Origin of the sequence: Streptomyces sp. NPDC059906 (assembly GCF_042730645.1) — a bacterium.
GTDB lineage: Bacteria > Actinomycetota > Actinomycetes > Streptomycetales > Streptomycetaceae > Streptomyces > Streptomyces rubrogriseus.
In genome coordinates this window covers 1-56,290 of the sequence record NZ_JBHWKU010000044.1, presented here as the reverse complement: position 1 = coordinate 56,290, position 56,290 = coordinate 1, and the positions used below count along the sequence as shown (strand labels likewise).

General features: G+C 72.4%; 50 protein-coding genes and 1 riboswitch (1 of these 51 cut by a window edge). Of the genes, 16 read left to right on the top strand and 34 right to left on the bottom strand.

Translation table 11 applies throughout. The annotated features are described in order from the left end of the window. The 4 genes from ACFV9J_RS37335 to ACFV9J_RS37320 all read right to left on the bottom strand — a co-directional run. Positions 1-165, bottom strand: partial view of an ABC transporter ATP-binding protein gene (locus ACFV9J_RS37335; protein WP_385362178.1) — the beginning only. Its footprint begins 528 nt before the window's first position; only the first 165 of its 693 coding nucleotides appear in the window; its start codon is at positions 163-165; the stop codon falls past the left edge of the window. Positions 166-537: 372 nt separating this feature from the next. Beyond that, the gene (locus tag ACFV9J_RS37330; RefSeq protein WP_003973152.1) at positions 538-1,290 is read right to left on the bottom strand and encodes a DUF3710 domain-containing protein; all 753 of its coding nucleotides are present in this window, start codon (positions 1,288-1,290) and stop codon (positions 538-540) included. 1 nt (position 1,291) lies between these two features. After that, positions 1,292-1,843 carry a dUTP diphosphatase gene (dut, locus tag ACFV9J_RS37325; protein ID WP_385362175.1) on the bottom strand — a complete coding sequence of 184 codons (552 nt, stop codon included), beginning with the start codon at positions 1,841-1,843 and terminating at the stop codon, positions 1,292-1,294. Continuing rightward, complete coding sequence (locus ACFV9J_RS37320; protein WP_385362173.1) at positions 1,840-2,424, bottom strand: PaaI family thioesterase; 585 nt, start codon at positions 2,422-2,424, stop codon at positions 1,840-1,842. Before ACFV9J_RS37320 ends, dut begins: the two co-directional genes overlap by 4 nt. A gap of 57 nt (positions 2,425-2,481) precedes the next feature. Here ACFV9J_RS37320 and ACFV9J_RS37315 point away from each other — a divergent pair, with 57 nt between their 5' ends. Beyond that, a complete protein-coding gene (locus tag ACFV9J_RS37315; protein WP_385362171.1) occupies positions 2,482-2,946 on the top strand; it encodes a DUF3093 domain-containing protein in 465 nt (154 codons plus the stop codon). A 13-nt stretch (positions 2,947-2,959) separates the two neighbouring features. Here ACFV9J_RS37315 and ACFV9J_RS37310 read toward each other — a convergent pair whose 3' ends face one another. The 4 genes from ACFV9J_RS37310 to ACFV9J_RS37295 form a co-directional block, all read right to left on the bottom strand. Continuing rightward, positions 2,960-3,913, bottom strand: coding sequence for a hypothetical protein (locus ACFV9J_RS37310; protein ID WP_385362169.1), 954 nt, complete (start codon positions 3,911-3,913; stop codon positions 2,960-2,962). Between the two features lie 13 nt (positions 3,914-3,926). Further along, complete coding sequence (locus tag ACFV9J_RS37305) at positions 3,927-4,223, bottom strand: DUF4193 domain-containing protein (RefSeq protein WP_003993510.1); 297 nt, start codon at positions 4,221-4,223, stop codon at positions 3,927-3,929. A 405-nt stretch (positions 4,224-4,628) separates the two neighbouring features. Beyond that, on the bottom strand, positions 4,629-5,873 hold the full coding sequence (locus tag ACFV9J_RS37300; RefSeq protein ID WP_385362167.1) for a sensor histidine kinase: 1,245 nt from the start codon (positions 5,871-5,873) through the stop codon (positions 4,629-4,631). Positions 5,874-5,879: 6 nt separating this feature from the next. Further along, entirely contained in the window at positions 5,880-6,533 is a 654-nt protein-coding gene (locus ACFV9J_RS37295) for a response regulator transcription factor (protein WP_003993508.1), read from the bottom strand. 439 nt (positions 6,534-6,972) lie between these two features. On the opposite strand from ACFV9J_RS37295, the gene ACFV9J_RS37290 reads away from it, so the two are divergent. Next, entirely contained in the window at positions 6,973-7,146 is a 174-nt protein-coding gene (locus tag ACFV9J_RS37290) for a hypothetical protein (protein ID WP_007387792.1), read from the top strand. A gap of 729 nt (positions 7,147-7,875) precedes the next feature. Here ACFV9J_RS37290 and ACFV9J_RS37285 read toward each other — a convergent pair. Both ACFV9J_RS37285 and ACFV9J_RS37280 read right to left on the bottom strand, forming a co-directional pair. Then, complete coding sequence (locus ACFV9J_RS37285) at positions 7,876-8,694, bottom strand: inositol monophosphatase family protein (RefSeq protein ID WP_385362166.1); 819 nt, start codon at positions 8,692-8,694, stop codon at positions 7,876-7,878. Between the two features lie 200 nt (positions 8,695-8,894). After that, positions 8,895-10,025, bottom strand: coding sequence for a ferrochelatase (locus ACFV9J_RS37280; protein WP_385362164.1), 1,131 nt, complete (start codon positions 10,023-10,025; stop codon positions 8,895-8,897). 163 nt (positions 10,026-10,188) lie between these two features. Here ACFV9J_RS37280 and ACFV9J_RS37275 point away from each other — a divergent pair, with 163 nt between their 5' ends. Next, positions 10,189-11,445, top strand: coding sequence for an MFS transporter (locus ACFV9J_RS37275; protein WP_385362186.1), 1,257 nt, complete (start codon positions 10,189-10,191; stop codon positions 11,443-11,445). Continuing rightward, entirely contained in the window at positions 11,387-12,724 is a 1,338-nt protein-coding gene (locus ACFV9J_RS37270; RefSeq protein WP_385362162.1) for a D-arabinono-1,4-lactone oxidase, read from the top strand. Before ACFV9J_RS37275 ends, ACFV9J_RS37270 begins: the two co-directional genes overlap by 59 nt. Here ACFV9J_RS37270 and ACFV9J_RS37265 read toward each other — a convergent pair. Beyond that, a complete protein-coding gene (locus ACFV9J_RS37265) occupies positions 12,648-13,535 on the bottom strand; it encodes a hypothetical protein (RefSeq protein WP_385362160.1) in 888 nt (295 codons plus the stop codon). The two genes, ACFV9J_RS37270 and ACFV9J_RS37265, sit on opposite strands and share 77 nt — an antisense overlap. Before the next feature lie 472 nt (positions 13,536-14,007). On the opposite strand from ACFV9J_RS37265, the gene sepH reads away from it, so the two are divergent. Next, the gene (sepH, locus tag ACFV9J_RS37260) at positions 14,008-15,066 is read left to right on the top strand and encodes a septation protein SepH (RefSeq protein ID WP_385362158.1); all 1,059 of its coding nucleotides are present in this window, start codon (positions 14,008-14,010) and stop codon (positions 15,064-15,066) included. Between the two features lie 334 nt (positions 15,067-15,400). Here the strand turns inward: sepH and ACFV9J_RS37255 are convergent, their stop codons facing one another. After that, positions 15,401-16,252, bottom strand: a complete 852-nt coding sequence (locus ACFV9J_RS37255; protein ID WP_385362157.1) for a sulfurtransferase — start codon at positions 16,250-16,252, stop codon at positions 15,401-15,403. 235 nt (positions 16,253-16,487) lie between these two features. Between ACFV9J_RS37255 and ACFV9J_RS37250 the strand changes: the two genes are divergently transcribed. Continuing rightward, positions 16,488-17,291 carry a VOC family protein gene (locus ACFV9J_RS37250; RefSeq protein ID WP_385362155.1) on the top strand — a complete coding sequence of 268 codons (804 nt, stop codon included), beginning with the start codon at positions 16,488-16,490 and terminating at the stop codon, positions 17,289-17,291. 48 nt (positions 17,292-17,339) lie between these two features. Here ACFV9J_RS37250 and ACFV9J_RS37245 read toward each other — a convergent pair whose 3' ends face one another. The 6 genes from ACFV9J_RS37245 to ACFV9J_RS37220 form a co-directional block, all read right to left on the bottom strand. Beyond that, positions 17,340-18,188 (bottom strand): ketose-bisphosphate aldolase, encoded by an 849-nt coding sequence (locus ACFV9J_RS37245; protein WP_385362153.1) that lies wholly within the window; start codon positions 18,186-18,188, stop codon positions 17,340-17,342. Positions 18,189-18,264: 76 nt separating this feature from the next. Then, positions 18,265-19,203 carry a DMT family transporter gene (locus tag ACFV9J_RS37240; protein WP_385362151.1) on the bottom strand — a complete coding sequence of 313 codons (939 nt, stop codon included), beginning with the start codon at positions 19,201-19,203 and terminating at the stop codon, positions 18,265-18,267. Beyond that, on the bottom strand, positions 19,200-20,192 hold the full coding sequence (locus ACFV9J_RS37235; RefSeq protein WP_385362149.1) for a BadF/BadG/BcrA/BcrD ATPase family protein: 993 nt from the start codon (positions 20,190-20,192) through the stop codon (positions 19,200-19,202). The genes ACFV9J_RS37240 and ACFV9J_RS37235 overlap by 4 nt, the downstream gene beginning before the upstream one ends. Positions 20,193-20,241: 49 nt before the next feature. Then, positions 20,242-21,399 (bottom strand): SIS domain-containing protein, encoded by a 1,158-nt coding sequence (locus ACFV9J_RS37230; protein WP_385362147.1) that lies wholly within the window; start codon positions 21,397-21,399, stop codon positions 20,242-20,244. After that, positions 21,396-22,703, bottom strand: a complete 1,308-nt coding sequence (locus ACFV9J_RS37225; RefSeq protein WP_385362145.1) for a D-tagatose-bisphosphate aldolase, class II, non-catalytic subunit — start codon at positions 22,701-22,703, stop codon at positions 21,396-21,398. Before ACFV9J_RS37225 ends, ACFV9J_RS37230 begins: the two co-directional genes overlap by 4 nt. 227 nt (positions 22,704-22,930) lie before the next feature. Continuing rightward, complete coding sequence (locus ACFV9J_RS37220; protein WP_385362143.1) at positions 22,931-23,719, bottom strand: GntR family transcriptional regulator; 789 nt, start codon at positions 23,717-23,719, stop codon at positions 22,931-22,933. 243 nt (positions 23,720-23,962) lie between these two features. Here ACFV9J_RS37220 and ACFV9J_RS37215 point away from each other — a divergent pair, with 243 nt between their 5' ends. Continuing rightward, positions 23,963-26,032 (top strand): glycoside hydrolase family 36 protein, encoded by a 2,070-nt coding sequence (locus tag ACFV9J_RS37215; RefSeq protein WP_385362141.1) that lies wholly within the window; start codon positions 23,963-23,965, stop codon positions 26,030-26,032. 29 nt (positions 26,033-26,061) lie between these two features. On the opposite strand, the gene ACFV9J_RS37210 is transcribed toward ACFV9J_RS37215, so the two are convergent. The 4 genes from ACFV9J_RS37210 to ACFV9J_RS37195 form a co-directional block, all read right to left on the bottom strand. Further along, a complete protein-coding gene (locus ACFV9J_RS37210; RefSeq protein ID WP_115744595.1) occupies positions 26,062-26,712 on the bottom strand; it encodes a thymidine kinase in 651 nt (216 codons plus the stop codon). 47 nt (positions 26,713-26,759) lie between these two features. Continuing rightward, a complete protein-coding gene (locus tag ACFV9J_RS37205) occupies positions 26,760-27,953 on the bottom strand; it encodes an alkaline phosphatase family protein (RefSeq protein ID WP_385362139.1) in 1,194 nt (397 codons plus the stop codon). Then, positions 27,953-28,549, bottom strand: a complete 597-nt coding sequence (locus tag ACFV9J_RS37200) for a DUF5998 family protein (RefSeq protein ID WP_003973177.1) — start codon at positions 28,547-28,549, stop codon at positions 27,953-27,955. Before ACFV9J_RS37200 ends, ACFV9J_RS37205 begins: the two co-directional genes overlap by 1 nt. A 96-nt stretch (positions 28,550-28,645) precedes the next feature. Beyond that, on the bottom strand, positions 28,646-31,882 hold the full coding sequence (locus ACFV9J_RS37195; RefSeq protein WP_385362137.1) for a GNAT family N-acetyltransferase: 3,237 nt from the start codon (positions 31,880-31,882) through the stop codon (positions 28,646-28,648). A 202-nt stretch (positions 31,883-32,084) separates the two neighbouring features. On the opposite strand from ACFV9J_RS37195, the gene ACFV9J_RS37190 reads away from it, so the two are divergent. Further along, entirely contained in the window at positions 32,085-32,366 is a 282-nt protein-coding gene (locus ACFV9J_RS37190; RefSeq protein ID WP_007445064.1) for an HPr family phosphocarrier protein, read from the top strand. A 172-nt stretch (positions 32,367-32,538) separates the two neighbouring features. Here the strand turns inward: ACFV9J_RS37190 and ACFV9J_RS37185 are convergent, their stop codons facing one another. From ACFV9J_RS37185 to ACFV9J_RS37170, 4 genes are all read right to left on the bottom strand, one after another. Next, positions 32,539-33,234, bottom strand: a complete 696-nt coding sequence (locus ACFV9J_RS37185; RefSeq protein WP_385362135.1) for a GntR family transcriptional regulator — start codon at positions 33,232-33,234, stop codon at positions 32,539-32,541. 119 nt (positions 33,235-33,353) lie between these two features. Next, complete coding sequence (locus ACFV9J_RS37180) at positions 33,354-34,118, bottom strand: M23 family metallopeptidase (RefSeq protein WP_385362133.1); 765 nt, start codon at positions 34,116-34,118, stop codon at positions 33,354-33,356. 12 nt (positions 34,119-34,130) lie between these two features. Continuing rightward, positions 34,131-34,295, bottom strand: a riboswitch (cyclic di-AMP (ydaO/yuaA leader). 191 nt (positions 34,296-34,486) lie between these two features. After that, positions 34,487-35,875, bottom strand: a complete 1,389-nt coding sequence (locus ACFV9J_RS37175; RefSeq protein WP_385362131.1) for a M16 family metallopeptidase — start codon at positions 35,873-35,875, stop codon at positions 34,487-34,489. Next, positions 35,872-37,233, bottom strand: a complete 1,362-nt coding sequence (locus tag ACFV9J_RS37170) for a M16 family metallopeptidase (protein ID WP_385362129.1) — start codon at positions 37,231-37,233, stop codon at positions 35,872-35,874. The genes ACFV9J_RS37175 and ACFV9J_RS37170 overlap by 4 nt, the downstream gene beginning before the upstream one ends. 335 nt (positions 37,234-37,568) lie before the next feature. Between ACFV9J_RS37170 and ACFV9J_RS37165 the strand changes: the two genes are divergently transcribed. Next, positions 37,569-40,025 carry a DNA topoisomerase (ATP-hydrolyzing) subunit A gene (locus ACFV9J_RS37165; RefSeq protein ID WP_385362127.1) on the top strand — a complete coding sequence of 819 codons (2,457 nt, stop codon included), beginning with the start codon at positions 37,569-37,571 and terminating at the stop codon, positions 40,023-40,025. On the opposite strand, the gene ACFV9J_RS37160 is transcribed toward ACFV9J_RS37165, so the two are convergent. Beyond that, positions 40,022-41,110: a CobW family GTP-binding protein gene (locus ACFV9J_RS37160; RefSeq protein WP_385362125.1), complete on the bottom strand. Its 1,089-nt coding sequence runs from the start codon at positions 41,108-41,110 to the stop codon at positions 40,022-40,024. The genes ACFV9J_RS37165 and ACFV9J_RS37160 overlap by 4 nt on opposite strands. Before the next feature lie 286 nt (positions 41,111-41,396). On the opposite strand from ACFV9J_RS37160, the gene ACFV9J_RS37155 reads away from it, so the two are divergent. Then, entirely contained in the window at positions 41,397-41,948 is a 552-nt protein-coding gene (locus tag ACFV9J_RS37155) for a DUF6082 family protein (protein WP_385362123.1), read from the top strand. 149 nt (positions 41,949-42,097) lie between these two features. Continuing rightward, positions 42,098-42,334 carry a hypothetical protein gene (locus tag ACFV9J_RS37150; protein ID WP_003973188.1) on the top strand — a complete coding sequence of 79 codons (237 nt, stop codon included), beginning with the start codon at positions 42,098-42,100 and terminating at the stop codon, positions 42,332-42,334. 142 nt (positions 42,335-42,476) lie between these two features. Here the strand turns inward: ACFV9J_RS37150 and ACFV9J_RS37145 are convergent, their stop codons facing one another. Next, positions 42,477-43,649 (bottom strand): citrate synthase/methylcitrate synthase, encoded by a 1,173-nt coding sequence (locus ACFV9J_RS37145; RefSeq protein WP_385362121.1) that lies wholly within the window; start codon positions 43,647-43,649, stop codon positions 42,477-42,479. 124 nt (positions 43,650-43,773) lie between these two features. Between ACFV9J_RS37145 and ACFV9J_RS37140 the strand changes: the two genes are divergently transcribed. The 4 genes from ACFV9J_RS37140 to ACFV9J_RS37125 all read left to right on the top strand — a co-directional run bounded on the left by ACFV9J_RS37140 (position 43,774) and on the right by ACFV9J_RS37125 (position 48,472). Then, the gene (locus ACFV9J_RS37140; RefSeq protein ID WP_385362119.1) at positions 43,774-45,039 is read left to right on the top strand and encodes a citrate synthase; all 1,266 of its coding nucleotides are present in this window, start codon (positions 43,774-43,776) and stop codon (positions 45,037-45,039) included. 54 nt (positions 45,040-45,093) lie between these two features. After that, positions 45,094-46,038, top strand: a complete 945-nt coding sequence (locus tag ACFV9J_RS37135) for a sucrase ferredoxin (protein ID WP_385362118.1) — start codon at positions 45,094-45,096, stop codon at positions 46,036-46,038. 86 nt (positions 46,039-46,124) lie between these two features. Then, positions 46,125-47,795, top strand: a complete 1,671-nt coding sequence (locus tag ACFV9J_RS37130; protein WP_385362116.1) for an ATP-binding protein — start codon at positions 46,125-46,127, stop codon at positions 47,793-47,795. Continuing rightward, positions 47,792-48,472: a response regulator gene (locus ACFV9J_RS37125; RefSeq protein WP_385362114.1), complete on the top strand. Its 681-nt coding sequence runs from the start codon at positions 47,792-47,794 to the stop codon at positions 48,470-48,472. The genes ACFV9J_RS37130 and ACFV9J_RS37125 overlap by 4 nt, the downstream gene beginning before the upstream one ends. 37 nt (positions 48,473-48,509) lie before the next feature. Here the strand turns inward: ACFV9J_RS37125 and ACFV9J_RS37120 are convergent, their stop codons facing one another. The 6 genes from ACFV9J_RS37120 to ACFV9J_RS37095 all read right to left on the bottom strand — a co-directional run bounded on the left by ACFV9J_RS37120 (position 48,510) and on the right by ACFV9J_RS37095 (position 55,445). Further along, positions 48,510-50,102: a cation acetate symporter gene (locus ACFV9J_RS37120; RefSeq protein WP_385362112.1), complete on the bottom strand. Its 1,593-nt coding sequence runs from the start codon at positions 50,100-50,102 to the stop codon at positions 48,510-48,512. Continuing rightward, entirely contained in the window at positions 50,099-50,677 is a 579-nt protein-coding gene (locus tag ACFV9J_RS37115; RefSeq protein ID WP_385362110.1) for a DUF485 domain-containing protein, read from the bottom strand. Before ACFV9J_RS37115 ends, ACFV9J_RS37120 begins: the two co-directional genes overlap by 4 nt. Before the next feature lie 69 nt (positions 50,678-50,746). Then, positions 50,747-51,430, bottom strand: coding sequence for a response regulator (locus tag ACFV9J_RS37110; RefSeq protein ID WP_385362109.1), 684 nt, complete (start codon positions 51,428-51,430; stop codon positions 50,747-50,749). Continuing rightward, positions 51,427-52,581: a sensor histidine kinase gene (locus ACFV9J_RS37105; protein WP_385362107.1), complete on the bottom strand. Its 1,155-nt coding sequence runs from the start codon at positions 52,579-52,581 to the stop codon at positions 51,427-51,429. The genes ACFV9J_RS37110 and ACFV9J_RS37105 overlap by 4 nt, the downstream gene beginning before the upstream one ends. After that, entirely contained in the window at positions 52,578-53,102 is a 525-nt protein-coding gene (locus ACFV9J_RS37100; protein WP_385362105.1) for a DUF1453 domain-containing protein, read from the bottom strand. Before ACFV9J_RS37100 ends, ACFV9J_RS37105 begins: the two co-directional genes overlap by 4 nt. A gap of 219 nt (positions 53,103-53,321) precedes the next feature. Further along, the gene (locus ACFV9J_RS37095) at positions 53,322-55,445 is read right to left on the bottom strand and encodes a type IIA DNA topoisomerase subunit B (RefSeq protein ID WP_385362103.1); all 2,124 of its coding nucleotides are present in this window, start codon (positions 55,443-55,445) and stop codon (positions 53,322-53,324) included. A 440-nt stretch (positions 55,446-55,885) separates the two neighbouring features. Between ACFV9J_RS37095 and ACFV9J_RS37090 the strand changes: the two genes are divergently transcribed. Then, positions 55,886-56,116, top strand: coding sequence for a hypothetical protein (locus tag ACFV9J_RS37090; protein WP_030184453.1), 231 nt, complete (start codon positions 55,886-55,888; stop codon positions 56,114-56,116). Positions 56,117-56,290 lie beyond the last annotated feature (174 nt).

Genomic DNA, 56,290 nt, shown 5'->3' with positions numbered 1-56,290 from the left:
CAGGGTGGTCTTCCCGGAGCCCGACCGCCCCTTGAGCGCGACCAGCTCACCGCGCGGCACGTCGAGGGAGACGCCGCGCAGGGCGTGTACGGCGGCACTGTCCCGGCCGTACGACTTGCGCACGTCCTCGACGCGCACCATGGTCTCCGTGACCACCTGGGTCATGTCGTGCCCTCCCCCGTCGAACTCGGTGAACCGGGCGCCAGTATCACCGGCGGCGGCGGACGGATCAACGGCCGGGGCCCGATCGGGCCGCACGACCCTGCCGACCGGCAGCGCCAGGGCCTGTCCGGCGGATCAGGGCACAGGAAAGACGCGGCACCTCATCGACGCCGGTGAGCGGGGTCTGGTGCGGGCAACTGCAAGGCGGAGGAGGGAGTCGACGCGGAGCCTCGGCGAGTGACGACAACGCGGCAGACGGGCGTGCCAGACCCGTGTCTGCGACAGGATCCGCCGGGCAGGCCCTGGGGGCCGCGTCCTCCTGGGGACGCGGCCCTCGTGGCGCGTGTACGGCCGACGGCCGTACCGGGCCCTCGCCTACCGCACCTCGGTGATCTCCGGGCCGCGCTGGAGCTGGCCCATGCCGCCGGCGAAGCGGGAGCCCTCCTCCTGCTGCACGCCCTCGGGGACCATCTGCGCGTCGTTCGGCAGCTTCAGGACGATGGGGTCGCGGGGGGCCATCGGGCCCTCGCCGCGGACGACGACCGTGTCCCGGAAGATCTGCTCCAGCAGACCGGCGGCCTGCGGCTGCACCGCGCCCTGGCCCGAGATCACACCGCGCAGGAACCAGCGGGGCCCGTCCACACCGACGAACCGCACGACCTGGAAGCCGCCGGTGCCGTCCGGCAGCTGCACCGGGACCTGGGCCCGCAGCTCCCAGCCCAGCGGACCCTCGACCTCGTCGATGATGCCGCCCTGCTGGGTGATGCCGGAGCCGATCTCCTCGCGCACCTCGCCCCAGATGCCCTCACGCTTGGGGGCGGCGAAACCCTGGAGCTGGATGGCGCTGTCGCGCAGCACGACGGTCGCGGCGACGATCGCGTCGCCCGCGACCTCCACCCGCAGTTCCATGCCGTCGACGCCGGGGATGAACAGGCCGCCGAGGTCGACCCGGCCCTCGCCCGGGTCGCGGACCTCGGTGCTGTCCCAGGGCCCGTCGGGGCGCGGCTCGGGCTCGAGCCGCACGCGTTCGCGCTCTTCGTCCGCCTCGGTGTCGACGCTGTCGACGACCTGCTCGGTCTCGCCGGCCGCGTCCTCGGCGGCGTCATTCTTCTTGCGACGTCCGAACACGTCACTGTCCTTCCCGGTCGGATACGACCGAAGCGTATCGATTCCCACCCGTCGGGCCGCCGTCGGCGACCTGACCGCTTGTGCCGCTTGCAGGGTCCAGCCCGGCGTGGCCGCCGGTGGACCCGAAGCCCCCCTCGGCCCGCGCCGAGCCGGGAAGTTCCGCGACCTGACGGAAGCGGACCCTCTCGACCTGCTGGACGACCAGTTGGGCAATCCGGTCGAAGCGCTCGAACCGCACGCTTTCGCGCGGGTCGAGATTCACCACGATCACCTTGATCTCCCCACGGTACCCGGCATCAATCGTCCCCGGGGCATTCACCAGGGCGACGCCGCAGCGTGCGGCCAGTCCGGAACGTGGGTGCACGAAGGCCGCGTACCCCTCGGGGAGTGCGACAGACACGCCGGTGGGCAGGACGGCGCGTTCGCCGGGCGCCAGCTCGCGGTCGACGGTGGTGCGCAGGTCGGCGCCCGCGTCCCCGGGCTGCGCGTACGCCGGAAGCGGTACGTCGGGGTCGACGCGGCGGATGAGCACCTCCAGGTCGGCACGGCTCACGGGTTCACCTCGAAGGCGCGGGCGCGGCGGAGCTGGTCGGGGTCGTCCATGGCGGCGCGGATCTCCTCCTCGCGGCCGTTGTGGACGAAGTGCTCGACCTTGACCTCGATGAAGAGGGCGTCGGCGCGGACGGCGACGGGGCCGTCGGGCCCGCCGATCCGGCCGGTGGCCGTGGAGTAGATCTTCCGGCCGGCCACCGCGGTGACCTCGGCCTCCAGGTACAGCGTGGTGTCCACGGGCACCGGCCGCCGGAAGTCGGTCTCGAGCCGTCCGGTCACCGCGATCGTGCGCAGCAGCCAGTTCAGCGAGCCCAGCGTCTCGTCCAGGGCGGTGGCCAGCACGCCGCCGTGCGCCAGACCGGGAGCGCCCTGGTGGGCGGGGCGGACGGTGAACTCGGCGGTGATCGACACGCCTTCGCCCGCACGCGCCTGGAGGTGCAGTCCGTGGGGCTGGTCGCCGCCGCAGCCGAAGCACTGGCCGTAGTGGGCGCCGAGCAGCTCGCCGGGCGCGGGCGCGTCGGGGTGCCGTACGGGTTTCACGGCGTCGGCGGGGGGCTGAAGACCTGGGGAAGTACCACTCACAGGCGCAGACCTTACCCGCGCGTCGGCCGAACACCGATACCGTGCCAAGCTTGCTTCATGCAGCTCTCCACGGCCCCGTACGAAGAACGCCTCACCGCGCCCCGCTCCTGGTGGCTGGTCTCCTTCCTGGTGGGGCTGGCGTTCGCGCTGATCCTGCTGCCGTTCGGCACGCTGCCGATGCTGGGCGGCCTGGCGGGCGGCACCGCGGTGGCGGCGGTGGCGGCCAGTTCGTACGGCGCCGTCCGCATCCGGGTCGTGGGCGACTCGCTGATCGCGGGCGAGGCGAGGGTGCCGCTCTCGGCGCTGGGCGAGGCGGAGATCCTCGATCCGGAGGAGGCCCGCGCCTGGCGCACGTACAAGGCCGACACCAGGGCGTTCCTGCTGCTGCGCGCCTATGTTCCGAGGGCCGTGCGGGTGCTGGTCACGGACCCGCAGGACCCGACTCCGTACCTGTATCTGTCCACGCGCGAGCCGGAGCGGCTGATCGAGGCGCTGAAGGCGGCGAAGGCGGCGGCCGCGTAGGGCCGCCCGCGGGTCAGCGGTCGTCTTTGCCGAAGTTTTCCCCGCGGCCGGGCCGGCCGGGTCCGATGCCCTTGGTGATCTCGCCCATGTCGAGGGCGTCCTGCGGGCGTTCCAGGGCCGGGAGGTCGCCCAGGGCGCTCCAGGCGACCTGGTTCTTGCGCAGGTCGGTCCGGATTCTCGCGGCCAGTTTCCGGGTGTCGCGCCGGTTCATGACGGCGCCCACGGCCGCGCCCACCATGAAGGGCATCAGGTTCGGCAGGTCGCGCACCATCCGCTTCATGATCTGCTGGCGCAGCTGGCGCTTCATGTGGCTGTTCATCGCCGAGCCGAGGGTCGACGGCTTGGACACGTCCACGCCGCGTTCGTCGGACCACGAGTTCAGGTACGCGGTGCTGCGCTGGGCGAGGCCGCCGGGCGGGCGTACGCCGTAGACCTCGTGGAGTTCGGCGATCAGCTTGAGCTCGATCGCCGCGACGCCGGTGATCTCGGCGGCCAGTTCCGTGGGCATCGCCGGTGGTACGGGCAGCATCGCCGCCGCTCCGATGCCCGCTCCCACGGTCGCCGTGCCCTTGGCCGCGCCGGCCACGAGCCGGTCGGCGATCTCCTCGGGCCCGAGGCCCGGGAACTGCCTGCGCAGCGCCGCCAGGTCCCGTACGGGCACGCGCGGGGCCAGGTCGATGATCCGGTCGGCGAGGTGACCCAGGGCGGCCCTGGCGCGGGCGCCGCCGTTGCGGACGCTCTGTCCGGCCTTGTCCCGGAACGCCGCTGCCCGGCGCCGGGCAGCGGGTGCCGGAGGCCGCGCGGTCGCCGGGAGGTCACTCCGGTCGGCCACTGGCTCGAGCGGGGCCCTCCCCGTATCGGTCGGGCCCCGCTCGTCGTCACGCGCGCTGTAGGGACCGTCAAACGGCCCTTGGTCCGCTCCTCGTCGGGAGGAACGGCGCTTCCAGGGAGGGGTCGAGCCGGTCACGGCCGACCCCGCCTCAGTCGCAGTCGCGGCAGATCGGCTGGCCGTTCTTCTCCCGGGCCAGCTGGCTGCGGTGGTGCACCAGGAAGCAGCTCATGCAGGTGAACTCGTCCTGCTGCTTCGGCAGTACACGGACGGCCAGTTCCTCGTTCGAGAGGTCGGCGCCGGGAAGTTCGAGGCCTTCCGCGGCCTCGAACTCGTCGACGTCGACGGCCGAGGCGGACTTGTCGTTCCGCCTCGCCTTCAGCTCTTCGAGGCTGTCCGAGTCGACGTCGTCGTCGGTCTTGCGTGGAGTGTCGTAATCGGTTGCCATGGTCGCTCTCCCCCTCTGGGTGTCTGCGGTGTCTTCAGCGCACGTAACGCGTGAGAGGCCGGACTTGTGCCCGACCTGAGGCGGAGATTTTGCCTCACATCAAGGTCTGTTACTCAATCGACACCCAACCGGACTCCTCACGAGTGATCGGCTTGGATGGCGATGGGGACCGTACACGGTCCGAATGCCGCACTTCAAAGGCGTCTCACCGTGTACTTCCCGTGATCAGGGGCCCTGAAAACCGGGATTTTCCCGGCTTTCCGACAGGGTGCATGATCACGGAGAGTAGAGGGCGGGAAAGCCTCCGCTGTGATCGATCACACACGCGACTCCAGGGCCGGTGGCCTGGAAATTCCGCTCAAAGCGAACATCCTCGGGTCTCGGTGAGATGTCGGGGTCATGATCTCAGACGGGGAGCGTCACGCGCATCACGAGCCCTCCGCCCTCGCGCGGCCGGGCGGAGATGTGGCCGCCGTGCGCCCGGGCCACGGACCGCGCGATGGACAGCCCGAGGCCCACGCCCTTGTCGCTGCCCGTCCGCTCGGTGCGCAGCCGCCGGAACGGCTCGAAGAGGTTGTCCACCTCGTACGCCGGTACGACGGGGCCGGTGTTGGTGACCACCAGGACCGCCTGTCCGTTCTCGACGGCGGTGGCGACCTCGACCCAGCCCTGTTCGGCCGTGTTGTAGCGCACGGCGTTCTGGACGAGGTTCAGGGCGATCCGCTCCAGCAGGACGCCGTTGCCCTGGACCACCGCGGCGTCGCGGGTGCCGCGGATCTCCACGCCCTTGCTCTCGGCCTCGGCGTGCACCTGGTCGATGGCCTGGCCGGCCACCTCGGCGAGGTCCACCGGTTTACGCTCGACGATCTGGTTGTCGCTGCGGGCCAGCAGGAGCAGGCCCTCGACCAGCTGCTCGCTGCGTTCGTTGGTCGCGAGCAGCGTCTTGCCGAGCTGCTGGAGCTCCACCGGGGCGCCCGGGTCGGACAGGTGCACCTCCAGGAGCGTGCGGTTGATCGCCAGCGGCGTGCGCAGCTCGTGGGAGGCGTTGCCGACGAAGCGCTGCTGGGCGGTGAAGGCCCGCTGCAGCCGCTCCAGCATGTCGTCGAAGGTGTCGGCCAGCTCCTTCAGCTCGTCGTCCGGGCCGTCCAGCTCGATGCGGCGGGAGAGGTCGGAGCCGGCCACCGCGCGCGCGGTGCGGGTGATCCGCCCCAGCGGGGACAGGACGCGCCCGGCCATGGCGTAGCCGAAGGCGAAGGCGATCACGGCGAGGCCGAGGAGCGCCAGCAGGGAGCGGCTGAGCAGGTTGTCCAGGGCGACCTTGCGCTGGTGGTCCATGCAGTCGCTGATGGCGGCGTTGAAGTCGGACAGCGACAGGCCGCCGTTGTCGACCACGGGACAGGTGCTGCTGGAGACCTTGAGGTCGGTGAAGTCGACGATCTTGTACAGCGGTTCGTTGCCGGTGCGGACCGCCTGGGCGGCGAGCAGGTAGATGATCGACAGCAGCAGGATGCCGGCGATCAGGAACATGCCGCCGTACAGCAGCGTGAGCCTTATCCGGATGGTGGGGCGCAGCCACGGCAGGGGCGTGGCCGAGCGCGGGTCCCACGTGGGCTTGGGGGGCGCCCCGGGGGGCGCGGGTGTCGTCGCCACGGCCGGTCAGATCCGGTAGCCGGAGCCGGGGACGGTGACGATGACGGGCGGCTCGCCCAGCTTGCGGCGCAGGGTCATGACGGTCACGCGCACGACGTTGGTGAACGGGTCGGTGTTCTCGTCCCAGGCCTTCTCCAGGAGCTGCTCCGCGGAGACCACGGCGCCCTCGCTGCGCATGAGGACCTCCAGGACGGCGAACTCCTTGGGCGCGAGCTGCACCTCCTTGCCGTCACGGAAGACCTCCCGGCGGTTGGGGTCGAGCTTGATCCCGGCCCGCTCCAGGACGGGCGGCAGCGGCACGCTGGTGCGCCGGCCCAGGGCGCGGACACGGGCGATCAGCTCGCTGAACGCGAAGGGCTTGGGCAGGTAGTCGTCGGCGCCGATCTCCAGGCCCTCGACCCGGTCGCTGACGTCGCCGGAGGCCGTGAGCATGAGCACGCGCGTGGGCATGCCCAGCTCGACGATCTTGCGGCAGACGTCGTCGCCGTGCACGAGGGGGAGGTCGCGGTCGAGGACGACCACGTCGTAGTCGTTGACGCCGATGCGCTCCAGGGCGGCCGCACCGTCGTACACGACGTCGACGGCCATGGCCTCCCGGCGCAGTCCGGTGGCCACCGCATCGGCGAGCAGCTGCTCGTCCTCGACGACGAGTACGCGCACGTCGCTTGTCCTTCCTGTGTCCACCCGCGTAGCGCTTCTCGGACGCACGAGGGCAGGGGCCTGGTGGGTGTGTTGCCTCCATCCTGCCCTTTTCGGCCATAAGTCGGCTGTAAGCCGGGGGAGGAGCCGGGTGAGGAACCGGTGACGAAGCAGGGCGTGGAAAGGCATCGGAAGCGGGAATGCGAGATTTTCTCGTGTGGTTGAGGTTTCCGCGAAGGGGAGCAGGGGGAGGACGGCTTTACACCCCGCGATCACGCTCTGCCTGTACCGCGTTACCGCGCGGTACGCCGCGGTCCGCTTCCGCAGAGCGGGCGTGGGTGTCCGGCACGGTCGCCGCCCGGCAGGGCAGCGCTGGGCACTCCACCGGAGGCGTGATCGCCCCTTCCGATCGGCACACCCCCGTGCCAACGACCCACGACCCAGGACGAGGGGGCGCAGCATGGACGCTTTCACCGCAGGACTTCTGCAGCGCATAAAGACGACCGAGTCCGACCTGTCCCGGGCCCGCGACGAGGGCGACGAGTTCCTTGTCGAGGTGGAGCTGGGCGAGCTCGACGATCTGCGCCGTCTCGCTGCCGAGCACGGTGTGGAGGTCAGCGCGACCAACGCCTGATCGGCCCGCGCAGGACGAGGCCCCGGCGAGATCCAGCGCCGGGGCCTCGTCGTGCGCGGTGCCGCGTTGCGGTGCGTGGTGTGCCCCGGCGACCACGGAGTACGGGCAGCAGGGGTGGGGCGGCCGGGGCAGGTCGGCCGGCAGGGCCGGGCAGCGTGACTGCCCGGCCCGACCCGGACGGGGGGCACGCCTGAGTGGTCTCCAGGACCACCCGACCCGGACACGGCCGAACCGCGTCCCACGGGAGGCGCAGCCGACTCGGCCGCGCGGTCCGGACCCGCGTGCCGGACCCGCGTGCCGGGCCGCGCGGCCGACGGCCCGACCGTACGAGCCCCGCCGACCGGCTCGTCGGCCCACGACGCCATGTGACCGACGGAACCGACCGCCCGAGCATGCCGGTGTCGGCCCGCTCGGGCGGAGGAGCCGCCGCCCCGCACCAGGCGAGGCGGCCGACGGACCGCGGCGTGCTGCGGCCCCCGCGCGAGCGTCGTGCGCCCGCCCGGGCACCGCGCACGTCCGCGGGGCGGCCCCGGGCACCGCGCCGGGCGACGGGACTCCCCCGCGGCACCCGGGGCCGTCCTCGTACGACCGCCGGAGGCGCCCGCACGCGTGGGCGTCGGGTGCCCGCCCGGGCACCCGGCACGTCTGCGGGGCGGCCCCGGGCACCGCGCCGAGCGACGGGACTCCCCCGCGGCGGCCGGCGCCGTCCTTCGCGTGACCGCCGGAGGCCTACGCTCCGAAGTCCGTCAGGAGCCGCTGGAGGGGTTCGAAGACGGCCGGGGTGGCGGCGATGGTCAGGGCGCCGGTGGGGCGCTCACCGGGGCGGCCACCGGTCACCGCGCCCGCCTCCCGGGCGATCAGGTCGCCCGCCGCGAGGTCCCAGGGGTGCAGCCCGCGCTCGTAGTAGCCGTCGAGGCGTCCCGCGGCCACGTCGCACAGGTCGATCGCCGCCGAGCCGCCGCGCCGGATGTCCCGCACCAGCGGAATCAGCCGCCGCGCGATCTCCGCCTGCTCCGCGCGGACGTCGGCGACATAGTTGAAGCCGGTGGAGACCAGCGCCTGGTCCAGCGGGGCGGCGGACCGGCAGGCGAGCCTGCGTTCGCCCTCCCAGGCACCCGTCGCCCAGGCGCCACCGCCCAGCACCGCGTGGTAGGACTCGCCCCGCATCGGGGCCACGACCACGCCGGCGACCCGCTCGCCGTCCTGCTCGGCGGCGATGGAGACCGCCCAGGTGGGCAGTCCGTAGAGGTAGTTCACCGTGCCGTCGAGCGGGTCGATGACCCAGCGGACGCCGCTGGTGCCCTCCGTGGCGGCGCCCTCCTCGCCGAGGAAGCCGTCGTCGGGGCGGCGCTCGGCGATCAGCCCGGTGATCAGCTTCTCCGCCGCGATGTCCATCTCGGTGACCACGTCGATCGGGCTGGACTTGGTGGCGGCGACCGCCAGGTCGGCCGGTCGGCCGTCCCGCAGCAGCCCGCCCGCGCGGTGGGCGGCCTCCTGGGCGATCTTCAGCAGGTCCGCACGGAGCGGGTCGGGCGTCACGTCGGTCACGGGGGTCCTCACGCGTAGGGGCTGTCGTTTGGATCAGGTCGCAGGGAAGAAACAGTGCTGGTCAGTGCCGGTGAGCGGGGTCTGGCGCGTGCAGCCGCAAGGCGGAGGAGGGCGCCAGGGCGGAGCCCTGGCAACCGACGACAACGCGGCAGATGTGCGTGTCAGACCCCGCGTCTGCGGCATGATCCAAATGACAGCCCCTAAGGGCTGTCGGCGCCCGCGGCGGCGGGCCGGGGGGCACGGGCGGGGCAGCAGCCGACCGGGCACAGGTTGTGGCTCGCGCCGAGCGTGCCGAGGGCGCAGGGCGCGACCTCCTGCCCGCGCTCGTCGCCCGCCCGCTCCAGGACCAGGTCGCGGACGGCCGCGGCGAACCGCGGGTCGGCGCCCACGGTGGCCGAGCGGCGCACCGGCAGCCCCAGCTCCGCGGCCTTGGCGGTGGCCTCCGTGTCGAGGTCGTAGAGAACCTCCATGTGGTCGGAGACGAACCCGATGGGGGCCATGACCACCGCGGGGATGCCGGCCGCCTGCCGCTCCTCCAGGTGGTCGCAGATGTCGGGCTCCAGCCACGGGATGTGCGGGGCGCCCGAGCGCGACTGGTAGACGAGCTGCCAGGGGTGGTCGACGCCGGTGCGCTCGCGGACGGCGTCGGCGATCACCTGGGCCACGTCCAGGTGCTGGCGCACGTACGCCCCGCCGTCGCCGTGCTCCTCGACCGGGCCGGACGTGTCGGCGGCGGAGGTGGGGATCGAGTGGGTGCAGAACGCGATGTGCGCGCCGTCCCGGACCTCCTCGGGCAGCTCGGCCAGGGACCGGACGACCCCGTCGACCATGGGCTCGACGAAGCCCGGGTGGTTGAAGTAGTGCCGGAGCTTGTCGATCTTCGGCAGCTCCGGGCCCTCCAGCCCTTCGGCTTCCAGCGCGGCGAGGGCGTCCGCCAGGTTCTCGCGGTACTGGCGGCAGCCCGAGTAGGAGGCGTAGGCGCTGGTGGCGAGGACCAGGATGCGGCGGCGGCCGTCGCCGGCCATCTCGCGCAGGGTGTCCGTCAGGTACGGCGCCCAGTTGCGGTTGCCCCAGTAGACCGGCAGGTCCAGGCCGTGCTCGGCGAAGTCCTTGCGCAGGGCGTCCAGCAGGGCGCGGTTCTGGTCGTTGATCGGGCTGACGCCGCCGAAGAGGAAGTAGTGCTGTCCGACTTCCTTGAGGCGTTCCTTGGGGATGCCGCGCCCCCGGGTCACGTTCTCCAGGAACGGGACCACGTCGTCCGGCCCCTCCGGGCCGCCGAACGAGAGCAGGAGCAGGGCGTCGTAGGGGCTGGCATCGAGCACGTCTGGCATGCCCCGATCCTGCCACCCGGCACTGACAGCGGGGAAACGGTGGGGTACCGACCGTGCGTTTCACCAGGTCCGAGGGGGTGTTCCCGAACGAAGGGACGAGTAAGCTGTATCGACCGTGTTCGCACCTTACTAACTCGTGACCGAGCCGCTTCCGGAGACCTCGTTGGCCAGTCCCTACCGCGCCCTGTTCGCCCTCCCCGGCACCAAGGGCTTCTCCGCCGCGGGTTTCCTCGGCCGGATGCCGCTGTCGATGATGGGCATCGGCGTGGTGACGATGATCTCGCAGCTCACCGGGCGGTACGGGCTGGCCGGGGCGCTGTCGGCCACCATCGCGCTCGCCGCCGCCGTGGCCGGGCCGCAGGTCTCCCGCCTGGTGGACCGGTACGGGCAGCGCCGGGTGCTGCGCCCGGCGACGCTGGTGTCGCTGACCTCGGCGGCGGTGCTGCTGCCCGCCGCGCACTACGGATGGCCGGACTGGGTGCTCTTCGCGGCCTGCGTCGGCATCGGCTGCGTGCCGAGCCTCGGCGCGATGGTCCGCTCCCGCTGGGCGGCCCTGTACCGGGGCACGCCGCAGCTGCACACCGCGTACTCCTTCGAGTCCGTGGTGGACGAGGTCTGCTTCATCTTCGGCCCGATCATCTCCATCGGCCTGTCCACCGCCTGGTTCCCGGAGGCCGGGCCGCTGCTCGCCGCCTGCTTCCTGGCGACCGGCGTCTTCTGGCTGACCTCGCAGCGCGCCACCGAGCCGGAACCGCACCCGCGCGAGCACAAGGGCGGCGGCACGGCGCTGCGCTCCCGGGGGCTCCAGGTCCTGGTCGGCACGTTCGTCGCCACGGGGACGATCTTCGGGGCCCTCGACGTCGTCACCGTGGCGTTCGCCGAGGAGCAGGGGCACAAGGCCGCCGCCAGCCTCGTCCTCGCCCTCTACGCGGCGGGATCGTGCACGGCCGCCATGGTTTTCGGGCTGCTGCGCTTCGCCGGGCCGCCGGAACGCCGCTGGCTCCTGGGCGTGTGTGCGATGGCCGTGAGTATGATCCCCCTCCTACTGGTCGGAAACTTGCCGTTTCTGGCCGCGGCGCTGTTCGTTGCGGGTCTGTCCATCGCCCCCACGGCGATCACGACGATGTCCCTCGTCGAAGAGCACGTACCGCGCACGCAGCTCACCGAGGGCATGACCTGGGTGAGCACCGGCCTCGCGGTCGGGGTCGCGCTCGGTTCCTCAGGGGGCGGCTGGGTGATCGACGCCTCCGGGGCACGTGCGGGGTACTGGGTTCCGGCGGTGGCCGGGGCCGTCGCGGTCGCGGTCGGTTTCCTCGGGTACCGCCGGCTCAAGCGGCCGGAACCGCGTCGGGGAGGGACCGTTGAGCAGCACACGCACGGCGAGCGGCAGGACGAGCGGCCGGAACGGCACATGGCGTAACTGGGGCGGAAACGTCTCGGCGCGCCCCGCGCGGGAGGTCACTCCCGCCTCCGTCGACGAACTGGCCGACGCCGTCCGCCGGGCGGCCGAGGACGGGCAGCGGGTCAAGGCGGTCGGCACCGGGCACTCCTTCACGTCGATAGCCGCGACGGACGGTGTGTTGATCCGGCCTCAACTGTTGACGGGCATCCGCAGCATTGATCGCGACGCCATGACGGTCACGGTCGAGGCCGGCACCCCGCTCAAGAGGCTCAACATGGCGCTCGCGCGTGAGGGCCTGTCGCTGACCAACATGGGCGACATCATGGAGCAGACCGTCTCCGGGGCCACCAGCACCGGCACCCACGGCACCGGCCGCGACTCGGCCTCGATCGCCGCCCAGATCCGGGGCCTGGAACTGGTCACGGCGGACGGCTCGGTGCTGACCTGCTCCGCGGACGAGAACCCCGAGGTGTTCGCCGCCGCCCGGATCGGCCTCGGAGCACTGGGCATCGTCACCGCGATCACCTTCGCCGTGGAGCCGGTCTTCCTGCTCACGGCCCGCGAGGAACCGATGCCGTTCGACCGGGTCCTGGCCGACTTCGACGCGCTGTGGTCGGAGAACGAGCACTTCGAGTTCTACTGGTTCCCGCACACCAACAGCACCAACACCAAGCGCAACAACCGCAGTGCCGGTCCGGAGCGGCCGGTGGGGCGGTTCCAGGGCTGGCTGGACGACGAGTTTCTGTCCAACGGCGTCTTCCAGGCGGCCAACTGGGTCGGCCGTGCGGCGCCCGCCACCATCCCGGCGATCGCCCGGATCTCCAGCCGGGCCCTCTCCGCGCGGACGTACACGGACACCCCCTACAAGGTCTTCACATCCCCGCGCCGGGTGCGGTTCGTGGAGATGGAGTACGCCGTTTCGCGCGAGGCCGTCGTCGAGGTGCTGCGCGAACTGAGGACGATGGTCGACCGCTCCCGGCTGCGGATCAGCTTCCCGGTCGAGGTGCGCACGGCCCCGGCCGACGACATCACGCTGTCCACCGCGTCGGGCCGCGACAGCGCGTACATCGCCGTGCACATGTTCCGGGGCACGCCCTACCAGGCGTACTTCACCGCCGCCGAGCGCATCTTCACGGCGCACGAGGGCCGTCCGCACTGGGGCAAGGTGCACACCCGGGACGCCGGGTACTTCTCCCGGGTGTATCCGCGCTTCGGCGAGTTCACGGCGCTGCGGGACCGTCTTGACCCTGACCGTCTGTTCCAGAACGACTACTTGCGCCGGGTTCTGGGGTCGTAGCCGAGGCGTCCGGGTCGGGGGCTCCGGTGCCACCGGCGTCCGGGGTGGGCGTCGGGCTGGACGCCGTACCGCCGCCCTCCGTCGAACCGGGGCCGGACGACGGGCTCCCGCCGGTTGCGTCCGGGCTCCCGGAGGGGGTGGGGGCCGGGGCTTCGCTCCCGGAACCGGAGTCCTTCGCGTCACCCGAGTCACCGGAGCCCCCGGAGTCCCGGCCGTCCTGCGGGTCTTCCGCGTCACCGGAGTCGCCGGAGTCGCCGGGCTCCCCCGAATCCGCGGCGAACTTGTTGTGTCCGGTGAAGGCGCTGCCGACGGTGGTGCTGTGGCCGCCGCTCAGGTTCTGGCCGGAGGCGACCTCGTACACCGTGATCCCGGCCATGGTGACGCCGAAGACGAGGGCCGCCGCGACCAGCGGGCGGCGCCAGCCCCTGGTCCGCGCGCGGTAGACGGTGCCCTCGGTGAACCCAGCCGAAGTCGAGGCCGTAGCCGACGCCGGGTTCGGGTCCGGCGCCGCGGCCGGAACCGGCACGGTGCGCCCGTCGATCCGCACGGCGGCGACGGTGCGCTTCACCCGGATCTGCTCCCCGGTGCGCTTGAAGAAGTGCTGGAGCACCGAGCCCCCGCAGGTGGCGACGACACTGATCAGGCCGGCTCCCGCGATCGTGCCGTAGACACCGAAGGAGGAGGCGAGTTTGGCTGCCACCACGGCCGCCAGGGCGCTGCCGGCGACCTGGGGGACGCTCAGGTCGAGGCGCCTGGGCTCCCCCTTCGAACGCACGTCCGCCACGCCCGCGTCATCGGACCTTTCACGCATCGTCGGACCTTGCCTGCCTTTCCCGTACGGGATCGATCAACTGCATGAGAAAGGGACGTGCGGCCGAAACCATTAGTTCCGTTTCTGGTGATTGCGTGAAGTACGCCACGCTCAAGATCGCGGAAATCGCGCCGGGGACGGCCGAGCACCACCTCTTGCCAGAAGTTGGGCGGCGCGCCAATCCACGCACGTGGTCCGAATGGAGTACTGTTGCGAGCCCTGGAGCTGGTCTCCCGACAGGGGGTCCGGCACCTTGAAGGACCGCCGGGAGGGGGCTAGTTGCACAGGGTGACGAGGTTGGTCACTCAGCGTTGCGAACAGGTAACCGTGCCATAACGGCGATCCAGGGCCCGCGCCCGACACGCCGGGCAACTCGGCAAGGTTGTGGCAGGCTGCACCCGGGCAGGCCACACTCGACAGAGCGGAAGCAGCGACGCACGTGACGTCGGCAGGCACCACCCGGGAGGTCCCCATGCCCGAACTGCGTGTCGTGGCCGTCTCGAATGACGGCACACGGCTGGTGCTGAAGGCTGCGGACAGCACGGAGTACACGCTTCCGATCGACGAGCGGCTCCGGGCCGCCGTGCGCGGCGACCGTCCCCGCCTCGGCCAGATCGAGATCGAGGTGGAGAGCCATCTCCGCCCCCGCGACATCCAGGCGCGTATACGTGCCGGCGCGACCGCGGAAGAGGTCGCCCAGATGGCGGGCATCCCCGTCGACCGCGTACGGCGCTTCGAGGGCCCCGTACTGGCCGAGCGCGCCTTCATGGCGGAGCGGGCCCGCAAGACCCCCGTCCGCCGCCCCGGCGAGAACTCCGGACCGCCCCTCGGTGAGGCCGTCCAGGAGCGGCTGCTGCTGCGCGGCGCCGACAAGGACACCGTCCAGTGGGACTCCTGGCGCCGCGACGACGGCACCTGGGAGGTCCTGCTGGTCTACCTGGTCGCGGGCGAACTGCACTCGGCGAGCTGGACGTACGACCCGCCCCGGCGGCTCGTCCAGGCCGTCGACGCGGAGGCACGCGCGCTGATCGGGGAGTCCGACGACCTCGCGGCGCCCGAGCCCAGCTTCCCGTTCGTGCCGCGCATCGCCCGACTGCCGCGCGACCGGCCGCTGGACCGCACCCTCGACCGGGAGCAGCGGGAGCGGCCGAGCCTGCCCCCGCCGCCGTCCGAGCCGGCCGACGACACCGCGGCCACCGCCTCGGTGGAACGCGAACGCGACTCGCTCACCAGCCTGCTGGAGGCCGTACCGAGCTTCCGGGGCGACCTGGTGGTCCCCGAGCGCGCTCCGGAGCCGGTGGAGGAGCCCGTCGAGGAGCCCGAGGTGGAGGAGCCGCCCGCGCCCGCGGCGTCGGCCGGTTCCGCCTACGCCGACGTGCTCATGCCGCGCTCGGTGGCCAGCCACCGCGACCGCCTCACCGGCTCCACCGACCGCCAGGCCGAGGCCGACGGCGTCCGGCCGGGCCGCCGCGCCGCGGTGCCGAGCTGGGACGAGATCGTGTTCGGCACGCGGCGCAAGAAGCAGGAGTAGTCCGGTCTTCGCCGCATGACGTGACCGAGATCGGGGCCGCACCCGGGTGGGTGCGGCCCCGATCGCGTGCCAACGGCCGACTGCGCGCACGTCCTTGCGGCGGACGGGCCTGCCGGTGCGGCCCCCTCTCCGCCTGCGGGTGCGGCCCCCTCTCCGCGTGCAGGTGCGGCCCTCGTGCGGGCGCCGCGCCGCCCTCGGTGCGAGGTCCTGCCTCCGGACCGGCCCCCGCTCCCGGCGGGCGTGGCCCCGCCACAGCCCAGCCGGCCCGGGGACCCACACCCCGTGACCCGGGCCTCCTGCGCGCGAACCCGCCACCCACGCGCAGCGCACCCCTCTACTGCGGGTCGGGGCCCACCGCGACCGGCCGGGCCGGGTCGGACGACCACTCGGACCAGGAGCCCACGTACAGCGCCGCCGGAATCCCCGCCACCGCAAGGGCGAGCACTTCGTGGGCACCCGACACGCCCGAGCCGCAGTACACGCCGACCGCGCCGTCCTCCGTGGCGCCGAGGGTCTTGAAGCGTGCCCGCAGTTCCTCGGCGGGCAGGAAGTGCCCGTCCGGGGCCACGTTGGCGGTCGTCGGCGCGGACACGGCGCCCGGGATGTGGCCGCCGACCGGATCGATCGGCTCGACCTCGCCCCGGTAACGCTCCCCCGCGCGGGCGTCGAACAGCACCCCGGACCGGGCCAGCGCGGCCGCCCCGTCCGCGTCCAGCAGGCCCGTCGCGCCCGGCGCCGGCGTGAAGTCGCCCTCCGCGGACGCCGGGACGTCCGTCGAAAGCGGCGCCTCCCAGGACGGCAACCCGCCGTCGAGGACCCGCACGTTCGGGTGACCCGTCCAGCGCAGCAGCCACCAGGCGCGGGCCGCCGCCCATCCCTGCCCGCCGTCGTAGACCACGACCGGCCGCCCGTGCGACACGCCCGCCCGGCGCATCGCCGCGCCGAACTCCCCCACCTCGGGCAACGGGTGCCGGCCGTGCACGCCGGGCGCGGAGGCGAGTTCGCGGTCCAGGTCGACGTAGACGGCACCGGGCAGATGCCCGGCCGCGTACTCGGCCGGGCCGTCGAACGGCGGGGCACCGGCCGCCTTCGCCGTGCTCAGCTGCCAGCGGACGTCGAGCAGGACGGGCGGATTGGGGCCCGCCAGTTCGTCGACGAGTTCGGATGCGGAGATGATGGCGTTCATGGCCCCATCCTGACGTACCGAGTGGCCGAGGCGTCGTTGTCGGGCTACTCTGCCCGCCGGACAGTACCGATCACGAGGCGTACGGGTTCGGCCACATGCTGTACTGCCCGGGCAGGCGGGCTGCCCCACAAGCGCGAGCACGCCCGAAGCACGCACCGGAACCCGGTGCCGGTGCCGAGGCCCGTCGGAGCGGAAGCGGACGCACGGCCCGCGGAGGGCCGAGAAGAGGGTGACGATGACCGACGCACGGGGATCGGACAGCCGGATCGGCGAGACGAACGCCCGACGCGCGCCCGGCACGCCCTGCTGGGTGAGTCTGATGGTGCACGGGCCGGCCGCCACCCACGACTTCTACGGTGCCCTGTTCGGCTGGGTGTTCCGGCCCGGACCCCAGCAACTGGGCCCCTACGCGCGGGCCCTGCTCGACGGGCGGGAGGTGGCCGGCATCGGGCAGCTGCCCCCGGACCGGCAACTGCCCACCGCCTGGACGCCGTACTTCGCCTCCGACGACGTCAACCGGACGGCCGAAACGGTGCGCCTGTGCGGCGGCACGGTCGGCGTCGGCCCCCTGGACGCGGGCGAGGCCGGCCGCATGGCCCTGGGCTCCGACCCGGCCGGCGCCGTCTTCGGCGTGTGGCAGGCGGCCGCACACCTGGGCACGGCCGTCACGGGCCGGCCCGGCACACCGGCCTGGAACGAACTGCTGACGTACGAGACGGCGAGCGTCGCCAAGTTCTACGAGACGGTCTTCGGCTTCGAACTGCTCCCGGATCCCTTCCCCGACCGCGACTACGTGACCCTGCGCATCGAGGGCCGCCCGGTCGCCGGCATCCACGGCGTGGGCGACGCCCTGCCGCGCGACCGGGGACCGCACTGGATGACGTACTTCGAGGTGGCCGACACGGACGAGTCCGCGACGCGCCTCGTCGACCTGGGCGGGCACGTCCTGACCCCGGCCCAGGACACGCCCCACGGCCGGGTGGCGACGGTGGCGGATCCGGAGGGGGCGCGGTTCACGCTGCTGCACGCACAGCGGTGACGGGGGCCGGCCGTACGCCTGCGGGGGCCCCGCAGGTCTCGGCCCCGCTCAGCCGCTCACCACGGCGAGCAGGGCACGTACCGTCTCCGCCATCGTCTCCCGGCCGCGGGCGACGTAGGGGCGGGGATCCGTCAGGTCGGGGCGGGCCGCCAACGTCTCGCGGACCGCGCCCGTGAAGGCGATGTTGAGGGCGGTGCCGACGTTGACCTTCAGGATGCCCGCCCGGACGGCCCGCCGCAGTTCGTCGTCCCCGACTCCCGACGAACCGTGCAGTACCAGGGGCACGGGCACGGCCTCCCGGAGCCGTTCGATCAGTGCGTGGTCCAGGGACGCGGAGCGTTCGGTCATCGCGTGGCTGCTGCCGACGGCCACGGCCAGCGCGTCCACGCCGGTGTCCGCCACGTAGCGCGCCGCTTCCTGCGGGTCGGTACGCACCCCGGCCGCGTGGGCGCTCGCGGGGGCGTCGGGTTTGCCACCCACGTACCCGAGTTCGGCCTCCAGCCACAGGCCCGCGCCGTGGGCCCACTGCGCCGCGGCGCGGGTGGCGGCGAGGTTCTCGGCGTAGGGCTGCGCCCCGGCGTCGAACATCGCGGAGGAGAACCCCGCGTCGGCGGCCGTGCGCAGCAGTCCCATGTCCGTCACATGGTCCAGGTGCAGTGCGACGTCGACGTCACCGGCCTTGGCGACCTCGGCCGCGGCCCGCGCGATCGGCTCGACCCGGCCGCCGTGGAACCGCACGGCGTTCTCGCTGATCTGCAGGATCACGGGGGCGCCCGCGGCCTGTGCACCGGAGGTGATCGCCTCGGCGTGCTCCAGCGTGATCACGTTGAACGCCGCGACGGCCCGGCCTGCGGCGGCGGCCTCCGAGACGAGTTCGCGCGTGGGAACCAGGGGCATGGGGGTGTTCCCCTCGCTTTCATGTTGCTTCGACGGTCGGTCGGTCCGGCCGGTACGGGTGGGTGGGCGTTCGGGGCTAGCGTCCGACGGAACTCACGTCGCCGTCCGCCACACCCGGTGCCACGGAACTCTCGCCGCTCTTCTCGTCGCTGTAGACCATCAGCGTCGAACCCGCGAGGGCGAGCACGATGCCGAGGGCGCCCCACACGCTGGGCAGCGTCTGGTAGACCGCCAGGGAGAGCACGATGGTGAGAACCGGGGCGAGTGCGTTGGTGATGGGGGCGACCACGGTGGCCTTGCCCCGGCTGAACGCCATGACCAGGAACAGCGCCCCGACCGCGTTGAGGACCTGGGTCACCGCGGTGAGGGCCGGTGCCTGCCAGGGAGCCCCGGACGGGAAACCGCCCATGATCGCGAACGCCACGGGAACCAGCAGCAGTCCGCTGATGGTCATCCACCCGAAGGTGGTCGCCTCGTTGACCCCGACGAGCGCGGCCTTGCGCATGCAGAACGCCTGCACACCCCAGGCGACGCAGATCAGGATGGCCATCGGCAGCCACGGGCCGTGCGCGTCCGAGTCGCCTCCGCCGCTGGGGATGCTGAGCAGCACGATCGCCACCAGCGCCGCGACCACGCCCACGACGGCGAGCCGGGTGATCCGCTCCCGCAGCAGCACCGTCGCCATGAGGACGGTGATCACCGGGGACAGGGACACCAGGGGGAAGATCAGGTACGCGGGGCCGTCGGCGAGCGCCTGGAACAGCAGCAGCTGTCCGCCGGCGCCGGTCAGGCCCGCGATCAGTCCGTACATCGCGGCGACCGGCCTGCGGTCGAACCTCTTGCCGCGCATCGCGAAGTACGCGGGGATGAGCATCGTGAAGGCCCAGATGATGTAGATCATCTCGTTGGGGTAGCCGTACCTGCTGTTGGGCTCGCTGGAGAAGGCGCCCCACACTCCCCAGAACAGGACCAGCAGCGACGCGTACAGGATCCAGCCTCTTGTGCCGTTCTTCATTGTTCGTCCTCTCCTGGGGCGAGGGACCCTGAGGCCTTGCGCAGCGCGTCGAGCGCCGGCCGGTCGAGCGGGGTTCCAGCGAGTTTCGCCGCGTACAGGGCAGCGCCCACGACGGGCTCGTACAGGGGGTGCCGCAGCTCGTAGCCCGCGAAGCGGCTCTTCAGCCCGGTGGTGAACGCCTCCAGGACCGGGGCGGCGGCGAAGGTACCGCCGGAGTAGGAGACGGGCACGGACTCGTCCGGGCCGAAGCCGAGCCGTTCCCGGGTGGCTTCGACGAGCAGGGCGAGTTCGCGGCCGGCCTCTGCGAGGATCGCCGCGGCGGTCTCGTCGCCCGCCGCGGCCGCCTCGGCCACCGAGCGGCTCAGTGCGGCGATCCGGCCCCGGTCGCCCTGCCACCGGTTGTGCACGACGTCGATCACGTCGAGGTCCGACTCCAGGCCGAGCCCGCTTCGGAACACCCCGGCCAGGGGGCCCTCGGGGAGCCGTCCGTCGCTCATCCGGGAGAAGGCGTTGAGGCCGCGGATCGCGATCCAGTACGCCGATCCCTCGTCGCCGAACGACTCGCTCCAGCCGCCGATGCGTACGCCCCGGCCCTGCCGCTCGCCGTAGGTCATCGAGCCGGTGCCGCTGATGACGTTGATGCCGTCGGCCGCGCCCAGCGAACCGGCCCAGCCGCAGACCATGTCGTTGTCGCACGCGTAGCGGTCGTGCCCGAGCACCGCCCGCGGTGTCGCGTCGAGGACGGGCAGGTCGCGGGCTGCCTCCCCGTAGCCGGGCAGGCCGAAGAAGGCGTAGTCGATGTCGGCCGGGGACAGTTCGGCCGCCGCGCAGACGGTGCCGACGCCTTCCCTCAGCACACGCTCGACCAGCTCGATGCCGTGGGAGAAGTAGTACGAGCTTGCCGCCTGGGCACGCGCGACCACTTGTCCGGACCGGTCGACCAGACAGAATGCGGTTTTCGTACCGCCGCCGTCGACACCCAGGAACATCGTCGTACCTCCGTCCGGCGCCCTCGATCCGCGCCGTTGCTGACTTCGATCAGTCGTTCAAGGAGTGCAGGGTCACGCCCTGCACCACGCGGTTGACCTCACCCGAGGGGAACGGGTTGTCGGGCCGCAGCCCCCGGGCCTGGGAGGCGCGCAGGGCGATGAGCTGGGCGTACACCACGGCGGGCAGTGCCAGGGCGGCGTCCTCGACGTCGCCGAGGCCCGGGAGCGGCCAGGCGTCGGCGCCCTCCGCCTGCGCGCCGGTCTCCGCGGAGACCGCGACGACACTGCCGCCCGGAAGGTTTCCGCGCAGCTCGGCGACGATGTCGTGGTCGTACTGGCGGGTGTACGGGTCGTTCGACACGTACACCACCGCGACCGAACGTTCGTTGAGCACCGCCTTGGGACCGTGCCGGAAACCCAGCGAGGACTCCGCGACGGCCATGAGCGTGCCGCCGGTGAGCTCCAGCACCTTCAGCGCCGACTCCTCGGCGAGGCCCTTCAGCGGGCCGCTGCCCAGGAAGACGACGCGCTCGGGTGCGCGGTCCACCAGGGCGCCGGCCGTGCGGTCGGCGGCGCCGTCCTCGATGATCGACTCCGCTGCCCGTGCCAGGCGTTCGGCGAGCCCGTCGCGGGCGCCCTTGCCCAGGGCGAGCAGTGCCGCGAGCGTCATGCAGGTGAAGCTCGACGTCATGGCGAAGCCGCGGTCGTTGGACGCGGCCGGCATCAGCAGCACGTGCGACCGCGGCCGCCGCGCGTGCTCGCGCGCCAGGCGGCCCTGCTCGTTGCAGGTGATCACGAGGTGGTGCACCTCGGAGAGGACCTGGTCGGCCAGGGCGGTGGCGGCGACGGACTCCGGGCTGTCACCCGACCGTGCGAAGGAGACCAGCAGCGTGGGCAGGTCCTCGGCGAGGCACCCGCGGGGGTCGGCGACGAGGTCCGTGGTGGCCACCGCGTCGACGCGCCGCCCCAAGTGCCGTGCCAGGGAGGACTGGAGCACCTGGCCGGCGAACGCGGAGGTCCCGGCGCCGGTGAGCACCACGCGCAGGTCGCCGCGTGCCACGAGCGGAACCAGGAACGCGTCCAGTGCTTCCCGGGAGGCTCCGACGATGCGGTCGACCTCCCGCCACAGGGCGGGCTGCTGGGCGATCTCGCGGACGGTGTGGACAGCGCTGTCGTCGACGGGCAGCGTGCCGGGGGGCGTGGTCACACGAACTCCCTCTCGTTCTGGTTCCGGTTCTGGTCGGCGGCGCGGTCGTAGTCGCGCAGGACGTCGCGGACGTGGTCCACGGCCAGTTCGCGCGGGCGGGCGGCGAGCTCGCCGCGGCGGACGCGGGCGTACTGGAGCGGAAGGTGCGCGCTGAGCAGGGGCAACGGGACGGCCGTGGCCGAAAGGTTGGCCAGCAGACGGGCCTGGGCTTCTTCGATCTCGGGGTCGGCCCAGTAGTAGCGCATCCGGTCGCTGTAGCTGTAGCGGCGTGCGAGGCGCCGCTCGGCGTCGCCGCCCGGGTAGTAGCCCTCCCACTGGGCGGGCTCGGCAAGCATCCGCCGCTCGACGACCTCGGGAAGCCGTGACCGCTCGCCGACCGGCACCAGCTCCTCCTCGATCGCGGCGAGGGCGAACAGCGCCTCGCGCAGGGCGAAGGTCAGACCGGGGCCCACCTTGAGGACCGCCCAGTGGTCCTCGACCAGCGCGGTGAGCGCCTCGGCGGTCTGGTAGTCGGTCGAGTGGGCCTCGTAGACCATGGTGGGCTCGTCGTCGAGGACCTTGCGCAGCTCCTCGGTCGACTCCCGCCGGTAGTCGACGACCCGCAGGTGGTCGAACTCCACGGCCGGCTGCACCACCAGGGCCATGACGCGGGGCCAGACCCCTTCGACGCCGTGCCGGGCGAACGCCTTCCGGTGCTGCTCCAGGGTCGCGCGCGCCGCCTCGGGCGTGGTGGGCACCAGGGGGCCGAGCGTCTCGTGCGCGCCGCCGGGCGTCGGCACCTCGGTACCGATCACATACCGGATCCGCTCCGCCCGGCCCGGGCCCACCGTGTCCTCGGCCACCCGGATCAGACGCGCGGCGCGTTCGGCGACCACGTCGTCGGTCAGCGGTGCGGGGTCACCGGCGCAGGCGAAGCTGCAGTCCAGGTGGATCTTGGTGAAGCCCGCCTCCGCGTAGGCCGCGACCAGTGCGTCGGCCTGCCCCATCGCCTCGTCGGGCGGCAGGGACTGCCACCGGTTCGGTCCGAGGTGGTCGCCGCCGAGGATGACGCGGTCCAGTGGCAGACCGTGTTCCGTCGCGATGCCGTACACGAGGTCACGGAAGTCCGCGGGCCGCAGGCCCGTGTAGCCGCCGTACTGGTCGACCTGGTTCGAGGTCGCCTCTACCAGTACCGGACCACCGGTCTCGCGTGCCTGCAGCACGGCCGCCTCGATGACCAGCGGATGGGCCGAGCACACGGAGGTGATGCCCTGTGGTCTTCCGGCCTTCTGACGCCGGACGATCTCGTCCAACGGGCTCTGCATCGCCAACCCCTTACTGAAGTGCAGTTTGAGCCCGTTTGCCGCGATGGCCCGAAGCTCATGCGGAACGTTACTGGTCTTATTTTCGGCCGTCAATAGTCTCTATTGGTCTGCTTCTGGTATCTCTTAGTGTCTGGGGAAACGGCGACGAGCCGGGCGTCGGCTGCTCCGACGCCCGGCTCGGGCAGGTTCAGGTCTGGTCAGGTCTGGTCGGTTCGGGTCCGGTCGGTTCAGGTCTGGTTGGTGATGGAGGCCCGGAACCGGTAGCGGTCCCCCCGGTAGACCTGGACGGTCAGTTCGATCGGGCGGGCGTCCTGGTTGGAGGTCAGCTGGGTCGCGACCAGCATCGGCATGGTCGCCCCGATCTCGAGCAGCTCCATCTCCCGTGCCGTCGGGTGGCGGGCTTCGACCGAGTAGTCGGCGACCCGGGGAAGCTGCGGCGGGTCGGCGGCGCGCAGGGTGGCGTACAGCGAGGCGGTGCTGAAGTCGGTGCCGGTCAGGGCCGGGCAGGCCGACAGCGGCAGCCGGTTGTGCTCCAGCACGACCAGCAGGCCGTCCAGGAAGCGCAGCCGGTGGAGGTCGAAGAGGTCGGCGCCCGGGGCGATCCGGAGCTGCTCGGCCTCCGCCACGGTGGCCGGGCGGACGGTGGCGGAGAGCACCTTGCTGGCCGTCGTCAGGCCGTTGGCCTCGGCGTAGTCGGCGAATCCCTGGACCTGGGGGGCGGTCGAGGCCGGCGCCGTCACCGCTTCGGGGAACAGGCCCGGTTCGGCGACGAACCACCCGCGCGAGGACGACGGCCGCACGACGCCTCGCGCCTCCAGCTGGGCGAGGGCGGCCCGCAGGGTCACGCGCGAGACGGCGTACCGAGTGACCAGGGCGCGCTCGGAGGGCAGCCGGTCACCGGGGCGGGCGGCGGCGGCACGCAGGTCGTCGAGGAGCCGCGCGGCCGTGCGCTCGTACAGCGGGAGGGCGTCGTCGGCGAAGAGGCCCCTGGGCATCGGCGTACTCGCTTCGGTCATACCAGAAGCGTACCGGTTCGACCGGCCGCGGAGGCACCCGGATCCCTCGTCCCCTTACCAGGCACGGGCGAACTCCTGGGCCGTGGCGGACCTTTGGACCATTGACATGCCAATCAAATACCACTTACGTTCTCGATGCAGGCCACCCGGAGCCCGATGGCGCCGCCCTCGCCCTCACGGGTGTCCCGACTCCGTTCGAGGAGCCGGTTACAGACCAGAGCCTGCTCCGAGAGAGAGGCCGACATGACGGATGTGAACCGGCGCAGCGTACTGAAGGTGGCGCTGGGAGGTGCCGGCCTGGCCGCCCTCCCCTCCGTGGCTCTGGGCGCCACACCCGCGGCCGCCGCACCGCACCGCGGCCCCGACCTCGTCGGGGTCGGCGACACCTCCATCACCCTGGAGTTCGACGACCGGCTGCGCAGCCGGGTGGCGTTGCGGGGCGTCGACGTCACCGGCTTCGACGCCGGTGAGGCCCTGCTGGTGGACGGCGGGGCGATCGACGCGTTCACGTACGGCGGGCACGAAACCCGCAGGACCCGGCATTCCCGGCACGGCGCAGGCGTGCGGGTGGCCGTCTGGGGCAAGTCCGTGACCGGAGTCCGCAAGACGGTGGAGCTGACTTCCTTCCAGCGCCTGACCGGGATGATCGTGATGAAGGTGACCTACACCAACGGGACCGGTACCCCGCTGGCGGTCACCGGATGGCGCAGCGGGGCCCACGAACTCCTGGAGGTTCCCGGCGGCTTCCACACCTTCTCGGGAACCACGTACGAGGACCGTCGCGACTGGGTGCGGCCGATGACGGACGGGTTCGTCCAGGAGAACTCGCTGGGGATGGACGCCTCCGACTACGGCGGCGGCACCCCGATGGCGACCGTGTGGCGGCCGGGGGCCGGTCTTTCCGTCGGGCACGTCGAACCCGTGCCCAGGATGCTGCGCCTGCCGGTTCGCAGGACGGCCGGCGGAGCGAGCCTCGCCGTCGAGGGCGACGCCCCCGTGACCCTGAAGCCGGGGCGGCGGCTGACCACCGACACCACGTTCCTGACCGCCCTGCCGGGTGACCACTTCGCACCGCTCCAGCGCTATCGCGACTACATGAGTGACATCGGCCAGCGTGCGCCCAGGACGCCCGGGCCGGCCCTGGAACCCATGTGGTGTGCCTGGGGCTACGAGCGGGACTTCACCGTCGAGCAGGTCGTCGCGACGCTCCCCAAGGTGCGTGAGGTCGGCCTCAAGTGGGCGGTGCTCGACGACGGCTGGCAGACCAACGAGGGCGACTGGGAGCTGGACCCGCGGAAGTTCCCGCGGGGCGCGAGGGACATGCGGGCCTTCACCCGGCAGATCCGGGACGCCGGTCTGCGGCCGCGCCTGTGGTGGGCTCCGCTGGCGGCGGACCCGGAGAGCAGCCTTTACCGGGACCACTCCGACATGCTCCTGCTGGACCGTGAGGGCAACAAGCAGCGGGTGAGCTGGTGGGACGCCTGGACCCTGTGCCCCGCGTACCGGCCGACGGTGGACTACTTCGTGGGGCAGGTGAAGCGGTTCATCGGCGACTGGGGATACGAAGGGCTCAAGATCGACGGCCAGCATCTCAACGCCGTCACGCCCTGCTACAACCCGGCGCACGGGCATGCCCGCCCCGAGGAATCGACCGAGGGTCTCGCGTCGTTCTGGAAGGCGGTGTACGAGGCCGCTCACGAGGCGGACAGGGACGCCGTCGTCGAGCTCTGCCCCTGCGGCACCGCCTTCGCCTTCCACAACCTCCCCTACGTCGACCAGTACCCGAGTTCGGACCCGCTCTCGTCGTACCAGGTCCGTACGAAGGGCAAGACGATGAAGGCGCTGATGGGCCGGGGCAGCAGCTACTCCGGCGACCACGTCGAACTGAGCGACGGCGGCGACGACTTCGCCTCCAGCTACGGTGTGGGGGCCGTCCTGTCGACGAAGTTCACCTACCCCGCGGGCCCGGACGACGGGATCGTGCTCACGCCGGAGAGGGAAGCCCTCTGGCGCCGGTGGGTGAACCTGTACGAGGAGAACATGCTGTCCACGGGCGAGTACCGGGGCGAGCTGTACGACATCGGTTTCGACAAGCCCGAGGCGCATGTGGTGGCCAAGGGCGCGACCATGCACTACGCCTTCTACGCCGGGCGGTGGGACGGGACGGTCGAGCTGCGTGGCCTGGGCCGCGGCAGGTACCGCCTGACCGACCCGTTCAACGGCACCTCTCTCGGAACCGTCGACGCTCGGCACAACACCGTGGAGCTGGCCTTCGAGCGGTTCCAGCTCATCGTGGCCGAGCACATCGGCTGATCAGGGCCGGCGCGCGCCGGCCTGGGCACTCACGTGGTGGAGACCGGCAGCACGTCCGGCGAGAGCGCCGCCGCCCGCGCCGTCGCGCTCGTCATCCGCCTGCGGTGGTGGCGGCGGCACAGCACCTCGTACCCGATCTCGTCGGGGGACTGGGCTACGTCCCCGACGACCACCTGGGCACCCTCGACGACCATGACGCCGCCCACGGTGCGGGCGTTGTGCGTGGCGCGGGCTCCACACCAGCACAGGGCCTCGACCTGGAGCACCTCGACGCGGTCGGCGAGTTCCACCAGCCGCTGGGAGCCCGGGAAGAGCTTGGAGCGGAAGTCGGTGGTGATGCCGAAGGCGTACACGTCGACGTCGAGGTCGTCGACCACGCGCGCGAGCTGGTCGATCTGGTCCGGCGCGAGGAACTGCGCCTCGTCCGCGATCACGTAGTCCACCCGGCCGCCCTGCGAGAGGTGGTCGACGACGTGGGCGTACAGGTCCTGGCCGTCCCCGACCTCGACCGCGTCGGTGACGAGGCCGAGGCGGGAGGAGAGCTTGCCCTCGCCCGCACGGTCGTCGCGGGTGAAGATCATGCCGGCCAGTCCGCGCGCCGAGCGGTTGTGCTCGATCTGGAGAGCCAGTGTCGACTTCCCGCAGTCCATCGTTCCGGAGAAGAACACCAGCTCGGGCATGAGGGGTTGGGCACCTTTCGGCAGCGGGATCGGTGGAACGCAGAGGGTCAGGAGCGTACTTCGAGCAGCGGGACGAGCTGCTCGGCAGGGGTCATCGAACCGTGGTTGCCGACCATCGCCGACTCCTTGGGCTCGCGCTCGGAGGCGATGACCAGGACGTCGTCGCGCGCCGCGGCGACCACGTCGCCGATGCGGTCGTACACCCGGTCGTCGATGCGGGGGCCGAACCAGCCCGCGGCGATCGCCTCGTCCCGGGACGCCACCCAGAACTGCTCGCCGAGCACCTCGCGCCAGCAGAACAGCACGTCGTTGTGGGCGCCGGGGACGGCGTAGACGTGGCGGGCGCGGCCCTCGCCGCCGAGGAGGGCGACGCCCGCCTTCAGCTCCCAGTCCTCGTCGAAGTCGATGCGGTGCTCCTCGTCGAAGGGCACGTCGACCATGCCGTGGTCGGCGGTGACGTACAGGGCGCTGCGCGGCGGCAGCCGCTCGGCGAGGCGCTGGACGAGCCGGTCGACGTGGCCGAGCTGCCCGCGCCAGGTGTCGGAGTCGACGCCGAAGCGGTGCCCGGCGCCGTCGACCTCGGCGTAGTACGTGTAGACGAGGGCGCGGTCGGCGCGGGCCAGCTGCTCGGCGGCGCAGTCCATCCGGTCCTCGCCGGACAGGCGTCCGTGGAACTCGCCGCCGCTGAGCGCGACCTTGGTCAGCGGGGTGTTGGCGAAGGTGGGCGAGGAGACCTGGGCGGCGTGCACCCCCGCCTCGTGGGCGAGGCCGAAGACGGTGGGGTAGGGCTGCCAGGGGCCGGGCGCGGTCCACGGCTGCCACCGGAGCTGGTTCATCAGGGCGCCCGTGCCGGGATCGCGCACCGTGTATCCGGGCAGGCCGTGGGCGCCCGGCGGGAGGCCGGTGCCGACGGAGGCGAGGGAGGTCGCCGTGGTCGCCGGGTAGCCGGCGGTGATCGGGCGTCCGGTGCCGCCGCGCGAGCTGCCCAGGAGGGAACTCAGGAAGGGGGCGTCCTCGGGGTGCGCGCGCAGCTGCTCCCAGCCGAGGCCGTCGATCAGGAAGACGCAGTTGCGGTCGGCGGGGGTCAGTTCGGTGATCCCCGCGGTCATGCCCGGGACACCGAGGCCGGCGGCCAGGGTGGGCAGCAGGTCGGCGAGGGAGCCCCGGCCGTACTCGGGTACGGGGGCGGAGTCGACGGGGAGCGGTTCTGGGTGGGTGTCCCAGGCGGTGTGCTGCACCATCAGCGGGCGGAGTCCGCGGTCGCCTCGGAGAGGGCCTGGGCGAAGGTGAGCGCCTGGCGCACCGTCTCGGGGCCGTCCCCGGCCTCGCTGACGCGCAGGCTGAGGTCGTCGGCCGTCGAGCTGCCCGTGTAGCCGTGGTCGGCCTCGCAGTTGGGGTCGCCGCAGGCGGCGGGCTCCAGGTCGAGGCGGGAGACGGCGCCCCAGCCGATGGTCAGCACGATCTCGCGGGGCAGGGTGCCCGGCTTGTACTGCTCCGGGTTGGCGACGACGCGGCTGACGACGATGGACGAGATCCGGCCGAGCTTGACGGACTCCGTGGACGTCGTGGCGTACGGCGTCGGAGAGGTGTCGTCGGCGGCCTGCTCGTCGGTGTGGCTGACGATGAAGCGGTTGCCGGTGAGCACCAGCACGGTCACGTGCCGGCGCACCTCGTTCTGGTCGAACGTCGTCTCCTGGTGGACCAGGTACGACCGCACGGGCTCGCCGCCCACGGCGGCCTCCACCGCCTCGGCCACGAGGGCCGGGTAGTAGCCGCTGCGCTCGATCGCCGCTCGCAGCCCCTGGGTCGTCGTACTGGTCTTGGCCATGCCGTCCATCCTACGGGGACCCACTGACTGCGAGGCACGCTCCTGCGGTACCCGTCCGGGGCCGTACCCGGCGCGGGCACCGGGCCGGGTACGGGGCGTGGCGGGTCAGTAGGCCGGCAGGGTCCGCGGGCCGAGGTCGTCCCTGGCGGGAGGGGGCGCGAGGCGGACGGAGGCGCCGAGGACGCTCAGGCCGTGCGGGGCGACCACGACGGGCTCCAGGGTGACCGCGACGACCTCCGGGTGGTCGTCGACCAGCCGGGAGACCCGCAGCAGCAGCTCCTCCAGGGCGGCGGCGTCGACCGGGGCCGAGCCGCGCCAGCCGAAGAGGAGGGGGGCCGTGCGGACCGAGCGGATGAGCGAGGTGGCGTCCCGGTCGGTGACCGGAATCAGCCGGTGCGCCATGTCGCCGAGCAGCTGGGTGGCGGCGCCGGCGAGGCCGAAGGAGAGCACCGCGCCGGCCGCCGGGTCGATGACCGCCCGTACGACGGTGTCGACGCCGCGCGGAGCCATGCCCTGGACCACCGGGCGCAGCTCCGCGGGCTTTCCGAACAGCTCGGTCAATTCGGCGTAGGCCCGCCGCAGTTGCTGCTCGTCCGCGAGGTCGAGGCGTACGCCGCCCAGGTCGGCGCGGTGGCGCAGGTGCGGGGCGGTGGCCTTGAGGGCCACCGGGTAGCCGATGGTCCGCGCGGCGGCCGCGGCGTCGTCGGGAGTGGCGGCGGGCAGGGCGCGGTGCACGTGGACCCCGTACCGGCCGAGCAGGTCGCAGGTCTCCCGGCTGCCGAGGGTGAGCCCCTGCCCGCGCGCGAGGTGCCCCGCTATCTGCTGGGCGGCGCCCTTCTCGTCGATGTCCTCGTACTCCGGCACCTTGCCGGGGTCGGCGGCGTCGCGCCGCCACTGGGCGTAGGCGACCGCCTCGCCGAGGGCGCGGACGGCACGCTCGGCGGCGGGGTAGGCGGGGATGAGGTGGGCTCCCTCCGGGGGCAGGACGGCCGTGGGCGACTGGGCCGGGGCGGCGGACGGACCGGACGGGCGGGACGAGGCCCGATCGGCGGGGCCGGGAGCAGCATGGGGTGCGCCGCCCGGGGTCGTCCGGGAGGCCGGGCCGCCCGGGGTGGCCTGTGGCACGGCACCGGGGTCGGGCGGGAAGGCCGCGCCCGGAGCCGCGTCGGCGCCGGTGGCCGAAGCCGCCTGGGAAGTGGTGCCCGGCGTGGCCCGGGAGGCCGGGCCACCCTGCCGCACAGCACCCGGATCGACCGGGAAGGCCGCGCCCGGAGCCGCGTCGGCGCCGGTGACCGAAGCCGCCTGGGAAGTGGTGCCCGGCGTGGCCCGGGAGGCCGGGCCACCCTGCCGCACAGCACCCGGATCGACCGGGAAGGCCGCGCCCGGAGCCGCTTCGGAGCCGGTGGCCGGAGCCGGCTGGGAAGTGGTGCCCGGGGTGGCCTGGGAGGCGGTGCCCTGAGCCGGCTGCGGGGCCGTGCTCGCCGCCGCGGACAGGGCCTCCGCCAGGCCGCCCAGCTCCACGTGGACCACGAGGACGGGCTTGGTGGGGACCGCGGCCGCCGCGGAGCGCAGGGCCTCCGCGAGCGCGGCGTCCCCGGCCGCCCCCTCCCCCAGCGTCGGGATGGCGGTCACCACGACCGCGTCGCACGTGTCGTCGGCCAGGGCCCTGGCCAGGGCCGCGTGGAAGTCGTCGGCCGAGGCGGCGGTCGTCAGGTCCAGCGGCGGCTGCGGGCGCAGGCCCTCGGAGAGGCACGCGTCGTAGGTGAGCAGTCCCAGGGACTCCGAGTTGCCCAGGATGGCCACCCTCGGTCCGGCGGGCAGCGGCTGGCGGGCGAGGAGCAGCCCCGCGTCGACCAGGTCGGTGATGGTGTCGACCCGGATCACGCCGGCCTGCCGCAGCAGCGCGGAGACCGTCGCGTGGGGCAGCCGCGTCGCCCGTACGGCGTGCCCCTGGGGTGCCACGCCGCCGTGCCGGGCGCCCTGCACCACGACCAGGGGCTTGGCGGCCGCCGTGCGCCGGGCCAGGCGGGTGAACTTGCGGGGGTTGCCGATGGACTCCAGGTACATCAGCGCGACGTCGGTGTCCGGGTCGTCGTACCAGTACTGGAGGACGTCGTTGCCGGAGACGTCGGCGCGGTTGCCGGAGGAGACGAAGGTGGACACGCCGGTGACGCCGGTGACCCCGCCGCCGCGCCGGTGCAGCCGGGAGAGCAGGGCGATGCCGATGGCGCCGGACTGCGCGAACAGGCCGATCCGTCCCGCGCGCGGCATCTCGGGGGCGAGGGAGGCGTTGAGCCGCACGTCCGGGGAGGTGTTGATGATCCCGAAGGCGTTGGGCCCGATGATGCGCATGCCGTACGTGCGCGCGTGCCTCACGAGGGCGCGCTGGCGTTCACGTCCCTCGGGGCCGCTGTCGGCGTATCCGGCGGAGACCACCACCAGTCCCTGCACCCCGTGTTCGCCGCACGCGGTGACGACGTCCGGGACGTGTTCGGCGGGCACGGTGACGACGGCGAGGTCGACGGGCCCGTCGATGTCGCGCACGGAACGGCACGCCACCACCCCGTCGAGCTCCTTCATGTCCTCGGGGAAGGCCCTGTTCACGGCGTACAGGAGCCCCGTGTAGCCGGCGTCCCGGATGTTGCCGAGGATGCTGCGGCCGACGCCGCCCGGGGTGCGGCCGGCGCCGACGACCGCGACCGAGCCGGGCTGCAGCAGCCGCTGGACGGAACGGGCCTCCGCGCGGTGCTCGCGCGCGTACTGCACGGCCAGCGAGCGGTCGGTGGGTTCGAGACCGAACTCCAGGCGGACCACCCCGTCCTCGAAGCTCCGCTTCTGGGTGTACCCGGCGTCCATGAAGACTTTGATCATCTTGTTGTTGGCGGGCAGCACCTCGGCGGCGAAGCGGCGGATGCCCCGCTCGCGGGCCACGGCGGCGATGTGCTCCAGGAGGGCGGAGGCGACGCCGCGCCCCTGGTGGGCGTCCTGGACGAGGAAGGCGACCTCGGCCTCGTCGGCCGGTGCGGTGGCGGGCGTTCCGCCGGCCCCGATCCGGTCGTAGCGTACGGTGGCGATGAACTCGCCGCCGATGGTGGCCGCGAGTCCCACCCGGTCCACAAAGTCGTGGTGCGTGAAGCGGTGGACGTCCTTGGCGGACAGGCGAGGGTACGGCGCGAAGAAGCGGTAGTACTTCGACTCGTCGGAAACCTGCTCGTAGAAGCTGACCAGGCGCTCGGCGTCGTCAACGGTGATGGGGCGGACGCGTGCGGTGCCGCCGTCGCGCAGCACCACGTCGGCTTCCCAGTGGGCGGGGTACTCGTGCCGGTCCGACGAGGTCTGCATGGGCCCCAGAGTACGGCTCGCGTACGACAACGGCGCGGGGCAGTCTGTGGGGGACGGAGGTCCGGACCGAGGCCGCGGTCCGGGACCTTTACGGGGCGGCCCACGGGGTCGTCCCGGCTTGCTTCACGATGTGGGAAACTGGTCTAGACAAGACTGGTCTAGACAACTTCAACGCCTCTGAACACCTGAAGGGCAGCATCACATGGCTGAGCGCCGCGTCAACGTCGGCTGGGCCGAGGGTCTCCACGCCCGCCCCGCCTCCATCTTCGTCCGAGCCGCCACGGCCACAGGCGTCCCGGTGACGATCGCCAAGGCCGACGGGTCCCCCGTCAACGCGGCCTCCATGCTGGCCGTCCTCGGCCTCGGCGCCCAGGGGGGCGAGGAGATCGTCCTCGCGTCCGACGCCGAGGGCGCGGAGGCGGCCCTGGACCGGCTGGCGAAGCTGGTCGCCGAGGGGCTCGAGGAGCTTCCCGAGACCGTCTGACGGACGGGACAGCAGCACCGAAAGGCCCGCCGGGACCACCGGACGGGCCTTTCACCTTTTTCCCTTCCGCTTCCGCTTCCGCTTCCGCTTCCACTGACGCTTCCACTGCTGCGCATTCGGGACGGCGGAAATAGCCGCCGGAATTCCCCCGCTTTTGTATACGGAACCTGTGTTACCGGAGCGGGCTCGCGGTGTTTACGGAATGTTGCGTATTCCTCACACGCTCCGTCGCCGACGCCGCCGAGGCGAATCGGAGCCGGTGCCCGGACGCCGACCGCTCGATGTGCCGGGTCATGAGCGCCCGCGCGCGTTCGCCGTCGCCCCGGGCCACGGCGTCGGTGATCGCGGCGTGCTCCGCCCAGTGCTCCGCCGGTCCGACCGGCGCCTCCACGACGTACATCCAGGCGATCTTGTGGCGGAGCTGGGTCAGCAGCGCGGTCAGGGAGGGGCTGTCCGCCGCCCGGGCGAGGGTCTCGTGGAACCAGCCGCCCAGGGAGCGCAGCTCGTCCACGGTGCCCCGCCCGGCCCGCTCCTGCCCCAGCCTGACCAGGCCGCGCAGCACCTTGAGGTGGGCGTCGGTGCGCCGCCGCGCGGCCCGGGCGGCACCGAGCGGCTCGAGGAGCGTGCGGGTCTCCAGCAGGTCGGCGGCCTCCCGCGCGGTCGGTTCCGCGACGCACGCGCCCGCGTGCCGCCGGGTCACCACGAAGCCCTCCGCCTCCAGCGTGCGCAGGGCCTCGCGGACGGGGACGCGGGAGACGCCGTAGCGGCGGGCGAGGATTTCCTCGGTGAGCCGGCTCCCGCGTCCGTGGACGCCGGCCACGATGTCGTCCCGGATCGCCGTGCACACCGAATGCGCCGGAATACGCATGACCGACCTCCGCCTTGATCCCCTGAAACGCCGACGATGGACGCGCTTTCAGCGACTCTAGGCCAAGCAAGCCGGTATGGAATACAAAAAGCCCCGAGTTCGAAGCCGGGGCTTTTTCGTCAGACGTTCACTCCGTGGGAGCGGAGATAGGCGACGGGGTCCATGTCCGAGCCGTACTCGGGGCTCGTACGGGCCTCGAAGTGCAGGTGCGGTCCGGTGACGTTGCCGGTGGCACCAGAGACGCCGATCTGCTGGCCGGGCTCGACCGACTGGCCGACCGAGACGCCGATGGAGGACAGGTGCCCGTACTGCGTGTACGTACCGTCGTGCATCCTGATCACGACCTGGTTGCCGTACGCGCCGCCCCAGCCGGCCTCGACGACGGTGCCGACGCCCACGGAGTGCACGGACGTGCCGCTGGAGGCGTGGAAGTCGATGCCGGTGTGGCTGCCCGAGGACCACAGGGAGCTGCCGGCCTGGTAGGCGGTGGAGACGTACGAGGCGGTGATCGGCGCGACGAAGGTGTTGAGGCGCTTGCGCTCCGCCTCCCGCGCGGCGCGCTCCTTGGCCTCGCGCGCCTCCTTGGCCGCCTCGGCCGCCCGCTCGCGGGCCGCCTCCCGGGCCGCCTCGCGGGCGGCGGCGTCCGCGGCCGCCTGCTTCTGGGCGAGGGCCTGGGCGTCGATCTCGTCGGCTATGGAGTCGCCGATGGTGACGACCGGGGTGAGCCCGGTCTGTTCCACCTCGGGCTCGGCGGCGAGCGCCGGAGCCGCGAGGGTGCCGACCACGCCTGTGGTGGCGAGGGCCGCGACCCCCGCCGCGCGGACGGTGGTGCGGTGCATCCGGCCGGTACGGCGGTGCTTCCCGGTGGCGCGCGTGAACGCCATGTAGAGGCTTGTCCTTTCCTTCCCTCTCGCCTACCGGGTTAGCTGACGGGTTCGGAGGTGGAAGGTCTCCTACGGACCCCCTCGCGGTGCGCGCGGGCGTCCGATTCACCCCAGGGACTGCGATGGGTCCCCGGCTCCCCTGGCTCGCGCCGTACGGGGACTCGGCGATGGCTGTCCGGTGCCGCGGATGCGGCGCACTGCCTGACGAACAGCCCGGACGACGCTAAACGCGGCTGCGTTCAATCCTCAAACGCAACAGGCTTTTTGTAGCGCACGCCACAGGGCAGACGGGCAACCACTCCCCCAATCCGGACAAACGGCGGCCCTGGTGACACACCGGTCACCAGGGCCGCCGCGCACGCGTGCCGCTACTCGGCCGCCACCACGGTGACTTCGCCGATACCGAGGGCCTCGACGGGCTCCTTGATCTGGGCCGCGTCGCCGACGAGGACCGTCACGAGACGGTCCACCGGGAAGGCGTTCACGACCGCCGCGGTGGCCTCCACGGTGCCCGTGGCGGCCAGTTGGCGGTAGAGCGTGGCCTGGAAGTCGTCGGGCAGGTGCTGCTCGACCTGGTCGGCCAGCGTGCTCGCCACGGCCGCCGCCGTCTCGTACTTCAGCGGCGCCACGCCCACCAGGTTCTGCACGGCCACGTCGCGCTCGGCGTCGGTGAGCCCCTCCGCGGCCAGCTTGCGCAGCACCGTCCACAGGTCCTCCAGGGCGGGACCGGTGTTGGGCGTGTCGACGGATCCGCTGATGGCGAGCATCGCGGCGCCCGTGCCGTCCGGGGCGGAGCGCAGGACCTGGCCGAACGCCCGCACACCGTAGGTGTAGCCCTTCTCCTCGCGCAGGACGCGGTCCAGGCGCGAGGTGAGGGTGCCGCCCAGGCAGTAGGTGCCGAGCACCTGCGCGGGCCACACGCGGTCGTGCCGGTCGGCGCCGGTACGGCCGATCAGCAGCTGCGTCTGGACGGCGCCGGGACGGTCCACGATGACGACCCGGCCCCGGTCGTCGGCGGTCACCGGGGGAACGGGGCGCGGCTCGGCGGCCGAGCCGGTCCACGCGCCCAGGGTGTCGCCGAGCAGCGCGTCCAGGTCGACGCCGGTGAGGTCGCCGACGACCACCGCGGTGGCCGTGGCGGGGCGGACGTGCCGCTCGTAGAAGGCGCGTACGGCCGCCGAGTCGATGGCCTCGACCGTTTCCTCGGTGCCCTGGCGCGGGCGCGACATGCGCGCGTCGGCCGGGAACAGCTCCTTGGAGAGTTCCTTGGCGGCACGCCGGGAGGGGTTGGCCAGCTCGTGCGGGATCTCGTCGAGCCGGTTGCGCACCAGTCGTTCGACCTCGCCGTCCGCGAAGGCGGGCGCCCTGAGGGCGTCGGCGAGCAGGCCGAGTGCCTTGCCGAGGCGCGAGGCGGGCACCTCCAGGCTCAGCCGGACGCCGGGGTGGTCGGCGTGCGCGTCCAGGGTGGCGCCGCAGCGCTCCAGCTCCGCGGCGAAGTCCTCGGCGGAGTGCTTGTCGGTGCCCTCGGAGAAGGCGCGCGCCATGATGGTGGCGACACCGTCGAGGCCGGCCGGCTCGGCGTCCAGGGGGGCGTCGAGGAGCACCTCGACGGCGACGACCTGCTGGCCGGGCCGGTGGCAGCGCAGCACGGTCAGGCCGTTGCCGAGGCTGCCGCGCTCGGGGGCGGGGAACGCCCAGGGCTTGGGCTCGCCGGCCTGCGGCTGGGCGTGGAATTCCATGGTGGCGAGCTCGGTCACTTGGCCGCCTCCTCGTTCTCGTCGGTGGCGTCGGTGGCGTCGGTCTCGTCGGCGGGGGCGGTGGGCTCGTAGACGAGCACCGCGCGGTTGTCGGGGCGCAGGCGGGCCTTGGCGACCTCCTGGACCTCCTCCGCGGTCACCTCAAGGACCCGCTGCACGGCGGTGAGGGCGAGCTGCGGGTCGCCGAACAGGACGGCGTACCGGCACAGTTCGTCGGCGCGGCCGGCGACCGTGCCCAGGCGGTCCAGCCACTCGCGCTCGAGCTGGGCCTGGGCGCGCTCCATCTCCTCGGCCGTGGGGCCCTCCTCGGCGAACCGGGCCAGCTCCTCGTCGATGGCGGTCTCGATGACCGGCACCTCCACGTCGCCGGACGTCTTCACGTCCAGCCAGCCCAGGGAGGGCGCACCGGCGAGCCGCAGCAGGCCGAACCCGGCGGCGACGGCCGTGCGGTCGCGGCGGACGAGCCGGTTGTACAGGCGGGACGACTCACCGCCGCCCAGGACGGTCAGGGCCAGGTCGGCCGCGTCGCACGCGCGCGTGCCGTCCTCCGGCAGGCGGTAGGCAGCCATCAGGGCGCGGGCCGGGACCTCCTCCTCGACGATCTCGCGCAGCTGCCCGCCCATGACGTCGGGCAGCGAACCGTCCCGGGGCGGCTGCTTTCCGTCGTGCGAGGCGATGGAGCCGAAGTACTTCTCGACCCAGGCGAGCGTCTGCTCGGAGTCGATGTCGCCGACGACCGACAGCACCGCGTTGTTCGGCGCGTAGTAGGTGCGGAAGAACGCGCGCGCGTCCTCCAGCGTGGCCGCGTCCAGGTCGGCCATCGAGCCGATCGGCGTGTGGTGGTAGGGGTGGCCCTCCGGGTAGGCGAGGGCGGTCAGCTTCTCGAAGGCGGTGCCGTAGGGGACGTTGTCGTAGCGCTGGCGGCGTTCGTTCTTGACGACGTCCCGCTGGTTCTCCATCGACTCCTCGTCCAGGGCGGCGAGCAGGGAGCCCATGCGGTCGGCCTCCAGCCAGAGGGAGAGCTCCAGCTGGTGGGCGGGCATGGTCTCGAAGTAGTTGGTCCGCTCGAAGCTGGTGGTGCCGTTGAGCGAGCCGCCGGCGCCCTGCACCAGCTCGAAGTGGCCGTTGCCCTTGACCTGGGCGGAGCCCTGGAACATGAGGTGCTCGAAAAGGTGAGCCAGGCCGGTGCGCCCCTTGACCTCGTGGCGCGAGCCGACGTCGTACCAGAGGCACACCGCCGCGACCGGGGTCAGGTGGTCCTCGGAGAGCACCACGCGCAGGCCGTTGGCCAGGCGGTGCTCGGTCGCTGTCAGGCCGCCGGAGCCTGCCTGGGCTGTGGCCGTGTGACCCATGGGCATGTACGTCCCTTCGATCGCGAGATCCTGGTGGAGTCACTGGGTGAACCACCGGGTGGAATCCATGGGCGGAACTGCGGAATTCCGCCGGTCCTGCCACTGTATGCAAGCGTGCGGGCGGCCGGTGGAGTTCCCGGGCCTCGTACGCCGAGAGCGAGAACGCGGTTGACGGGCCGCCGGAGACGGCTGCGCGGACGGCACCCCGGGACGAGGGCGTACCCTGCGGGCAGCGCCGGGCCGGCAGCCCGTGACGGGTCCTGGTCGGTCGCTGTCAGTGCCGCAGTCCACAATGGACGGCGTCAGATCACCGTTCACGCTTCAGCAAGGAGCCGGCAGCGATGGCCCGCCGTAGTACGAAGACCCCGCCGCCCGACGACTCGTACGAGGAGAAGATCCTCGACATCGACGTCGTCGACGAGATGCAGGGCTCCTTCCTCGAGTACGCGTACTCGGTCATCTACTCCCGTGCGCTGCCGGACGCCCGCGACGGCCTCAAGCCGGTGCACCGGCGCATCGTCTACCAGATGAACGAGATGGGCCTGCGGCCCGAGCGCAGCTACGTGAAGTGCGCCCGCGTCGTCGGCGAGGTCATGGGCAAGCTGCATCCGCACGGCGACGCGTCGATCTACGACGCCCTGGTCCGCATGGCCCAGTCGTTCTCGATGCGCGTGCCCCTGGTGGACGGCCACGGCAACTTCGGCTCGCTGGGCAACGACGACCCGCCGGCCGCCATGCGGTACACCGAGTGCCGGATGGCCGAGGCCGCCGGCCTGATGACGGAGTCCATCGACGAGGACACCGTCGACTTCGCCCCGAACTACGACGGCCAGGAGCAGGAGCCGGTGGCCCTGCCCGCCGCCTTCCCGAACCTGCTGGTCAACGGCGCCTCGGGCATCGCGGTCGGCATGGCCACGAACATGCCGCCGCACAATCTGCGCGAGGTGATCGCGGCGGCCCGGCACCTGATCCGGAACCCGAACGCCGACCTGGACGCGCTGATGAAGCACGTGCCGGGCCCCGACCTGCCCACCGGCGGCCGCATCGTCGGCCTGCCCGGCATCCGGGACGCGTACGAGACGGGCCGCGGCACCTTCAAGATCCGGGCGACGGTGTCCGTGGAGACGGTGACGGCGCGCCGCAAGGGTCTCGTCGTCACCGAGCTGCCCTTCGCGGTCGGCCCGGAGAAGGTCATCTCGAAGATCAAGGACCTGGTCGGCGCGAAGAAGATCCAGGGCATCGCGGACGTCAAGGACCTCACCGACCGCGCCCACGGACTGCGCCTGGTCATCGAGATCAAGAACGGCTTCGTGCCGGAGGCGGTCCTGGAGCAGCTCTACAAGCTGACGGCCATGGAGGAGTCCTTCGGCATCAACAACGTCGCCCTGGTCGACGGCCAGCCCCTCACCCTGGGCCTCAAGGAGCTGCTGGAGGTCTATCTCGACCACCGCTTCACGGTCGTCAGACGCCGCAGCGAGTTCCGCCGCAGCAAGAAGCGCGACCGGCTGCACCTGGTGGAGGGCCTGCTCACCGCCCTGCTCGACATCGACGAGGTCATCCGCCTCATCCGCTCCAGCGAGAACTCCGCGCAGGCCAAGCAGCGCCTGATCGAGCGCTTCTCGCTGAGCGACGTCCAGACGCAGTACATCCTGGACACGCCGCTGCGCCGGCTCACCAAGTTCGACCGCATCGAGCTGGAGTCCGAGAAGGACCGGCTGAACGCGGAGATCGAGGAGCTGACCCGCATCCTCGACTCGGACGCGGAGCTGCGCAAGCTGGTCTCGGCCGAACTGGCGGCGGTGGCGAAGAAGTTCGGCACCGACCGGCGTACGACGCTGCTGGAGTCGGGCGGCGCCCCGGTCGCCGCCGTGCCGCTCCAGGTGGCGGACGACCCGTGCCGGGTGCTGCTGTCGTCGACGGGCCTGCTGGCCCGCACCGCGAACGACGAGCCTCTCGTCACGGAGGCCGGGGCCAAGCGCGTCAAGCACGACCTGATCGTCTCGGCGGTGCCGGCCACGGCGCGCGGCGAGGTGGGCGTGGTGACGTCCGGCGGGCGGCTGCTGCGGGTGAACGTGGTGGATCTGCCCCAGCTCCCGGAGGCCATGCCGACGCCGAACCTCGCGGGCGGCGCGCCGCTGGCCGAGTTCGTGTCCCTGGAGGACGACGAGGACGTCGTCTGCCTGACCACGCTGGACGAGTCCTCGCCGGGGCTGGCGCTCGGCACGGAGCAGGGCGTCGTCAAGCGGGTGGTGCCCGACTACCCGTCCAACAAGGACGAGTTGGAGGTCATCACCCTCAGGGACGGCGACCGCATCGTCGGCGGGGTCGAGTTGCGCACCGGTGACGAGGACCTGGTCTTCATCACGGACGACGCGCAGCTCCTGCGCTACCAGGCCTCGCAGGTCCGGCCGCAGGGCCGTCCGGCGGGTGGTGTGGCGGGCGTCAAGCTCACCGACGGCGCCAAGGTCATCTCCTTCACGGCGGTGGATCCGGCGGTGGACGCGGTGGTCTTCACGGTGGCCGGATCGCGCGGCACGCTGGACGACTCCGTGCAGACCACGGCCAAGCTGACGCCGTTCGACCAGTACCCGCGCAAGGGTCGCGCCACGGGCGGTGTGCGCTGCCAGCGGTTCCTGAAGGGCGAGGACTGCCTGGCCTTCGCCTGGGCGGGCGCCGTCCCGGCCCTCGCCGCGCAGAAGAACGGCACGCCGGCCCAGCTCCCGGACCCCGACCCGCGCCGCGACGGCTCGGGCGTGTCACTGCCCAGGACGGTGTCGGTGGTGGCGGGCCCGGTCTAGGGCATGTCCGGCGGCTCCTCGCCGTCGGCCACGTAACGCAGGACGCCCCACATGCCGTGTTCGTCGGCGGGTGGGGCGTCGGCGTCCCGGCGGCACGCGTCGAGTTCCTCACCCAGGGCCGCCGCGTCGATCCCGGAGCCGATGAGGACGAGCTGGGTACGGCCGGCCTCGGGGGTGCCGACCGCACCGGCGGCACCGACCGGCGTCCAGGGCTCCGGGTAGAAACGCAGGAAGCGTCCGACGGCGTGGACGGCGTACCGGTTCCGCGTGTCGTACGGGCCGAAGTCGACGTACCCCTTGATCCGGTACAGGCCCTCGGGACGGCTGTCGAGGAAGCGCATGAGCCGGCGCGGGTCGAGCGGGAGGCCGGAGACGAACGACAGGGTGTCGTAGGCGGCGTGCAGGTGATCGGGGTGTGCGCCGCCCTCGGAGTGGTCGTGCAGGTCGTCGAAGGACAGCTGCCCCACCCGCTCCTCGCTGGGCCGGCAGTCGTAGAGGAACTCGGGGTCGATACGGCCGTAGGTCGCCGGGACGACGGCGGCGCCGTCCACGAGCGAGTGCACCAGGCCGAGCACACGCTCGGCGTCGGGGGCCCGGTCGGTCTTGTTGACCACGACCAGGTCGGCGAGGGCCAGGTGCCGGTCGATCTCGGGGTGCTCGGCGCGGGTGCCGTCGAACTCGGCGGCGTCGACGACCTCGACGAGCCCGCCGTAGACGATCCCCGGTTGCTCGCTGGCAAGCAGCATGCGCACCAGTTCCTGCGGTTCGGCGAGGCCGCTGGCCTCGATGACGATGACGTCGATGCCGGCCCCGGGCCGGGCGAGCCGCGCCAGGTACCCGTCCAGTTCACTCGCGTCTACGGCACAGCACAGGCATCCGTTGCCCAGGGACACGGTGGAGTCGCCGAGGGCGCCCGCGACGGCCATCGCGTCGATCTCGATCGATCCGAAGTCGTTGACGACGGCGCCGATCCGGCTGCCTCCGCTGCGGTGGAGGAGGTGGTTGAGCAGGGTGGTCTTCCCGGAGCCGAGGAATCCGGCGAGCACGACGACCGGGATCTGCTGCGGAGTCGAGCGCTGCCCCACCGTGCGACCTCTTTCTCACCCGTGCGTGCGGAATTGCCTGCTCAGGATACGAGCCGCGGCAGTCGGCACGAAGTGAACGATTGTTAGCAGCGTGCGCGGGGCAGACGTTTTCCAAGGCGCCGGACCGTGCGACCCTCGCTTCCCTCCGTGCGCCTCCTCTCCGCCTCCCCGTCGATCAGCGCCGCTCGGCACCCTGGAGGCGGCAGCACCATCCATCGCTCGCCGGTCCCCGTCAGCCGACCCACACTCGACGACCGGCGGGCGGTCGCCTGATTCGGGGGTTGACATGGTCACACAGAAGAAGGTCACGGGGAGGTTCGGCTCCGCCGCGGCCGGGATGTTGCTGGCCACGGCCGGGATATCGCTGGCCGCGCGCCGGCGGCGGCGCGAGGCAGCACGTATGCACGAACGGCTGCTGGAGCTGGAGGAGCTGGCCATCCGGCGCCAGTCGCTGGCACATCAGCAGCGCATGCACTGGGAGTTGCTCACCAGGGCCATCGACGATCCGTCGCTCGCCGAAGTCATCGACACCTATGACAAGAGCATCCCGGCCGAGCGACGGCGCCAGTTCTTCTATGCGAACGCCTGGTACGTCAACCTCTACCACGTGCACCGTGCGGGTCTCCTGGACCAGGAAGGGCTGCACGGGCGCCTCAGGGAGTTCTTCCAGAGCCCGGTCTTCCGCGAGTACTGGGAGGCGACGAGCAACATGCGCGCCGCCTTGGACCAGGACTCCGACGAAGCCCGGCTGGGGCTGGTGGTCGACGCTCTGGCCAAGGACTTCGAGGACAGCGACACGGACGAATGGTGGGTGGTCGGGACGCCTCCCCACGACTGAGGGCGGTCTGCTCCGAACGGGGCCATCCCGTCAACCTCAAGGAGCAACAGGGGACTTCTGAGGCCCCGTCGGTCACACGGGCCACTCAGCACCCAGTAGCGTGGGGACTCATCAATCTGCCAGCAACCTTGCCCATAAGGACCGGTACCTTGAAGATCGTGCGCCGCATCGGTGTGCCTCCCAGCGCTCGTGGCAGTACCACGGGATCCACCTGCCCCGACCTGTTCGAACTGAGCGACGGCAACTTCGCCGTCATCGGCACCGAGGCAACCGAGGCGCTGGAGCGTGAGCTGCCCGCCGACGCCGCCAGGGCCGACTACGAACGCATCGTGGTCATCAGCCGGGAGACCCTCATCCGGGCCAAGGCGGACATCCCCGACGCCTGACGTCACCCGCGCCTTCGGCTGTACCCCCGCCGCCGACGGCGCACGGACCCCCACCACCGGCGAGCAACCCGGCACCCCGTCCTTGCTCGACACTCCCCCGACCAGGCCTGGCGCCCGAACGGCACCAGGCCGCTCGTGTTTCTCAGGCCACCGCCGGGACCCCGACGGGCGCCCCCGGCCCCACATACCGCGCCGCCGGACGGATGATCTTGGAGTCGGACGCCTGCTCCAGAATGTTCGCGCTCCAGCCCACCACCCGTGCCGCCGCGAAGGTGGGAGTGAACATCTCGCGGGGCAGGCCGCACAGTTCCATGACCACGCCCGCGTAGAACTCGACGTTGGTGTGCAGTTCGCGTCCCGGCTTCAGCTCCGCGAGGATCGCCTCGACCTGCCGTTCCACCTCGACGGCGAACTCCACGCGCGGTCCGCCGAAGCTCTGCGCCACCTCACGCAGCATCCGTGAGCGCGGGTCCTCCGTGCGATAGACCGCGTGACCGAAGCCCATGATGCGGTCACCGGCGAGCACCCGCTCGCGGATCCACGCGTCGATGCGGTCGGGCGTGCCGATCGCGTCCAGGGTGTCCAGCGCCCGGCTGGGCGCGCCGCCGTGCAGCGGGCCGGACAACGCCGACACCGCGCCGGCCAGGCAGGCCGCGACATCCGCACCCGTCGACGCGATGACCCGCGCGGTGAAGGTCGACGCGTTGAACCCGTGGTCAATGGTGGAGATCAGGTACTGCTCGATCGCCCGTGTGCGAGCCTCGTCCGGCTCCTGGCCAGTCAACATGTACAGGTAGTTCGCGGCGTACGAGAGGTCCTCGCGCGGCTCCACCGGCTCAAGTCCCCGTCCCAGCCGGTGCAGCGCGGTCAGCAGCGTCGGTACGGCCGCGGCGGCCACCAGGGTGTCCTGCCGGCGCTGGTCGACCGACAGGTCGTACACCGGACCGAAGCCCAGGGCCGCGCCCAGCAGGGACAGGCCGGTGCGCATGCCGGCGAGCGGACCTGAGCGTCCACCGGCCCCGGCGATGGCGGGCAGGGCGGCGCGCACCGCCTCGGGGAGCCGCCGCAGCGCCGCGGTCTCGGCGGCGAAGGCGGCCCCGGTACGCGCGTCGGGGAGTTCCCCGTGGACCAGGAGATGCCAGACGTCCTCGAAGCCGCGGCTCCGAGCGAGTTCGACGGCCGAGTACTGGCGGTAGTGGTAGAACCCCTCGAGTCCTCGCACGTCGCCGACCTCGGTGTCGGCCACCACGACACCGGCGAGCCCGCGCGGCACCTCGACGGGTGTTGCCGCGGCTGCGGTTTTGTTGACGGACATGATTACCTCCTTGAACTTGACTTAACTGTCCATACTTGACTGCGATTCTGTCAATATTGATTGGATCAATGCGTAGTATTGCAGCGACTCAACACGGACCGCCTCCGATCGATACGGTGACCTCATGCGCGATCACGAGCCCGACCACCCCGCAGACAGCGAGCGGCGCCTGACCACCAGGGAGGCGGCCGAACTGCTCGGGGTGAAGCCCGAGACCGTGTACGCGTACGTCAGCCGCGGCCAGCTCGGCAGCCGACGCGCACCCGGCTCCCGGGGCAGCACCTTCGACGCCGACGAGGTGCGGGCCCTCGCCCGGCGCAACCGGCGCGACGGCGGCACCAACCCGGCCTCGGCCGCCGGACAGGAGCTGACCGTGCGCACCCGCCTCACGCTCATCGAGAACGACCGGTTCTCCTACCGGGGCGTCGACGCGGTCGAACTCGCCGCGCGCCACACCTACGAGGAGGTGGCCGAGTGGCTCTGGACCGGGGAGCTGCGCCCCGGCACCGCGTTCTCGGCCCCCGAGTCCTCCGTCGCCGTCGCCCGCCGGGCCGTCGACGCCCTGCCCGAACACGCCGGACCCGCGGACCGGCTCCGTGTCGCGGCGATCGCCGCGGCGGTCACGGACCCGCTCCGCTTCGACCTGTCGGAGGAGGCGGTGCTGGGCACGGCGCGCGTCCTCATCCCCACCCTCGTCGCCGCGCTTCCCCCCGTACTGCGCGACGGACCCGACCGGGACCCGATCGCCCACCGCCTGTGGACCCGGCTCAGCGGGCGGGAGGCCGACGAGCCGACGCTGCGGGCGCTGGACACGGCGCTCGGACTCCTCGTCGACCACGATCTGGCGGCCTCCACGCTCGCCGTGCGCGTCGCCGCGTCGGCACGGGCACACGCCTACGCCGCCGTCTCCGCCGGGCTCGGCGTGATCGAGGGACCGCTGCACGGCGCCGCCGGGGGACTCGCGCACCGGATGCTGCTGGAGGTCCTCGATCTGGGCAGCGCGGCGCCGGTGGTCGCGGAGGAGTTGCGGGCCGGCCGGCGCATCCCGGGGCTCGGCCACCGGCTCTACCCCGGCGAGGACCCACGCGCGCGTGCCCTGTTCGCACTCCTGGAGGACATCCCCCGGGCGGCGCCCGCGCTCGCGGCGGCCCGGGACGTCCAGGCCACCGCCGCCCGCCACACCCCGCTGCACGCCAATGTCGACCTGGCGCTCGCCGTGCTCACCGCGTCCTCCGGCATGGCCTCCACCGCGGCCGAGACGATCTTCGCCGTGGCCCGGACGGCGGGCTGGATCGCGCATGCCCTGGAGGAGTACGGGGAGCGCCCGCTGCGGATGCGGCCGAGTGGGCTGTACTCGGGTCCGAGGCCCCCGCGACCACTGCCGGAGTAGCGCTCAGGCGCGGCTGGAAGTCGCCGCGGGCCAAGTCAGGTTAGGCTCACCTCTGTGAGTACGTGCTCAACCGTCGCCCGGGACCTCGACGAGCCCGTTTCGGGCACCGCACCCGTCGCGAGGACCTGGTTGCTGCTCGAACAGCCGGGCCCGTGGGGCGCCAAGGCGCTCACTTCGAGCCACCTGGACCCCGCGCTGGGGCGCGCCCTCGAAGCAGCGGCCAAGGGGACGGGTGTACGCGTCGCGCTCGTGCGGCGTCCCGGGCGCCACGCGGACCGGGGCACGAGCGCCGCACGCAGGGTGTACGCGGCCCACACCGTGCCGGGAAACGTGTGGCTGCACGGCACCACGGTCAAGGACCCCCGTCGGCTGCTTGGCCTCGATTTCGCGGCGCTCGGCCGGGGCGACCACCGCGCCTTCGACTCGGTGCTGGACGGCCGCCCCCATGTCGGCGATCCGCTCGCCCTCGTCTGCACCAACGGCAGGCGCGACCGGTGCTGCGCCCTCCTCGGCAGGCCCCTGGCGGCCGAACTCGCCGCCTCCGGAGCCCACGGCGTCTGGGAAGTCACCCACCTGGGCGGGCACCGCTTCTCGCCGACCGTGCTCGTGCTGCCCCACGGATACGTCTACGGCCGGGTCCAGGCCCACACCGTCAAGGAGATCCTGCACGGCGCGCGGGAGGACCGGATCGTCGTCGAGGGCTGCCGCGGGAACTCCGCGTGGGACCGCCCCGGCCAGGCGGCCGAGCTGGCCCTGCGCTCGGCCCTCGGCGAGGACACGGCCCAGGCACTGACCGTCGTACGGACGGACGGTGCCGCACCGCGCTGGGAGGTGACCCTGGCGCACCGCGACGGCCGGCACTGGCGGGTCACCGTCGTACAAGGGGCGTCCGTGCCGCCGCGACCGGAGAGCTGCGGGGCGTCGGTGCTGGGCTCGCCGGCGCGGATGGAGGTCACGGCGGTGCGCGCCCTGCCGGTGACGGCGGCGCTGGCGAGCTGACTTCCCCGGGCGATGCACGCCCCGCACGGGAGATACGTGCCACACCCCGCTACGGCATGCCACCGGCCCCACGTACCGTCATGGCCATGAGCTCCACTCCCCCCGTCCGCCGACTGCGCCTGGGCCTGCCGCGGCGGGTGTTCTCACAGGTGCTGTTGATGCAGCTGGCGATCGCCGCGGGCGTCGCGGTACTCGCGACCGGGCTGTTCCTGGCGCCGCTCGGCGACCAGCTGGACGACCAGGCGATGCGCCGGGCGCTGGCGATCGCGCAGACCACCGCGCAGCAGCCGCAGGTCGTGCGGGACCTGCGGACCACCCGGCCGACGGCGAACGGCCCGGTGCAGCGGGAGGCGGAGCGGGTCCGGGAGGCCACCAAGGCCGAGTACGTGGTCGTGATGGACCGGCAGGGCGTGCGCTGGTCGCACACGGACCCGGAGCGCATCGGCGAGGTCGTCTCGACCGACCCGGGGCAGGCCCTGGCCGGGCGCGAGGTCATGGAGATCGACGACGGCACCCTGGGCCGCTCCGCCCGCGGGAAGGTGCCCCTGCGCGACGGCGACGGCGAGATCGTCGGGGCGGTCTCGGTGGGCATCGCCTACGACAGCGTCCGGGCGCGGCTGATCCACGCCATTCCCGGCCTGTTCGCGTACGCCGGGGGCGCGCTGGCCGTCGGCGCCCTGGCCTCCTGGATCATCTCGCGCCGGGTGCAGCGGCAGACCCGGGACCTGGCCTTCTCCGACATCGCGGGGCTGCTGGCGGAGCGGGAGGCCATGCTGCACGGCATCCGGGAGGGCGTCGTCGCCCTCGACCGGGGCGGCCGGGTGCGCCTGCTCAACGACGAGGCGCAGCGCCTGCTCGGCATCGGCGCCGAGGCCGTCGGCCGCTCCCCCGACGAGGCGCTCGGTGCGGGACGCACGGCCGACGTGCTGGCCGGCCGGGTGACCGGCACCGACCTGCTGACCGTGCGCGGCCAGCGGGTCCTGGTCGCCAACCGGATGCCCACCGACGACGGCGGGGCCGTGGCCACGCTGCGCGACCGTACCGAGCTGGAGCAGCTCGGCCGGGAGCTGGACTCCACGCGCGGCCTGATCGACGCGCTGCGCGCCCAGGACCACGAGCACGCCAACCGCATGCACACCCTGCTTGGCCTGCTCGAACTGGAGATGTACGACGACGCCGTGGAGTTCGTCGGTGAGGTCGTCGGCGACCATCGGGTCACCGCGGAGCAGATCACCGAGCGGATCCACGACCCCCTGCTCGCCGCCCTGCTGGTCGGCAAGGCCACCGTGACGGCCGAGCGCGGAGTCGCCCTGTGGGTCTCGGACCGGACGCGGCTGCCGGACCGCCTGGTCGATCCGCGGGGGCTCGTCACGATCGTCGGCAACCTGGTCGACAACGCGCTCGACGCCGCCGCGGGGACAGCGCACGCGTGCGTGGAGGTCGAACTGCGGGCCGAGGGACGCGCCGCGACGCTCACGGTGCGCGACACGGGGCCCGGGATCGCGGCGGACCACCGTGAGCTGGTGTTCGCCGCGGGCTGGTCCACCAAGGAGCCGCCCGCCCACCGCGAGCGTGGCATCGGACTGCCGCTGGTGCGCCGCCTGGCCGAGCGGCAGGGCGGCAGCGCGACCGTCGGCGAGGCGTACGGCGGGGGCGCGGAGTTCGTCGTCGTCCTCCCGGAGGCGCTGACCGAGGCGGCCCCGGAACCCGCCCTCACCGCCCCTGCGACCACCGCTGCCGAGGAGGAGTCCCGATGATCGAGGTCCTGGTCGTGGACGACGACACGCGCGTCGCGCGCGTCAACGCCGCGTACGTCGAGAAGGTGCCGGGCTTCCACGTCGCCGGTGAGGCGCACAGTGCGCTGGAGGCGCTGGGCGCGGTGGAGCGGCTGCCCCGCCTGGACCTGATCCTGCTCGACCACTACCTGCCCGACCGGACCGGTCTGGAGGTCGTCCAGGAGATGCGGCGACGCGGACGCCAGACCGACGTGATCATGGTGACGGCCGCCCGGGACGTGTCGACCGTGCAGGCGGCGATGCGCCAGGGGGCGCTCCAGTACCTGGTGAAACCGTTCGCCTTCGCCGGTCTGCGCGCCAAACTGGAGGCGTACGCCGAACTGCGCCGCACCCTCGACGGGGGCGGTGAGGCCGAACAGGCCGAGGTCGACCGGATCTTCGGCGCCCTGTCGGCACCCTCCGAACCCGGGCTGCCCAAGGGCCACTCCCCCACCACCGCCGAACTGGTACGCCAGTGCCTGATGAAAGCCGACGGACCCCTCTCCGCCCAGGAGATCGCCGAGAGGACCGGCGTGAGCCGCCAGACCGCGCAGCGTTATCTGAAGCTCCTGGAACGCACCGGACGGGCCGTCCTGACCCTCAAGTACGGCGAGGCGGGCCGCCCCGAGCACCGTTACGCGTGGGCGACCCGCGTCTGAGACGACCGCCGGCCACCGGGAGCCGCCGTCGCCGTCCCTACACGGCCCCCGCCCCGGTCAGCGACCGCACCTCGGTCTCGGCGTGCCTGGCCTCGTCCGGGACCTCCGGAGAGGTCACCGTGCCCAGCCAGCCGGCGACGAAGCCGAGGGGGATGGAGACGAGGCCCGGGTTCTGCAGCGGGAAGTACTGGAAGTCCAGGTCCGGGAAGAGCGACTGCGGACTGCCGGAGACCACCGGGGACAGCAGCACGAGCACCACGGACGGCACCAGACCGCCGTAGACCGCCCAGACCGCGCCGCGCGTGGTGAAGCCGCGCCAGAACAGCGAGTAGAGCAGCACCGGCAGGTTGGCGGAGGCGGCCACGGCGAAGGCGAGGCCCACCAGGAAGGCGACGTTGAGGTCGCGGGCGAGCAGACCGAGCCCGATCGCGACGGCGCCGATGCCGACGGCGGCGACCCGCGCCACGGCGACCTCGCTGCGCGGCTTGGAGCGGCGACGCCGCAGGGACGCGTACAGGTCGTGGGCCACGGACGCCGAGGACGCCAGGGTGATGCCGGCCACCACCGCGAGGATGGTGGCGAACGCGACGGCGGCGACGACGGCGAACAGGACCGTCCCGCCGGTGGACTGCGCGCCGCCGCCCAGATCGAGGGCGAGCAGCGGCACCGCCGTGTTCCCGGCGGCGTTGGACGCACGCACGGCGTGCGGCCCGACCAGGGCGGCGGCACCGAATCCCAGCACGATCGTCATCAGGTAGAAGCCGCCGATGAGACCGATCGACCAGACCACGGACCGCCTCGCCGCCCGCGCGGTGGGCACGGTGTAGAAGCGGGACAGGATGTGCGGCAGCCCGGCGGTACCCAGGACCAGGGCGAGTCCCAGGCTGATGAAGTCGAAGCGCGAGACCCAGTCCCCGCCGTAGGCCAGGCCCGGCGCGAGGAACGCCTCACCGTGGCCACTGCGCTCGGCCGCCGTGCGCAGCAGCCGGTCGACGTCGCCGTGGAAGCGCACCAGGACGAGCGTGGTCAGCGCCACGGTGCCGCCGAGCAGCAGGACCGCCTTCACGATCTGGATCCAGGTGGTGGCGCGCATCCCGCCCAGCGACACGTAGATCACCATGAGGGCACCGACGCCGATGACGGTCCACGTCCGCGCCGCCTCGCCCGTCCCGCCCAGCAGCAGCGCGACCAGGCTGCCCGCGCCCACCATCTGTGCCACCAGGTACAGGACGGAGACGGTGACCGAGGAGGTCCCCGCCGCGATGCGCACCGGCCGCTCCCTCATCCGGGCGGCCACGACGTCGGCGAGGGTGAACCGTCCGCAGTTGCGGACCAGTTCGGCGACGAGGAACAGGACCACGAGCCAGGCCACCAGGAATCCCACCGAGTAGAGCATGCCGTCGTAGCCGTTGAGCGCGATGAGCCCCGAGATACCGAGGAAGGACGCGGCCGACATGTAGTCGCCGGAGATGGCAAAACCATTCTCCATCGGCGAGAAGAGGCGCCCTCCGACGTAGAACTCCTCGGCGGATCCCCGCCGGTGGCGGCCCACCCAGGTGGTGATCCCGAGTGTGACGGCGACGAACGTGCTGAACAGCAGCAGGGCCAGCGTCTGGTGATCGCCCGTCATGACGCATCGCCCCGCACCCCGCGCGTCAGCTCCTGGGTGTCCCAGCGCAGTTCGAGCGCGGCCCGGTCCCTGCGCAGCCGGGCGTGGCGGGCATAGGCCCAGGTGAGCAGGAACGTGGTCAGGAACTGCCCGAGTCCCGCGACCATCGCCACGTTCACCGCACCGGCCACCGGCCGGGCCATCAGGGCGGGCGCCGACGTGGCGGCCACCACGTAGGCGACGTACCAGAGGAAGAAGCCGGCGACCGCCGGGACCACGAACCTCCGGTACCGGCTGCGGACCTCCTGGAAGGCCGCGCTGCGCTGGACCTCCAGGTACACGTCGGCCGCGGCCCGGGGCGGCTTCGCCGGGGCGTTCCGACGCATCGGTGGCACCGTCGGCTCGGGGGCCGCGGGACCGGCCGACTCGCCCCAGCCGGAGGCGAGGGCGTCGTACCACGGGTCGTCGTACCGCGGATCGTCGTACCGCGCCCCCTGGCCCGTCTCGACGTCGGCCCTGCCCGGCACGGCGCGGTGGTCGGCCGCGCATTCCGGACCGCCCCCGGCGCCGCGGGGCGGATCGTTGCTTGACTGCATGCCCAAGGATGGACAGAACGGGAAGATCCCCGACTCTTCTTCCCCACGCGCTTCACCCCATCAGGTGATTCATCTCCCTGGTGGCCGTACCAGGCCCTTCCGATAGGCGTAACGCACCGCCTGTGCACGGTCCTTGAGGCCCGTCTTGGCGAACAGGTTGTTGATGTGGGTCTTCACCGTGGCCGTGGAGACCCGCAGTCTGCTCGCGATCTGGTGGTTGCTGAGCCCATCGGCGATGAGAACCAGCACCTCGGTCTCCCGGGTGGTGAGCCCGTCCGGGGGCTCGGGCGGTCCGGTCGGCCGCGGCCCGGACTCGGACAGTCGCTCCAGCAGACGTCGTTGGATGCCCGGCGCCAGTCCCGCGTCTCCGGACAGGACGCTGTGCACCGCCCGGACGATCTCGTCTCCGCCCGCGTCCTTGGTGAGATAACCACGCGCACCCGCGTGCAACGCCGGGAACAGCGACTCGTCGTCCGCGTACGTCGTGAGTACGACGACCTGCGTCCCGGGGTGCTCGGCCCGGATCCGGCGGGTGGCCTCGACCCCGTCGCACCTGGGCATGCGCAGGTCCATGAGCACCACGTCCGGAGCGAGTTCGGCGACCAGCCGGACCGCCTCGTCGCCGTCACCGGCGGCGCCCACCACATCCAGGCCGGGCAGGAGTCCGAGCAGCATCACGATCCCCTCGCGCACCACGGTCTGGTCGTCCACGACCACCACCCGCGCGGGCCTCTTTCCGGGCTCCTCACTCATACGGGCACCTTCAACGTCACCACGAACCCCTCCTCGCCCGGCCCTGCCCGCAGCGAACCGCCCAGCAGCTCGGCACGCTCCCGCATGCCCAGCAGACCGTACCCACCTCCGGTGCCGGTGTCTTCGCCGTGCGGGCCTCCCGAATCCCGCACGTCCAGCACCACTTCGTGGGCGGCGTAGTCCAGCCGTACCCGCACGCCGGCGCCGGGGGCGTGCCTGCGGGCGTTCGTCAACGCCTCCTGGGCCACCCTGCGCACGGCCTGTGACGCCTCGGCCGGCAGCGGTCTGCGTTCGCCCGTAATGGTGACCTCTGCCGTGCCGTCCGCCGTCTCGACGAGCTGGGCCAGGAAGTCCTCCAGCGGCGTCAGGTCGCCGCGCAGCGCGGACAGCGCCTGCCGGGTCTCGGCGAGTCCGTCGCGGGCCATCCCCCGCGCCGCCACCACCCGGTCCAGGATCTGCTGCCGGTCCGCGTCCCGCTCGATGAGCAGTCGGGCCGCCTCCAGGTGCACCATCTGCGCCGAGAGGCTGTGCGCCAGCACGTCGTGAATCTCCCGGGCGATACGGGCCCGCTCCGCGAGTGCCGCGGTCTCCGCCTCGGCCGCCCGGGCGGCCCGCTCCTGGGTCAGCAACCGCTGCGCGCTCCCCCGTGCCTCGGCGTCGAGCCGCAGGACGTATCCGGCGAGCACCAGTCCGCCCGCCGTCGCCACCGTGGTCAGCCACGCGTCGTCGCCGGCCGCGGCGTAGCAGGCCAGCGCGATCGAGACCACGGGCAGCGCGGCGGCGATGGGCAGCCGTTCCAGGGCCACGACGGCGCAGCCGCACCAGATGACCAGTGCGGGGACACCGAAGCCGACGGACCGGGCGGCCACCGCGATCGCGAGCAGGACGACGACGAGTGCCAGGGACGGCCACAACCGGTGCGCGAGCGTGGTCCGGAAGAAGGCCCATGCCACGCACACGGCGGCCACGAGGCCGACGGCCGCCGCGGCCGAACCCCACCCGTGCAGACGGCTGCTGGTGAACGCACCCCACAGCAGCGTCCCGAACACCACCAGGCGCACCGCCCCGGTGAGCAGGCGGCGGGGCCGGGAGACGCTCTCGGGCAGGAGCGCCTCCCTGGAAGGCCACCTCGTCCAGATGTTCTCCGTCACGCGGGCTCCTTCCAGGTGGGCCGGGGCACGGCGTCACGGTACGCGGGACCGGGCGCTCCGGCGGGGCGTGGGCCCTGAACGCGCCAGGCCAGGACGCCGGACCGGACCAGCAGGGTCACCGCCAGGGCGAACAGCAGGGCGGAGCCGTCCTGTCGCACTCCCAGGAGCGCACCGATCCCGTAGAGGCCGGCGCGCAGCGCGATTCCGACGGCCCACACGGCGACGCTCGCCCTGGTGCCCCTGCTCCACACCGCGCCGTCGGCCTCGGCCCATGTCCGGGTGGTCCAGGCCCACCCGGCCCCGGTGAGCAGACCGACGATCACCTCGGCGGCGAACAGCAGCAGGGCGGCCGTCTGGTGGTGGGCGTCGATCATGCCCGGTTCGCGCAGCGCGACGATGCCCAGCACCACGGGCAGCACCCACCGGCGTCGGCCGGTGTCGATCCGGCTCGCGCGGAACTGCCGGGTGATCACCAGGCCGGCCACCGCCGTGATGACCAACGCGTCGAAGAGCCCGGACATCGTGCCTCCGTGAGCGGAAGAAGGGTGATGCCGGCGGAGTCCCGCCGACGCCTTCGACGTTACGGAACGTACGAGGTCACGGGATCGGAGCCCGGGTGGATCATGGGTGGAGCTCTGCCTGGCACGGCACTCCACCCAGAGGTGGAGAGGACGACGGACCGCACACGTCGGACCGGGCCCGGTTCACGCTCCCGGGCCCGGTCCGACGGCTGAGCTGTCTCACGCGTCGATGCGCGACCGGTCCAGCGTCGCCGCCGAGCTGGAGATGAACTCCTTGCGGGGTGCGACGTCGTTACCCATCAGCAGGTCGAAGACCTGCTCGGCGGAGTCCAGGTCGGTCAGGTTGATCCGGCGCAGGGTCCGGCGGCGCGGGTCCATGGTGGTCTCCGCCAGCTGGTCGGCGTCCATCTCGCCGAGGCCCTTGTAGCGCTGGATGGAGTCCTTGTACCGGATGTTCTTGCTCTGGAACTCCATGAGCTTGTCGCGCAGCTCGCGGTCCGAGTACGTGTAGACGTACTTGTCCTGGCCCTTCTTCGGCTGGACCAGCTCGATGCGGTGCAGCGGCGGCACCGCGGCGAACACCCGGCCGGCCTCGACCATGGGCCGCATGTAGCGGTGGAAGAGGGTCAGCAGCAGGGTGCGGATGTGGGAGCCGTCCACGTCGGCGTCGGTCATCATGATGATCTTGCCGTAGCGGGCCGCGTCGATGTCGAAGGTACGGCCCGACCCGGCTCCTATGACCTGGATGATCGCCCCGCACTCGGCGTTCTTCAGCATGTCCGTCACGGACGACTTCTGGACGTTGAGGATCTTGCCCCGGATCGGCAGCAGCGCCTGGAACTCGGAGTTGCGGGCGAGCTTGGCGGTGCCCAGCGCGGAGTCGCCCTCGACGATGAACAGCTCGCTGCGGTCGACGTCGTCGCTGCGGCAGTCGGCGAGCTTCGCGGGCAGCGACGACGTTTCCAGGGCCGTCTTGCGGCGCTGGGCGTCCTTGTGCTGGCGCGCCGCGATACGGGTGCGGGCCGCGGCGACGGCCTTCTCCATGACCACCCGGGCCTGCTGGGCCGCGTCACGCTTGGTCGAGGTGAGGAACGCCTTCAGTTCCCTGCTGATCACGCTGTTCACGATCCGGCGGGCCGCCGAGGTGCCGAGGACCTCCTTGGTCTGGCCCTCGAACTGCGGCTCGGCGAGGCGGACGGTGACGACCGCCGTCAGCCCTTCCAGGGCGTCGTCCTTGACGATGTCGTCCTCGGCGACGCGCAGCATCTTCTTGGTGCGCAGCACCTCGTTCATCGTCTTGGCCACGGCCTGCTCGAAGCCGGCGACGTGGGTGCCGCCCTTGGGCGTGGCGATGATGTTGACGAACGACCTGACCGTGGTGTCGTAACCGGTGCCCCAGCGCAGTGCGACGTCGACACCGAGGTCGCGGGTGACCTCGCTGGGCGTCATCTGACCGTCCTCGTCCAGGACCGGGACCGTCTCCTTGAAGCTGCCCTGCCCACTGAAGCGCAGGACGTCGCAGACAGGCCGGTCGGCGGCCAGGAACTCGCAGAACTCGCTGATGCCCCCGTCGAAGCGGAACGACTCCTCGCCCTTGCTGCCGCCGTCGCCGAGACCGAACTCGTCGCGGACGACGATGGTCAGTCCGGGCACCAGGAACGCGGTCTGGCGGGCCCGCTGGTGCAGGGTGTCCAGGGAGAGCTTCGCGTCCTTGAGGAAGATCTGGCGGTCCGCCCAGTACCGCACGCGCGTGCCCCTGCGGCTCTTGGGGACCTTCTTCACCTTGCGCAGGCCGCTCCCGGCCTCGAACTTCGCGTCCGGTCCGGCCTTCGCGAACGTCCCCGGGACCCCGCGCCGGAAACTGATGGCGTGGGTGTGCCCGCCGAGGTCGACCTCGATGTCCAGGCGGGCGGACAGGGCGTTCACCACGGAGGCGCCGACACCGTGCAGGCCGCCGGAGGCGGCGTAGGCGCCGCCGCCGAACTTGCCGCCGGCGTGCAGCTTGGTCATGACGACCTCGACGCCGGACAGGCCGGTCTTGGGCTCGACGTCGACCGGGATGCCCCGGCCGTTGTCCCGGACCTCGACCGAGGCGTCGGCGTGGAGGATCACTTCGATGTGGTCGCAGTAACCACCCAGGGCCTCGTCGACGGAGTTGTCGATGATCTCCCACAGGCAGTGCATCAGGCCACGGCTGTCGGTCGATCCGATGTACATGCCCGGACGCTTGCGCACGGCCTCGAGCCCCTCGAGGACGAGCAGGTGCCGCGCGGTGTAGTTGGATCCGTCCCGGTCTGCTCCCGCCAGCAGCGCAGTGGACGGCACGGATGTCTCGGCGGTCACGCGGTTCGCTCCTCGCTGAATTTCAGATGGGGCCCCGCTGGGTAAGGGCGCGGCTCTGTTCACCGGTCAGAGGGTACCGAGGCCTGGTAGAGCCGTTGTAACGCCACCCTCGTCACGCACTCACCCTAGTCCAGGGTCGCATGCCTGTTCGATCCCTCGATGGGGTGAAGTACACATCACGTTCCCTTCGACGCATGAACCATTTAGGCTCCGGGCACGTCCTCATGAACAAACCGGCAACCCAGCCGGCGGGACCGACACTGACCGACTGCGCGAACCCGTACGACACAAAGACACGCAATACGGCACATTCGCCGCCAATCGGCAACAGCCGGCCCCTCGGAAAGATTTTTCGAGGAAAAGCCACGAGCGGGAACGTTTTGGGGCTGGTTGGATGTTGACCCTGGTACGACAGCTCGTCGAGCTAGAGAAGAGGCGACGTGACTACTGTTCTGACTTCCGCAAGCCCGCTGACGGCCGCCGATCGTTGCGACCGCTGCGGCGCCCAGGCATACCTGCGCGTCGTCCTGCTGAGCGGCGGAGAACTGCTCTTCTGCGCCCACCACGGTCGCAAGTTCGAGCCGGAACTCAAGAAGATCGCCGCTGAGATACAGGACGAGACGGAGCGGCTGACGACCGTTCCGGCATCTTCCGCCGAGGAAGAGCGCTGACTCAACGCGCCCGACGACGAGCCGAATCGGCACAGGCCGGTGAACGGGCGGGGGGGCCCCCGGGGAGGGGGGGGGCGCCCCCCCCGGGGCCCCCCCCCCCCCCGGGCCCCGCCCCCCCCCCCCCCCCCGCCCCCCCCCCCCCCCCCGCCCCCCCCCCCCCCCCCCCAAAACAGG

Bases quoted from the DNA above. Each gene is read 5' to 3' on its own strand.
- ACFV9J_RS37110 (WP_385362109.1), bottom strand. From the start codon at position 51,430: ATGAGTGAGGAGCCCGGAAAGAGGCCCGCGCGGGTGGTGGTCGTGGAC.
- ACFV9J_RS37220 (WP_385362143.1), bottom strand. From the start codon at position 23,719: ATGACCGAAGCGAGTACGCCGATGCCCAGGGGCCTCTTCGCCGACGAC.
- ACFV9J_RS37215 (WP_385362141.1), top strand. From the start codon at position 23,963: ATGACGGATGTGAACCGGCGCAGCGTACTGAAGGTGGCGCTGGGAGGT.
- ACFV9J_RS37245 (WP_385362153.1), bottom strand. From the start codon at position 18,188: ATGCCCCTGGTTCCCACGCGCGAACTCGTCTCGGAGGCCGCCGCCGCA.
- sepH (WP_385362158.1), top strand. From the start codon at position 14,008: ATGCCCGAACTGCGTGTCGTGGCCGTCTCGAATGACGGCACACGGCTG.
- ACFV9J_RS37205 (WP_385362139.1), bottom strand. From the start codon at position 27,953: ATGGTGCAGCACACCGCCTGGGACACCCACCCAGAACCGCTCCCCGTC.
- ACFV9J_RS37100 (WP_385362105.1), bottom strand. From the start codon at position 53,102: ATGTCCGGGCTCTTCGACGCGTTGGTCATCACGGCGGTGGCCGGCCTG.
- ACFV9J_RS37125 (WP_385362114.1), top strand. From the start codon at position 47,792: ATGATCGAGGTCCTGGTCGTGGACGACGACACGCGCGTCGCGCGCGTC.
- ACFV9J_RS37200 (WP_003973177.1), bottom strand. From the start codon at position 28,549: ATGGACGGCATGGCCAAGACCAGTACGACGACCCAGGGGCTGCGAGCG.
- ACFV9J_RS37165 (WP_385362127.1), top strand. From the start codon at position 37,569: ATGGCCCGCCGTAGTACGAAGACCCCGCCGCCCGACGACTCGTACGAG.
- ACFV9J_RS37305 (WP_003993510.1), bottom strand. From the start codon at position 4,223: ATGGCAACCGATTACGACACTCCACGCAAGACCGACGACGACGTCGAC.
- ACFV9J_RS37210 (WP_115744595.1), bottom strand. From the start codon at position 26,712: ATGCCCGAGCTGGTGTTCTTCTCCGGAACGATGGACTGCGGGAAGTCG.
- ACFV9J_RS37120 (WP_385362112.1), bottom strand. From the start codon at position 50,102: ATGACGGGCGATCACCAGACGCTGGCCCTGCTGCTGTTCAGCACGTTC.
- ACFV9J_RS37255 (WP_385362157.1), bottom strand. From the start codon at position 16,252: ATGAACGCCATCATCTCCGCATCCGAACTCGTCGACGAACTGGCGGGC.
- ACFV9J_RS37195 (WP_385362137.1), bottom strand. From the start codon at position 31,882: ATGCAGACCTCGTCGGACCGGCACGAGTACCCCGCCCACTGGGAAGCC.
- ACFV9J_RS37240 (WP_385362151.1), bottom strand. From the start codon at position 19,203: ATGAAGAACGGCACAAGAGGCTGGATCCTGTACGCGTCGCTGCTGGTC.
- ACFV9J_RS37130 (WP_385362116.1), top strand. From the start codon at position 46,125: ATGAGCTCCACTCCCCCCGTCCGCCGACTGCGCCTGGGCCTGCCGCGG.
- ACFV9J_RS37180 (WP_385362133.1), bottom strand. From the start codon at position 34,118: ATGGCGTTCACGCGCGCCACCGGGAAGCACCGCCGTACCGGCCGGATG.
- ACFV9J_RS37235 (WP_385362149.1), bottom strand. From the start codon at position 20,192: ATGTTCCTGGGTGTCGACGGCGGCGGTACGAAAACCGCATTCTGTCTG.
- ACFV9J_RS37225 (WP_385362145.1), bottom strand. From the start codon at position 22,703: ATGCAGAGCCCGTTGGACGAGATCGTCCGGCGTCAGAAGGCCGGAAGA.
- ACFV9J_RS37250 (WP_385362155.1), top strand. From the start codon at position 16,488: ATGACCGACGCACGGGGATCGGACAGCCGGATCGGCGAGACGAACGCC.
- ACFV9J_RS37145 (WP_385362121.1), bottom strand. From the start codon at position 43,649: ATGTCCGTCAACAAAACCGCAGCCGCGGCAACACCCGTCGAGGTGCCG.
- ACFV9J_RS37155 (WP_385362123.1), top strand. From the start codon at position 41,397: ATGGTCACACAGAAGAAGGTCACGGGGAGGTTCGGCTCCGCCGCGGCC.
- ACFV9J_RS37140 (WP_385362119.1), top strand. From the start codon at position 43,774: ATGCGCGATCACGAGCCCGACCACCCCGCAGACAGCGAGCGGCGCCTG.
- ACFV9J_RS37170 (WP_385362129.1), bottom strand. From the start codon at position 37,233: ATGCCCATGGGTCACACGGCCACAGCCCAGGCAGGCTCCGGCGGCCTG.
- ACFV9J_RS37315 (WP_385362171.1), top strand. From the start codon at position 2,482: ATGCAGCTCTCCACGGCCCCGTACGAAGAACGCCTCACCGCGCCCCGC.
- ACFV9J_RS37115 (WP_385362110.1), bottom strand. From the start codon at position 50,677: ATGCAGTCAAGCAACGATCCGCCCCGCGGCGCCGGGGGCGGTCCGGAA.
- ACFV9J_RS37265 (WP_385362160.1), bottom strand. From the start codon at position 13,535: ATGCGTGAAAGGTCCGATGACGCGGGCGTGGCGGACGTGCGTTCGAAG.
- ACFV9J_RS37280 (WP_385362164.1), bottom strand. From the start codon at position 10,025: ATGCCAGACGTGCTCGATGCCAGCCCCTACGACGCCCTGCTCCTGCTC.
- ACFV9J_RS37290 (WP_007387792.1), top strand. From the start codon at position 6,973: ATGGACGCTTTCACCGCAGGACTTCTGCAGCGCATAAAGACGACCGAG.
- ACFV9J_RS37190 (WP_007445064.1), top strand. From the start codon at position 32,085: ATGGCTGAGCGCCGCGTCAACGTCGGCTGGGCCGAGGGTCTCCACGCC.
- ACFV9J_RS37185 (WP_385362135.1), bottom strand. From the start codon at position 33,234: ATGCGTATTCCGGCGCATTCGGTGTGCACGGCGATCCGGGACGACATC.